Here is a 48507-nt window from a genome sequence, read left to right on the forward strand (position 1 = left end):
CTGTTTGGCGATGCCGTCGGCATAGGTGTCGGGCAGGCGGTCCAGGCTGATCAACTGGGCGCGAATGCGCTTGACCAGCGGCAGCGCATCGGCCTTTGGTGTGGGCCTGGATGGGCGCTTTGGTTTGGTCGAGGCCTTTGGCTTCCAGCCCTGCTTTTGAAGGTAGGTCAGCACGCGCTGCCGCCCTTCATGCGTCAGGTTTTTGGAGCTGTCCACACCGCCCTGTGCAACCAGGATGGCGCGGTATTCGTCATCAGGAAGATTCAGTTCCTTCCTGGCGATCTGGATCTTGATGACGTCGCTGTTGCGGTGGTCGCGGGCTAGCTTGCTCATGGCTCGACAATCTCAAAATTTGCGTGGAAGTTAGCGTTCCCGTAGACGCGCGGGCTGTGACGGCCACCTTCAAAAATGACCCAATCGCCAGGGCTGATTTTTTGAAAGCCATGCGAGGCGCTGTGCACGCCCCAGGTGGACATTCCAGTAACACCAGAGCTGACAACGATGTCGGGCAGATCACCGGGCTGGTGCCATTGCATGGCATGCAAGTCAACGGGCCGGGTGCGGACGGCGATGTAGCTCATGACTGAACCTGTGGCGTGAAGGGACCGAGCAGCTCGCAGCCGTCTTCGAGCAGCGTGATGTGAATGGGGCAGAGGTGCCGGTCTGGCCCCACCTGATGGGTGTGGTCCTGACACAGATGTCGGTCACATGTGCGGCCGTTCCCGATGTCCCAATCGCACTGAAAGCGGCTAGGTGCAAGGCACCGCTGCATGGCGGCACCGTCGCTGGTCTGAACACCGATGGCTGCGCCGCAGCCTTCGGGCAGCTTGGTGCCGCGCATGTGCACCAGGCTGGTCATTCCCTTGAAGCGGTACCAGGGCATTACTGGCTCCCGGTGCTGAGTCGCGCGGCCCGCGTTTCCACGCCGCGCAGCAGCCGCGCATAAGAATCGTCTGCCGCTGGCTTGCCCTCAGCCTTCGCAATGCCTTGGATCGCTGCGGTGCAGGCTTTCAGGTACTCCGAATCACTGAGGAAACCGAAGTCCTTGCGGCATGCCCGGTACCGGGTATTTATCACTCGCTGCAAATCGGCTGGCACCATAAACCAGTGTTTTCGGCACATAAACCGACCGCTGGCTGTGGCGCAGGTGCAGCCGATGGCGTCACAGGCGCGGCTCATGATTGCCACCCTGCAGAGCAGAGCCGCGCCTTGGCTATTGCCTGGTCTTCCACCACCAAGATCGATGTGGCGTTGTCCAGGTGAACTTCGGTCACCAAAATATCGGGTCGGCCGCCGGTCCTGTGAAACAAGTGCGACGTGAGATGCGTCACTCTGCGCGCCGCTATATCGACTGTTCCTCCAGCCTCGCTGAAAGCTGTGAAGGTGGCGAACGGCTGTGGCTGTGGCACCTTGACCAGGTACTGCCAGATCCCGATGGCGCTGGTGATGGAGAAACCGATCTGCTGCAGCAGAAAGAACCAATGCCCATAGCCGTTGGCGAAAACGATCCAGCCAGCATTGCTGAAGGCGAACAACACCCAGCCCCAGCCCGCGCGCCGGCCTTTCAAAGCCAGCAGCAGGCTGCCCAGGAGCGCGCAGACCGCGCTGAACAGCTCAAGCCAGGCATAGGGCGTCTGCATGTGCTCGGCGGCCTTGTTGAGCCACGGCCGCGCGGCCTGGTACAGCTCAAGCCAATAGAGGTCGAGCGACAGGCTCATGCTGTGAGCCTCCCGTAGATGACCAAGTACCAGGGCACCAGCACAAAGACGGCAACAAACGGCAGATCGTCCCGCCTGAACTTTTCGCGCCAGCCGGTCAACGCAAAGGCGATCGAGAAGATCACCGGCACGATCAGCCAACGTTCATAGCGGCCGTAAAGGATGGGCGCCCAGATGCAGGAAAGCAGCGCAACGGCGATCAGCAAGCCGAGCGTTCCTCCGATGTCCGAATCATTGAAGGAAACCCAGGCCACCACTGCGAGCATGACAATGCTCAAGATCAGCGGAAGAACGGTCCACAACTGCAGGGTGATGGTGAAGTTCATGCTGCACCGCCTTCGGTGCGCGCGGCGTGCAGGCGCCAGCGGGTGACGCCGTGATCGTTACCGCGCGGCAGGGCGTCCACGCTGACCAGGGATGCGCCGTAGAGCTTCTCGCCCAGGCGCTGAGCGGCCTGCTTTTCGCCAGCCGTGCAGCTGGCCTTCTGGCCGCGCACGGTGCTGGTGAGGTAGGTGCCGCCTGCTGAGCGCACCGTAATGTCTACAGTTTCACCCCAGCCGGCCTTCTGGCCGTGCACGGTGCTGTTGACGCCGTCGGCCAGGAACATCTCAGGGATCTGAGCCTCGACCAGCGCACGCAGCAGCGCCAGCGGTATCCCTACAAAGTTCGGCGTCACCGCGTCGTTGCACATCGGATTGGTGAACGTGTCGCGGAAAGGCTCGCCGCGCTTGGCCTCGGCGGCTTTGAAGTGATCGGCGATCGCCTGGGCAGCGGCGGTAAATTTGGTGTTCATAAGACAGCCTTTAAAGCGGTTTAAAAGGCCCCAGGGCCGAAGCCCTGGGGCGGGAAGATCAGCCGGTTGCGGTTTCCAGGCCGCTGGCGTGATCAAGGAAACATCAGTCGAAACGGGTCATGAGCCAGGACAGGAAGCCGATTAACACGATCAGCGCCAGGCCTTCGATCAATCCAGCGTCCATATCAGCGTCCTTTCAGATATCGGTCGGGCCGATCTGGAGCAGCTCGCGGCGCTGCTGAGCAGTCGGCTCGGCCTGCTGGTAACGCCAGGCAGCCAGGTGTGTGGGGCAGCGGCTGCAAACGCCAGTGCCGTCGCGGTGGTTGACACCGAGCCAGCTGCAGCCGCCAGGGCAGGCGCGCAGGTCTGTGCAGCCGCAGCTGGTGCAGGTGGTGGCGTTCATGCTCGACCCGCCTGAACTTCGCGCATGAAGGCCGCCACTTCCTTGTGAAGGCCGTCCAGCATCTGCACGCCTGCGGTCTCCGACATGGTCGGTGCGGCGATGGTGTGCAGCTGCATGTTGAGCACGGCACCGGCGCCTGCATAGAACATGCGCTTGCTCTTGCGCAGCTGCACCTGGGACGCGTTCGCCGGCATGGCCGCCTTGAGCAGCAGCTCGTACTGCTCGGCTATGGTGTTGAAGCTCATACGTCCCTCCGGTCAGCGTGTTTGAACTCGTGTGTGTCACAAACGCTGGTGCGTCCGACCGGCATGGTGTGACGCCTGCAGCGGCTGTTCGATGTCTCGAAATAGACGCCCTTCGCACCCTCGCGGTCTTCGTGGTCGCAGAGGTAGAAGCCGCAGTTTTTGCAGGCCGGCTGGGGCAGCGGCTTGGCGGGCTTCCGGTAGTTGACCGATGCGCGCAGGTTCGCCAGGTTGATGGCGGCCGTTGATTTGCCCGCGCTCATATAGCCGCCACGTCCAGGCTGATGGGGAAGTATTCGCCCGTGGTGGCATCGCGCTTGTAAAAGCGGATGTAGGGCTTGGTGCTGGCCACGCGCATGCTGTCGCCGATTGCCTGCATCGCCAGTAGCCACTTTTCGTCGGTGATCTCCAGGCGGCGCAGGCCCAGCACGCGGCCGGTGCTGATCTTGCCCTGCTGGTCCACCTGAAAGGCGTTGTTGACCAGCACCTTGATGTTCGCGTTGCTGCCCTTGCTCCAGCCGTGGATGCATTCGTCGATCAGCGCCTTGGCGGCCTGCAGGCGCTCATCAAAGGTGATGGTCTCCTGCATCTGGCGAATGATCTTGTACTCGCCATCGAAGTTGATCAGTGTGACGTTGCCCTTTTTGCCGCCGTGCTGCACGTCATAGTTCGCCAGGCTTTTGTCGATGAAGTCGGAGATGGCCTGCATCGCCGTGGTTTTGAAGGCCATCAAGCGGGCACTTTCCTGCTCGGCCTGCCGGCAGATCTCGCCCACCACCTGGTGGCGCAGCTTGTCGATTTCCTTGATCTTGCTGACCGGGATCAGGCTGCCGCTGGCGTCCTTCCAGTAGCCAGGGTGCGCGGTTTGTTGTTCATTCATTTGGAAACTCCTGCAGTGGTTGATTTTTTGGAAGGGCTGGGGACGCCCATTTCGATATAGAGGTCGGGGGCAAAGCGGCCCTTCATGGCGGCCACTTGGTCCACCGTGGTGCTGGCGCGCTCCAGGAGAAAGACGCAGGTGTCGTCAAACTCCTTTTGTGTGGCGGCCATGTAGTAGCCGCTGGCCGGGTAGCCGCAGACGCGGTGCTGGTCCATGCGCAGTTCAACAATGAAGTCGCGCACCGCCCGCTCCAGCGCCGGCTGGTTGGTGGCCTGGCCCGTGATGCGGGCGACCAGGTCGCGGCCGTGGATGCCGTTCTCGCGGCCGACATGGCGCTGCAGCTCGGCAAGCACCTGTTCCTTGTTGATTTGCAGTTGCATGGATGGCTCCTGTTACTGGCGGGTGGTCGGGGCTGGCGGATAGTCGGCCTGGCCGGGTGCCGGCACGGTGGTGCGCGCGGGCCGCTGGCTCTGCAGCAGCATCTGGCCGAACACGATGGCCCCGCCCAGCTCCAGCAGCGAGGTGCCGACCTTTTCAAGCTGACCGTGCGCCTGGCCCAGCTTCATGTAGGCGCTAAACAGCGCGTCAAGCTGCACCAGGGCCGGCAGATCCTTGAGCAGCTCTTCCACCCGCGCGGCGGCTTCGACAACCCGCGCCATCGACGCGGCCATGTCCTGGTCGTTGTGCTGGGTGTTCATGCCAGTGCTCCTGGTTGACCGGCAATCGCCAGGTCGGGCAGCAACATGCAGTCGGACGTGAAGGCATAAATGCGCTTGCTGGCTTTTTCGTCCTGTTCGTCCTGTTCGTCTTCGCCTCCCTGGTTGCGGCTGTCCAGGAAGCCGCCAGCCTCCAGGGCGTCCACGGCCTGCTGCACCTCATACGGCTGGAAGGTGGGCCGCCAGTGATGCGTGAGCATGGCGACCGTCCACCAGCCGCCATCGCGCTGCAGCATCAGCCAGAGCGCGCGGGTGTCTTGAGTGATTGCGTTACCCATGAATGACCTTTCCTGGAATGAAGGGCCGGGCGCGGCCGGCCTCGATGCTTGGGCAGTTGGCGAAGTCCATCGCGCCGTCGCGGCACGGCGTTGGTGGCGGCGGCTGGTAGGGGTCGCCCTGCATGACGTAGGTGCGGCGCGGCGGCGTGACGCATGCCTGCTCGGCCGCAGGCGGCGCCGGCTCCTGGTCGATGCTTTGGCTTGGCTGGCCCGCCTTGTAGTACACGGTGCCCTCGTCACACTCGCGCCAGACAATGCCCGCGTCCCGCATGTAGCCCAGCCGGGAACGCAGCCACTCCGGGTTGGGCGTGTGGCCGGCCGGGCCGTTGCTGCGGAAGCGCGCCGATTCCTTGAACACTTCGTGCAGCTGCTCGAAGGTGCGGCGGCCGTGCTCTTTCAGGTGCGCCAGGATGGCCTGGCTTTGCGGGCTGAGCCTGGCGCCCTTGGGTGCTGATTTTTTGAATTGCATGATCAGGCCCCCCTTGCGCACATCTGCTGGCCGGCCTTCATGCCCTGCATGAAAGCGCTGTCCAGCTGGGCGTCGATAGAGACCAGCATGGCGATGGCCGTCGCCGCGCCCAGCACCATCAAGGCCACAGCCATGAACAGCGCCAGCCAGCGCAAAAAGCGCAACAGCCGCTTGCGCCGGGACGGCACAGTCGGAATCACGACGCCTGGATAAAAAGCGTGCCGGTTCATGATTGGCCACCGTGGAAGGTCAGGAAGTCCAGGCGCGCATCGAAGACGGCGATCTTGCGAGTGACGCCATAAAAGCGCTGCAGGCGGCGAGCCCTGCGTTTGATCCAGCCGAGACGTTTGGCCTGGCTCATGTCATGTCCTTTCGGTTCGGGCAGGTTTTGCAGGCGCGGCCCAGGGCGGCGCGCATGGGGTTGGTGAAGGCCTGGGGAAGCGCCTGGTTGTCCTGGCAGCTGCGCTTGCTCAAGGTGCCCATCACGGGGCACCGCACTGTCTCGGCCATGAACTGGCCGCGTATGCGCTGCTCCATCGTCTCGACGTTGCCGGGGTATTTGTCCCGCAGCAGCGTGCTGATCACGGCCGAGCTGACGTGCAGTTCGGCGGCAACCTTGACTTGAGAGTTGAAGCGCTTCACTGCGGCCTGCAGCGCGGCCTTCACGTCGGCCGGTAAAACGCTTTGAAGGCGTGGGCTATTCAAGGCCATCGCAAACCTCCTGCGGTGTTTCCAGGTTGGCGAACTCGCCGGTGTTGCGGTCGAAGACCACCTTGCGGCGCGTGATGGCCGGCGCGTGCGGGCCGGTGTTCTTTGCCAGGCGGTGCTTGGCAGGTGTGCCGGGCTTGGCCGCGCGCACCGTGGAAAGGTAGCCAGCGCGCGCCATGTGGGCGACATAGCTCTTGGCGGTGGATGGCTTGACCACCAGGGTGCCCAGCGTGGCCGCCTTGGCAATGTCGGTGTAGTCGAAGGTGGACAGCACCTTCATGGCGCGCCACATCGCCTCGTTACCTTCGCCCTGGGTGACCTTTTCGCCCTTGGTGCTGACGCGCGGGGCATCGCCCTGGACCTTTGCCAGCACGAACTGGATGGGCTTGCCCATGACGCCCTTGCTGACGCCGGTACCGCCTACCCGCTTGAGGTAGCCGGCCTTCTCCAGATCGTCAAAGTAGTCATCGACCAGCGTCCAGCTGACCATCGGGTTGCAGTGGTCCTGGACGGACGTCTTGTCGAAGCGCACACCAGGCGCCCGGCTGAGCAGCAGCATGGCTTCCCACACCCGCTCACGCGGCGTTTTAAGCGCGCGTAACTCCACGTTGATGGACTTGCGGCTCATCGTGCCCCCTTGCCGCTGCGGGTGCCCAGCATCGCCAGCAGGGGCGTGTCGGTGCCGGCGCGCTTGCACTCTTCGCGCAAGGCCTTGAGTTCGTTGTAAACGCGCCGTGCCACCCCGCCCGTTTTGGTCACCAGGGCGTCGATCACGTCCTGGGTGAACTTCAGTTCGCCAGCATGGTGGGCGGCCAGTTTCTTGACGTCCAGGGCGTCGCAGGGCTGGGCTTCCTTCCAGACCAGCACCCGGTCATGGAAGCGCTCATGCCGCGAGAGCAGCTTGCGCTTCAAGTCCTGCTCACCGATCAGAAAGATCGGGATCGTGGTGTTGTCATGGATGGTGCGGATGAAGTCGATGGTTGACTTCTCGGCGATGTAGTCCACCTCATCAAGCACCAGGGGGCGGCCCAACTGCTGCAAGCGCTTGACGATCTGGTCGTACAGCATGGAGACCGGCCACTGGCTTTTTGTCTGGATGCCCAGCTCCAGGCACAGCAGCTGCGCCAGCGTCTTGGTGGTGTCGAACATGCGGATCGACACGAACACCGCGTTGCGGCCCTGCGGGTGCGCCAGGTACATGGCCGCCTGCGTCTTGCCGAAGCCGGGCGGGCCGTACAGCACCGCCATGTGCGGCGCGCCGAGGTCGTCCACATCGGTCACCTGGTTGATCGCCTCGATGGCGAAGGCCACGTTGGTGAGCTTGGCGACTTGCTGACCTGGTTGAAACAGGTCGGATTGATCATTGCTTTTGTTTGACATACACTTTCTCCGTCTTTACTGATTGCTGGTTGAGACACTTCCTCTGGAGCCCGCCCGCGTGACAGCGCTGGTGGGCTTTCTTTTTGTTATCCGGTGGCTTCCTCCCCGAGCGGGTCGGTGCCTTCGTGCAGCTCATGCCACGAGGCGAATTCCTTGCTGGTCTGGTAGCTGTCTGACCAGTCCAGGTCACGGGCGCTGATGGCCTCGCCACGATCCTTGCGGGCCTGCAGGCGCACCCAGGTGCTGTAGCGGCTGCTTGGGCTGGCCAGGGGCAGTACGGCGGCCGGTGCGGTGGCCTGGGCCTCCATTGCGGCCAGAGCAGCGGCGCGGTCGGCGTCCCTGCTGGTGGTGTCCAGGTGGGCCAATACCGAATCGATGGCCGGCGTGGTGTGTTGCAGCACGCGGGGAGCCAGGCGGTGGACGTTGCCTGCGGCGGCTTCGGCTTCGCGCTCGCGGTCGTTGTAGATCGCCTGCACGGCCGTGCGGGTGAGGCCCTTCTTCAGGCCCTTGCGCAGCCTGTCCACCATCGGCTTGATGTTGGTCGCCTCGATGGCGCGGGCCTTCGCGGCCAGCTCGGCGCGGTTGATACCGAGCATTGAGTGGTCCAGGGCGCGGCAAATAAAGGAGCCGTCCATCGCAAAGACATACAGCGCGCCCAGGTCAAGTTCATCCTGCCTGCAGCGCACCGTGCTGCCGACATGGGCGGCCAGCTCGGGGGCGGCAAACCAACCCTTGTCCAGGGGGATGCCGCGCTTGCCGACAACACGGGTGCCCTTGCCGGCCACCGCCATCAGGAAGATGTCCAGCGCCCGATCGTCCATGCGCACCACATGGGTGGTGTGGCGTTCGGCCATCTCGTTGGGGCTGCAGCCCAGCTCTGAATGGGTGCGGTTGTGGTATTCGTCCAGCCAGCCGTTGATCACGTCCTGCAGCTGCCTGGCACCCATGCGCAGATCCAGCCCGCCCAGGCCGAAGCGCTGGGCAAAGCTCTTGCCCGAATCGATGGCCTTGCGCTCTGCCACACTCTTGCCGACAAACCCTTCCAGCATGGGGAAGAGGTCATGCATCATCGTGCCGATGAAGCGCTCGATATAGGGCTTTTGCTCCGGGCTGAAAGGCGTGCAAAGGCGGTGTTCGATGCCCAGGCTGGTCAGGGCGAAGTCATAGTCCTGGGCGGTGTAGTCCTTGCCGTTGTCGGTTTTGATCTGCTCTGGCTTGCCCCAGGCCTGAATGCAAAGCCGGGTGACCGCCTTGACCGCGTTGGAGCTGCTGGTCGGTGCAACCACCACCTGGGCGCGGCGGGTGAACACGTCGATGCTGGCAATGATGGCGTGGCGGCGAATCTCGCCGGTGTTCTGGTCCACCAGGTTGAAGGCCAGGTCTGCGCGCTGCATGGCGTCGCCAATCGTGCTGTCCTGCTGCCACTGCTGGTTGGGGCGCGTGATGCCGTCCATCTGCGAGCCGAAGGCCGAGCGGTATTTGTTCTTGTAGCCGTCCGGATTTTTGAACATGAGCAGCGCGGGGGCGTTGCTGTCCTTGAATTCGCGCAACCAGCGCTTGAGGGTGCTGGTTGATGGTGTGCGTTCCTTGCCCACCTGGTTGCGGATCACGCGCTGCATCTGGCGGGCGGTCGGGTCATGCATCTCGGCCAGGGCCGCGATGAAGGTGTCATGCAAGTCTTCATCACGGGTTAAAGCGCTTTCGCCCTTGTCCTTGCGCGGCTTGCGTTCCAGCAGCGCCTCGATGCCCTGGGTGCGCCAGGCCCGGTACCACTTGTCCAGCGTCTTGGCCGGGATGGCCGGGTACGCGGCCAGTGTGTTGGCGTGCGCCTCAATGTGGCCGGCTCCCCACAGCTGCACAAACTCCTGGATAGCCGGCCAGACGGCCGTGCCGCGCAGCGCGTGGTATTTCTCAAACCGTTGAAACAGGTCCAGCTTCGGATTGCGGGCCGGGTCAAACCCGCCCTTGGCTTCCAGCACGATGCCGTACTTCGCCATCGACGTGGCGCAGGCCTGCTCCTGGGCGATCTGCCTGGCGCGCTTGCCGGCGGCAATGGCGTCGGCTGCCGGCTTGACGGCCCCGGCCGCCTGGGCCGCGATGGCCTGCTGGGTTTCGGGCGGCAAGTCGGTGCTCAGGTATTCGAAGCCGCTGCGGCCCCGGCCTTCTTCACGCGGGCGGCAAGCCCAGCCTGCGGACTGGGCGCGCATCAGCACGCCGCGCTGTGTTCCGGGCAGGCCTGGCAGGCCGGCAAGGGAGGATGCTGACAGCCACTTCATACGCGGGCCTCTGAGGCGGATGCCTTGCGCTGCTTGCGCGGCATGGTGATCTTGATCTTGCGGGTCAGCTGAAAAGCACGGGCGCGGTCGGCCGGGTCGAGGTAGCGTGAAGGCCAGATGTCCTCCGGCTTCATGCCAAGCGCTTTTGCCACCAGTTGCTCGGCGGCGAGCCAGCGGCCGTACAGCACACGCGAGATGTGGGCATAACCATTGGCTTGGGCAATTTGCCGCATGCTCAAGTTGCGCTTGTGAAGGGCCGCAATAACGTCAGCGGGATGCATATCCTCTTGTGCTGATGTCGTTCTATTTGTGTTCATGCACATGATAATAAGCACAAAACAAAGGAAGTCAACGAATTTATGCACAAGGGTTTGTGCTGATGCATAAATCAGTGTGAATAATTACCAAAAGGGCTCAACGGAATTGCCTTTTGCCGAATGCGCACAGAAAATAGTGACGATGAACACAAATCAAGCGCAGCCGGAGCAAGGCAGGACAGAGCCTTCTTCGATCGAGCCCGCCAAGGTATTGGTGGCCGAAGAGCCGGTCGCTTGGTATCTGCACCATGCCGCTGCCGCCTCGGAAAAAACCGAGTTGAAGACGGCCCGCACTGAGGCAAAGGGCTCCTACATGCGCCGCTTCGGTGAGCGCTGCAAAACGGCCAGGGGCGTGAAGGAAATCGGCGAGGTTGCCGAAGCGCTGGGCCTGCACCGCAACACCATCTACAACATCGAGCGCGGCGTGGCGCTGCCAGACGCCTTTGAGCTGGAGGTGATCGCCCAGCTGTACGGCACCAGCGCGGCCTACTTGCTGGAGGGCGACCACCAGGAGAAAGCCAAAGGACCGGACGCGGTGCGCAAGAACCTGGAGGCCGTCCAGGTCGATGGGTTTATTTATGTGCCGCTGTTCGACATCCATGTCTCCGCCGGTGGCGGCGCCTTCAATGATGTTGAGGCGGTCACCGCCATGCGGCCGTTTGATGCCAATTACATCCGCTACGAACTGGGCATCTCCCACAACCAGATTGCGATGACGGCAGTTGTCGGCAGGTCAATGGAGCCCTGGCTGCGGCCCAAGGACACCGTGCTGACGGATCTGAAAGACCGCGAGGCTTTGACCGAGGGCGTGCACATTGTTAGGCTTGACGGCGCGCTGCTGGTCAAGAACCTGCAGCGGCTGCCCGGCAAGGTGCTGCGCGTGAGCAGCTACAACCAGGCCTATGAGCCGTTTGACATACAGGGCACGGAAGACCGCGACCGTGACTTCGAGGTGATCGGCCGGGTGCGGTGGGCCGGCGTGACTTTCAGCTAACAGGGGGATCTATGAAATCGTCTTTAAAACTGGCTTTACTGTTCTGTGCCCTCGTGGGCTCGGCAAGCGCAGCAACGCCAGACGATGCGCGCAAGGCCCTCGATGCGGCATGCCCAGGGCTCAAAACCTACGCAGCGGATTTGAGGATCGATGCGCCGGCCAAAGGGGCGGCCAGCCTGGATGCCCAACGCGATCGGAAATGGAGCGAGGCTTACACCATCACGGTGCGCGTGAACGACAAGCCATCCGGCAAACTGATCGGCCAATACCGCGCCCAGGGGCAGAGCTGCTACTTCGAGGTGGAGGCGGTCAAGGCGGCTGAAGTGACGGTCGCCAAGTCGGCATGTTTGGCTATTTGCAGAGACAAGCCGTATAGTCCGGGAGGGTTCGGGTATTTCGGTGTTGACGGCGCCGAAGAAGTGAAGCGCTGAGCTATAAATTTAAACCAAGGGAAAAATAATGAGCGAAAACAAACCGCCACCACCGCCACCGCCACCGCCACCGCCACCGCCACCACCGCCACCACCGCCACCACCGCCACCACCGCCGCCACCACCGCCGCCACCACCACCGCCACCACCACCGCCCAGTACGTCGCGCGAGTTCAGCGAGCGGTCGATCAAGTCATCGGATTCGCATGTGATGTTTTCTAGGCCGCCTCCACCTCCTCCCAAAAAGTGACGCGTTATGAGTAAAGCCAAGCCTGCGCCCCCGGCGCCTAAACAGCCGTCGCGATCGTCCGACTCGGGGCGCTTCATAAATGAAAGTGCTCGCGGCCCGGCGCCTCCTAAGAATGTGACGTCGAGTAGGCCCACACCGCCTCCACCTAAGAAGTAACGATGGCTGACCTGCACCAGCGTTGCTGGGACATTCGCTGGCGCTTGATGATGTCCAGCATGTACCACCAGAAAAGGGAGAGATTCCTTGATGGGTTAGACCGCTTCGCCAAGTTTTTGAGCGCTATAGGCGGTGCGGCGGCCTTCGCTCAGATAAAGGCAGATCCAGAATTAAGCATGTGGTTTGCTGGTTCGATAGCCCTGATCTCAACACTCTCGCTGACATATGGCCCGGCTGCAAAGGCGCGACGCCATGCCGAACTTGCCCGCGACTACAAACGTCTTGAGGCCGAGCTAGTCGAATGCGGCAACGACTTCGATGACGCGAAACTAAGCGGATTCGATGCGAAGTTACTACGTTTGGAGGCAAGTGAACCAGCTACCCTCGGCGCGCTAGTCACTCAATGTCACAACGAGTTGTCAGTAGCCTTTGACCATGCCGCCAAGGTAACTCCGTTGCCGTGGTGGCAGCGGCCGCTCAAAAATGTCTTCGACTTCGATCAGTCCCTAGGCAACGTGACGCCGCCGACCAAGCCCGACCAAGCATAAGCTAAAGCGTTTTAATAGACGCCATCGCGCGCACGCGGGAACATCCCGCAGATGCTCGCAAACCAAACACCCATCGCCCGCCAAGTCGGGCAACCGCTGCCACGGTCGATTGACCTGGTTGTCATTCACTGCGCCGCCACTCCCAGCGGCAAGCCGTTGCAGCAGGGCAAGCCCGGCTCGGTGGGCTACATGAACGCGCCCCAGGTCATTGACGCCTGGCACGCTGCCCGCCAATTTCGGCGCCGCCCCGAGGCCGTTCGCGCCTTCAGCTCCAAGCTGCCGTCTATCGGCTACCACTTCATCATCGACCTGACCGGCGAGGTCTGGTCTGGCCGGGCCTTGACCGAGGTCGGCGCGCATGCGGCAGAGTTCAACGCCAACTCGGTGGGCATCTGCCTGGTGGGCGGCGCTGAGCGCGAGGCCAAATACACCGCCGGGCAATGGAAGAGCCTGCAGGCGGTGGTGTCCATGCTGCTGTCGGACTACGGCATCCCCTGCGCCGCGCCCAAGCGCGTGCCCGACAAGACGCGCAAGCTGGGCTACACCATGTTCGGCGGCGTCTGCGGCCACCGCGACCTGTCGCCCGATGGCGATGGCGACGGCCTTGTCGAGCCCTTCGAGTGGACCAAGACATGCCCCGGCTTTGACGTGCGCGCATGGCTGGCACGCGGCATGCAGCCTGAGGTCAGCCAGATCTACCAGGAGCAGCAAGCATGAGAGGACGCACAAACCTTAAACATAGGCAACGGGGCCACGGCGACTACCGGCTGATCATGTGGATCATCTACAGCCTGCCATACATTGCGGCCGCTTTGATCGCGCTGCTCGCCTGGGCATTGTGGAGGTGGCTGAAATGAGCCCCGGACAAAAAGCCTATGCCTCCTACAGCCTGGCGGTTGCCGGCAAGACTTACGACGGCATGCCACTGCTCGACTGGTGGCAGCTAAACGCGGCCACCAAAGCCGGCTGGGCCGCTGCCGAAAACACGCCGGCAGTCAAGCCCTGGTGGAAATCAAAAACGCTGTGGGTAAACGCGGTGGTGCTGGCACTGGCCGCCGCTGAGTCCCAGCTCAATGTTTTGCAGGGCGCATTGCCCGGCGGGTTATTCACCTGGCTGGCCTTCGGGCTGCCGGTCGCCAATGCCGCCCTGCGATTTATCACCAGCACGGCGGTAGGTAAGTCATGACCTGGATGCGCCTGGCCATCATTGCCGCCGTGCTGGCTGCGCTTGCGGCCGGGGCCGCTGCCGTGCGCTCGCACCTGATCGGTGTGGGTGAAGCCCGCACCCAGGCGCGGTGGGACAAGCAAAAAGCCATTGACCAGGCCGAAACCCTGCGCCTGGAGCGTGAGCGCAGCGCCGACCAACTGATCAAGTTTCGTAACGCAGAAAGGATTTCCGATGAACAGGCAAAACGCGTGACGTGTCCACCGCCGGCAGCGATCCCGGATCTATCGCCCTCGCTCAAGGTGCCGCCACCGCAAGAGAGCTTTTTGGAAGCTGCAACCAAGCTTTCCTCGGACTGGCTGCAGAAGCTGACCGCCTCCGGGACCAAGTAGCCGGCCTGCAGGACGACGCGATGTTTGTATGTCGCGCACCCAAACAAACAAACAAACAAAACGGAGAGAGCCCTTGAGCCCCTTTGATCTCATCTCGTGGAAGGTCTTCAATGACATCGCTCATTGGGTGGCGATCATCGCCCTGGGCGTGTGGGGCTACCTGCGCACCAAGGACAACGACAACGTTATCGCCGTGAAGGCCGTCTCCAGTGAGCTGGTGGCCTTCATCAAGGCAAGCACCGATGTCAACGAGCAGCAGAACACCCGCCTCACGGTGCTGGAGGAAGCCGTCAAGCACCTGCCGACCGAGCAGGACATGGCCCATCTGGCCAATGACGTGTCCTCGGTGAAAGCGCAGATCAACGGCCTGGCCGGCCTGCTCGCACGCATGGAGCACCAGATCAACCTGGTGCATGACCACCTACTCAACAACAACAAACACCGATGAGCTTCCAGAAAACCGTCACCGAAGACCGCCGCCTGTCGCTGCTGCTGGTGCTGGCGCAGTCGCAGGGCTACCAGGCCAACGGCTTCCTGCTGCGCGATGCCATTGGCGACATCTACGGCCACAACGCCAGCATCGACCAGGTGACCGGCGACATTGCCTGGCTGGCCGAGCAGGGCCTGGTGACTTCGCGCGTGATCGGCGAGGTGACCCTCGCCACCATGACGGCCCGTGGCGCCGATGTAGCCGCAGGCCGTGCCAGCGTGCCTGGCGTCAAGAAGCCGACGCCTTAAAGGCCTTTACATGGCACCGAAAACCATCGTTAAGCGCAAGCCTTCCCGGCCCAGCTCCATCACCCAGCTTGACCCCAAGATCAAGGAAGCGGTGGACACGGCCGTGCGCGAAGGCCGCACCAGCATCGACCAGCTGGTCGAGCTGATCAATTCCCTGGGCGGCGAGGCCTCACGTTCTGCGGTTGGCCGCTACGTCAAGACAGCCAATGAGCGCATGGAGGAATATCGCCAGGCGCAGCAGATGGCCGCCGTCTGGATGGACAAGATCGGCGCGGAGCCCAAGGGCGACGTGAGCCGCATGCTGCTGGAGATGCTGCGCATGGTGGCCTTCAAGAGCATCAGCGAGACCGAGAGCGCCAGCCCTGAAGACCTGATGTTCTTGAGCAATGCCATCAAGGGCTTTGCCCAGACCGACAAGCTGGTGATCGACAAAGAGTTTGCCATCCGCAAGCTGATCGCGGCCAAGGCCGAGAAGGCCGCCGAAGAAATCACCAAGGGTGCCCGCAAACTGGGTGCGTCTGAAGAGACCATCCAGACCTGGCGCAACAAGGTGCTGGGAGTCGCCGCCCAATGATCCTGCCGAAGCTGGCAGTCGCGGCCGCGATCGCCTTGTCCCCCACGCTGACGCCATTGGCCGAGGCGATCCAGTACCAGGCGGCGCAGCGCTCGCCCGGCATCTTCCTGGACTACCAGGGCAAGTGGGTCACCGACAAGGCCAAGGTCAAGGTGTACGAGAAGTCGCGCCGCATCGGCTTGAGCTGGGGCGAGGCCGAAGACGCGGTGGAATGCGCGGCAGCCGCCACCGGCATGGACGTCTGGTACATCGGCTACACCAAGGACATGGCGATCGAGTTCATTCTCGATTGCGCGCAGTGGGCGCAGCACATGCAGGGCTTCGCGGCCGACATCGAGTCGGGCGAGGAGATCTTCATCGACGGCGAAGAGCGCCAGTCGGTGCTGAAATTCAGCATCACCTTCGCCAGCGGGCACCGCATCACGGCACTGTCATCGACGCCGCGAAACCTGCGCGGCAAGCAGGGCCGTGTGATCATCGATGAAGCCGCCTTCCACACCGACCTGGCCGGCCTGATCAAGGCCGCAATGGCGCTGCTGATCTGGGGCGGCGAGGTGCGCATCATCAGCACCCACAACGGCGACGACAACCCGTTCAACACCCTGGTCAACGACATCCGCGCCGGCCGCGTGCCCTACAGCCTGCACCGCACCACCTTCGATGAAGCCATCCGCGACGGCCTGTACCACCGCGTCTGCCAGCGCCAGGAGATTGAATGGACGGCCGAGGGCGAAGCCAAGTGGGCGGCAACCATCCGCGCGCAGTACGGCGACGACGCCGAGGAAGAGCTGGACTGCGTGCCCAAGAACGGCTCTGGCGCCTTCCTCACCCGCGAGCTGGTCGAAGGCCAGATGCGCAAGGGCTGGCCGGTGCTGCGTGACCAGCGCGCGCCGGCTTTTACTTTCCAGTCTGAGCAGTCGCGCATTTCCACCGTTCTCGGCTGGTGCGAGGACAACCTTAAGCCGCTGCTGGTTGAGTTGCCCAGGAACGAGCTGGGTTTTGTCGGTGGCGACTTTGGCCGCACCGGCGACTTAAGCGCGTTCCTGCCGCTGCTGCAGCGCCAGGACTTGACGCGCTATGCGCCCTTTGCGATCGAGCTGCGCGGCATGCCATTCCGTCAGCAGCTGCAGGTGCTCTGGTATTTGATGGACGGCTTGCACCGCTTTGTCGGTGCCGCGCTGGATGGCCGTGGGCTCGGCTCGCAGATGGCTGAAGAGACGGCGCAGCGGTATGGCCCGGACCGAATTCTCTGCATCATGGCCACGCAGGCCTGGTACCTGGAAAACCTGCCTCCGTACAAAGCGGCGTTCGAGGACCGGATGTTCGAGCTGCCAATGGACGCGGACATTCTGGCCGACCACCGCGTGCCCAAGGTCGTCAAGGGCATTCCGCTGATTCCAGATCTGCGCACCGCCGATGCTCAGAAAAAGAAACGCCACGGCGACACCTTCATCGCTGGCGCCAACGCCTGGTACGCCAGTCGAGTGCTGGCCGGCACCAATGACTACGGCTATGAGGCCGCGCCAGCCCGCCACGGCCGCTGGGATGCACCGCTCAATGACCGCGACAACGATCACGACATGGGCGACTTTCAGCGCGGTGCCTGGTAGGCCAACACAACCGAGAAACAACTATGGCCATCCTTGACCAATTCGGCAAAGCCTTTGAAGACGTAGCCGTGGCTCAGCTCCAGGAGCCGCAGACCGCGCGCCTGGCGCAGCTGCGCTATGAGTTTGAGAACCACCCCAGCCGGGGCCTGACGCCGCCACGCCTGGCAAAGATCCTGCAGGACGCCGAGCAAGGCGACCTGACGGCCCAGCACGAGCTGTTTGCCGACATGGAAGAAAAGGACGGCCACCTTTTCAGCGAGCTGCAGAAGCGCCGCATGGCCGTGCAGCAGCTGGACTGGACTATCGTCCCGCCCAAGAATGCAACGGCCCAGGAGAAGGCCCAGGCCGAGTTCATCACCGAGGTGCTGGAGTCGATGGAGGACTTCGGCGACGTGCTGTTCGACATGACGGACGCGATCGGCCACGGCTTTGCCCCGCTGGAGATGACATGGGGCCGGGTGGACGGCATCCAGATGCCGGTGAAGATCGAGCACCGGCCACAGGGCTGGTTCAAGCTGGCGCTCGATCCAGAGATCGGCCGCAACGAGCTGCGGCTGCGCGACAACAGCGCGGACGGTGAGCGTCTGTGGCAGTTCGGCTGGATCATGCACCAGCACCGGGCGCGCAGTGGCTATGTCTCGCGCAGCGGTTTGTTCCGCGTGTTGACGTGGCCCTTCATTTTCAAGAACTACGCCGTGCGGGATCTGGCCGAGTTCCTGGAGATCTACGGCCTACCGATGCGGCTGGGCACCTACGGCGCCAGTGCCACCAAGGAAGACAAGGCCACGCTGCTGCGCGCAGTGGTCGGCATTGGCCACAACGCTGCCGGCATCATCCCTGCCGGCATGGCGATCGACTTCAAGAACGCGGCGACCGGCGACAACAAAGCCTTCGACTCCATGATCAGCCTGATGGAGCGGACCATGTCCAAGGCCATCCTGGGCGGCACGCTGACCAGCAGCGAAGGCGCCAACGGCACGCAGGCCCTGGGCAAGGTGCACAACGAGGTGCGCACCGAGCTGCGCAATGCCGATGCCAAGCAGATCGCGGCCACCCTCAAGCGCCAGCTGATCTACCCACTCCTGGCTTTGAACAAGGGGGCGACGGACATGCGCCGCTGCCCCAGCCTGGTGTTCGATACCCAGGAGCCGGAAGACCTGAAGCTGTACAGCGAGGCCGTGCCCAAGCTGGTGGACGTGGGCATGCGCATCCCGGCCAAGTGGGCGCACGACAAGCTGAAGATCCCGCAGCCGGCCGAGGGCGATGAAGTCCTGGTCAAGACAGCGCCTGCAGCGGCCGAGCCGACCGACCCCAAGGCAAAACCGAACAATGCGCCCAAGCCTGGCAGTGCCCAACTGAAGGCCCGTGTGCCGGCGGGCGGCCCCGAGGGCGATGAACTGGACGCGCTTGCGGCCGACATGGGCGACGACTGGGAAGAAGTCCTGGGCGAAACCCTGCAGCCAGTCCAGACCGCGCTGGCCGCTGCCAGCACCCTGGAGGAATTCCGCGATGCCCTGGAGGCAGCGCTGAGCCAGGCCAATCCGGCCAGGCTGGCCGAGCTGCTGGCGCGCGGCCAATTCGCGGCCCGCACCTGGGGCCAGCTCAACAAGGTCAAAAAGGCCGATTGATGCGCCAGCCAAACGGCCGTAAACCCGCGCCAGCATTGAAGTTTCCGCTTTGGTGGGCGGCCGTCCGGTGCCCCCAAACCGGGCCACTTCAAATTTCAGGGCCTTTGTGGCGCCTTTCGCCGATCTGGCTACCACCCCCCCAAAAAATCGCCAGCGCGGCTGCTAAAGCGGTCTTTAAAGGGTCTATGCGCCAATTTGGGGCGGGGATGGGCTTGCCTTTTTCGGCTGGTTTTGAGCGGGTGTTGCATTAAATGCCCAAAAAACTGGACTTGAAGCCGGTCCTGAAGGCCGTCAATCCGGAGGAAGCCATCGCCTATTTCCGGCAGAAGGGCTACCGGATCGGCTTCGACTACCGCGACGTCTGGCAGCAGGAACACCAGGCAGCCTTCACGGTCGCCAAGGCGATGCAGCTCGATCTGCTGGCCGAGATCCGCGAGTTCGTGGACGCAGCGATCGCAGACGGCACCACGCTGGCCGTCTTCCAGGAAGAGCTGATGCCGCGCCTGGTCAAGCGCGGCTGGTGGGGCCGCCAGGAGATGGTTGACCCGGACGACGGCGAGACCAAGCTGGTGCAGCTGGGCAGCCCGGGCCGGCTGGAAGTGATCTTCGACACCAACCTTGCCACCGCCTACAGCGAAGGGCAATGGGAGCGCATCGAGCGCAACCAGGAGCTGTTCCCCTTTCTTGAGTACGTGCGCAGCGCATCGGTCAACCCGCGCCACACCCACCTGGCCTATGCCGGCCTGGTGCTGCGCGCCGACGACTCGTTCTGGCAGTCGCATCTGCCGATCAAGGAATGGGGCTGCAAGTGCAGCGTCATCCAGTACACGCAGCGCATGCTCGACCGCGAGGGCCTCAAGGTCGGTAAGGCGCCGCCCGAGGTGATGCGCGAGGTGGTCAACAAGCGCACGGGCGAAGTGATGAGCGTGCCGACCGGCGTTGACCCGGCCTTCCACTACCCACCAGGCGGCCGGCGCGCGCACCTGGAAAAGATGCTGCAGGACAAGACCCAGGCCTTCAAGGCCGACAAAGGCGCCAAGCCATGAACGAGCTAAAGCGCTTTACTAGACGCGTGGTGCGGCATCGCGCGAGGATCAACGCCTCATGAAGAAAACCGCTGTTGCCCTATTGACGTTGGCGCTTGCGCTGCAGGCCACTGCAGACGTGCACCTGTTGCCGGTGGGCGAATTCGTTGGCCGCGACGGCCGTCCAGGAAAGGGCCTTACATGGAAGCTGTCTGACCAACAAGGGCGCACCCTCGCCGCCAAGTTGACCGCCCGCCATGCGCGTGTGCAGTTCAACCTGGACTACGAACACCAATCCATGCTGAGCGAGCAGAACGGCCAGCCGGCACCAGCGTCTGGCTGGGCCACTGCCTTCGAGTGGCGCGACGGCGTTGGGTTGTTTGCCCTGAATGTCCAGTGGACTGCCAAGGCCAAAGAAATGATTGAGGCTGGTGAATACAAATACATCAGCCCCGTCATCGTCTACGACAAGCAGACCGGCGAGGTGATCGACGTGCTCAACGCGTCGCTGGTCAACATCCCCTGTCTCGATCTGAGCCCTGTCGCGCAAGAGCGCGTCGCGCGGCTCAACGCAAGTTTTTCAACCCACCCGGAGCAATCCATGAATGAAGTTCTCAAAGCGCTGCTCAAGGCGCTTGGCCTCCCTGTTACCGACGCCACCACGGCAGAGCAAGCCGTCACGGCCGTTTCCAACCTCAAGGCTGCAGCCATGCCGGCCGACCTGGTGAAGACGCTGGGCCTGGCTGAAGCCGCAACTCCTGCCGAAGTGGTCACTGCTGCTGCAGCTCTGAAAGCCAACGCCGACAAGGCTGCAAGCCTAACCACGGAAGTGGCGACGCTGAAAGCCAGCGGCGCAGGCAGCAACCCCGACCCGACGAAGTTCGTTTCCCTGGAATCCTTCAACGCACTCAACGGCGAGGTTGCTGCCCTGCGCGCTGCAGGTGTGGCAACCGAGGTTGACAAGCTGATCGACCAGGCCCGGGCCGAGGGCAAGTGCTCCCCGGTGGTCGAGAAGGTATGGCGCGACATTGGCAAGGTGGACATTGCCCAGCTCAAGGCGCTGATCAAAGACACGCCGGCCAACCCCGCCCTGGCCGGCCAGACGCAAACCGGCGGCAAGCCTGCCGCAGCGCTTGACCCCAAGGCGCCAGGCACGGCCGAAGAGCTGACCATGTGCAAAAGCATGGGCCTGACGCTTGAGCAGTTCCGCGGCGGCGCAGAGGTTGCCGCCTGACGCGCCCCCACTCAACCCCCTAACTACCTGGAAACAACATGACAGCAATTGCAACAGAGCGCGACACCCAGCGCCGCGCGGGCGACAAGGCCGCTTACCCCGTGCTTGCCGCCACCAAGGTGCTGGCAGGCACCCTGGTGGTACTCACCGCCGCAGGCTACGCCCAGGGCGGCGCGGTGGCGACCACCCTCAAGGCCGTTGGCGTGGCCGACGAAACCGCTGACAACACGCTGGGTGCCAGCGGCGACATCAAGGTGCCGGTGCGCAACGACGGCTGGTTCCGCTTCGCCAACAGCGCAGCGGGCGACCTGATCACCATCGCCGAAATCGGCACCAACGCCTACATCGTGGACAACCAGACCGTCGCCAAGACGGACGGCGTCGCGACCCGCAGCATCGCCGGAAAAATCCGCGACGTGGACGCCACCGGCGTCTGGATCGAGTTCATCTAACCCCCCTCAACTCCTGGAGCAATCAATGAAACGCAGCATTTTTTCTGGTGGTCGCCTGCTGGCGATCGTGGTCTTCGCCGTGCTCGGCGCGGGCATGGCCTTTGCGGGCCATCACCCGGCGCACGCCGGCCTGGCAATGGCGGCAATTTCGATGCCGGCCAACAGCGAGGCCTGGGCGGCCCTGGCTTTCGGCGGGCTGACCATCACGCCGGCCAACCTGACACTGCTCAAGCAGGGTTTTAACGCGGCCTTCAAGGGTGCCTTTACCACGGCAAAGCCGATGTGGGACAAGGTCGCCATGAAGGTGCCGTCCTCGACCAGCGAGGAAATCTATGCCTGGCTTGGCGCGAACACGCAAATGCGCGAGTGGCTGGGTGAGCGGGTGTACCAGAACCTCAAGCTGCACGGCTACAGCATCAAGAACAAGAAGTTTGAAAACACCGTGGCGGTACCCAGGGACGCCATTGATGATGACCAGTACGGCACCTACACGCCGCTGATGGCAAACCTCGGCCAGGACGCGGCGCTGCATCCTGATCAGTTGATCTTTTCGCTGATCGCAGCCGGCACTTCGACGCTGTGCTATGACGGCCAGTACTTCTTCGATACCGATCACCCGGTGGGTCAGTCGGGCGCAGAGGTCAGCGTCAGCAACTACCAATCTGTTGGCGGCAACAACCCCTGGTATCTGCTCGACATCAGCAAGATGCTCAAGCCCTTCATTTTGCAGATGCGCCGGGACTACTCGTTTGTCTCCAAGACGGACCTGACAGACCAGCACGTCTTCGACAAAGACGAATATGTCTTTGGCGTCGATGGCCGGTTGAACGTGGGCTTCGGGCTGTGGCAGCAAGCCTATTGCAGCAAGGCCGCCCTGGACGCAGCCGGCTACGGCGCCGCACGCCAGGCCATGATGAGCGTCAAAAACGATGCCGGCAAGCCGATGGGCATCATGCCCGGCCTGCTGCTCGTTGGCCCCAGCAACGAAAAGGCCGCGCTGGACGTGGTCACCGCCGAGCGCCAGGCAAACGGCGCCAGCAACGTCTACCGCAACACCGCCGTGGTCGTGACCTGCCCCTGGTTGCCTTGAGCGGCCACTGACTGATTAACTCCAGGAGAAAACTTAGATGGCAACCAAGAACCAAAGCCGGGCCGCTGGCCCGGCCACCCGAGGCCTGAAGGTCACAGCCCGCCCGGCGAGCTTTCGCCGGGGTGGCCACACCTTCAGTGGCGAGGCAAAGACGATTCCGCTGAGCGAGCTGTCGGCCGAACAGGTCGAGCAGATCACCACAGACCCCAACCTGGTGGTGCAGGAAGTGGACATCGAGCCGCCCGCCGAGGCGTAGACCGACACAAATAAGCAACTGCAAAGCAGCCAAGCAAAAGCCCCGGTGGGTAACACCACCGGGCCTTTTTTGAGGTTTCAGGAATGTGCTACCCAAGTGTGCATTCCTTAAAGCTTAAACACCCCTTAAAACCAAGTGCCCTACGCCACCGCCACAGAACTGCTGACCCGCTTCGACGCCACTGAGATTTCTCAGCGCGTCGATCGCGGCGTGCCGCGCCTGGTCACCGCCGCGCTGATGATCGCCGTGGCCGCAGGAACCAGCCTGGTGGGCTACCCGGCCGATGCGGTCGCCCGCGCCCAGGCCGGCCTGGTGGTGGTGCAGCGCGCCCTGCAGGATGCCGACGACACCATCAACGGCTACATCAGCGCCAGGTACACCTTGCCGATCGCGCCGGTGCCAGCAGTGCTGCAGCGGGTGGCCTGCGAGCTGGCGCGCTTTTACCTCTATGACGATCAGGTCACGGATCTGATCAAGGACCGCCATGCGGCGAACATCAAGTGGCTTGAAAGCGTTTCAAAGGGCGTCGTCAGCCTGGGCGCGGACGCGGCCAGCGGCGTGCAGCCCGTCAGCAGCGCCGGCGCCGAGCTGGTGACCGGCGGCAAGGTGTGGGGCCGCGAAAGCAGTCGGGGGTTTATATGACCGGCATCGTCATCGAAGCCCGCACCGATGGCCTGGAGGGCCTGGGCGGTGCGTTTGCACGCATGGCCGCGCTCGGCCAGCAGCCCCGCCCGATCTGGGAGGCCATCGGCCAGTACGGCGAAAGCAGCACCCGGCTGCGCTTCAAAAACCAGGCCGGCCCGGACCGCAAGCGCTGGGTGCCCAGCATCCGCGCCCAGGCCAGCGGCCCTGGCCGGACACTTATTCAGAAGGCCAGGCTGCTGCGCAGCATCAGCCACAACGCGGACAACAGCGGCACCAGCTGGGGCACCAACGTGATTTATGCCGGCGTTCACCAGTTCGGCGCTGTCATCAAGGCCAAATCAGCCGGCGCGCTGCGCTTTCGCATGCCGGGTGGCGGATTCGTGACGGTCAAGCAAGTCACCATCCCGGCTAGGCCTTACCTGGGCGTCAATGCCGAGGACGGCCGCGAGATGCTGGCCCTGACCAATGACGCCATCGACCTGGCTGCGCGCAACCGGGGGGGTGCTTGATGCTTGCCGCCGCCGAAAACGCCCTCATTGCCCGCCTGCAAGCGCACCGCGACGTGAAGCGCCTGGTGCGCACCGTGGGCACCCTGCCCAAGGTGACCAGCGATGCGCTGCTCAAGCGCTACCACGCCGACGCGCCTGCCCTTTATATAGTGCCGGGCCGGTTCACGGTGGCGGACAGCCTGGCCACCATGCGTTTTACCGTGGCCGGCGTGGTGCGCAACGTGGCCGGCCAGGAGCAGGCCCGCAAGGGCGACGGCATTGACATTGGCTGCGACGGCCTGGTAACGCTGGCCATACGCGCCCTGCACGACCAGCGGGTGGGCGACTGCAGCTGGCGGGTGACCGGCGGCGAGATGGTCGATGAAGAAATTTTCGACCAGGCCGGCGTGGCCGCGGTGGAGATCACGCTGGAAAGCTGGCCGGTCGAGATCGGCTTTGACTACGGCGAGGCGCAGATCGCCGAGCTGCCGAGCTTCACGCGGGTGCATGCCGACATCGACATTCCCCCGCAGGCCGGCAGCGCCGAGCATGCCAAGTGGCTGGCCACGCCGCCCGACTATTCAACCAGCCGGCCAGACGCCGACCTGGACGTTCAACTCCCTGGAGCACCCTGATGGAACAGATTTTTGTGAAACCCGCACCGCAGCCCGAAGGCCAGCCGGCCCTGAAGGTGCGCAAGCTGATCAACGGCTACCTTGCCGAAGGCGGCGAGCTGGTCAACGCCGAGGGCTACTGGCTGCGCCGCATTGCCGATGGCGATGTGGTGGGCGCCGCGCCGCCTGATGAGCCGCCTGAAGCGCAAGCCGCCAAGAGCGTGCCGCGCATGGTGAAAACCAACGCCTCAAACCTGTAACCCGTTTTAACTGGAGCATTACATGCCGGACAACATCGCGTTCAATACCATCCCGATCGACGTGCGCACGCCAGGCCAGTACCTGGAGGTGGACAACAGCAAGGCGGTGCGCGGCCTGCCGGCCATGAACCGGCGCATGCTGTTCATTGGCAACAAGTTGGCGGCCGGCAGCGCTGCCGCGTTGACGCTGCAGCGCATCAACAGCCCCGCAGAAGCGGCCGCGCTGTTTGGCCGCGGCTCGGTGCTGCACGAGATGCTGGTGATTGCCCGCAACGCCAACAAGGAAAGCGACATCTGGGCAATGGGCCTGGCCGACGACGTGGCCGGCACCGCCGCCACCAAGACCCTCACGGTCACCGGCCCGGCCACGGAGGCCGGCACGCTGGCGCTGTACATCAACGGTGTCAAGATCACCGTTGGCGTGGCGCTCAACGATGCGGCCACCGTGGTGGCCACCGCCATCGCGGCGGCCGTCAATGCCCGCCTGGATGCCCCTGTGACCGCAGCGGCAGCCCTGGCCGTCGTGACCCTCACCGCGCGCCACAAGGGCGCATTCACCAACGACATTGATGCACGCATCAATTACTACCCCGACGAAAAAACGCCGGCCGGGGTGGCCATCGTCATCGCCGCTGGCGTGGCCGGCGCCGGCAACCCCGATGTTGCGCCTGCCCTGGCAGCCATCAGCCTGGAGGCCTACTACACAATCGCCACGCCGTACAACGACGCCAGCAACGTGGTCAAGCTGGAGACCGAACTGGCCGCCCGCTGGGGCGGCATGGACATGCGCACGGGCCATCTGTTCATCGGCATGACCGGCACGCACGCGGCGCTGACCACCTACGGCGCGGCGCGCAACAGCCCGCACAGCACGGTGATGGGTGTAAAAAGCGCGCCATCGCCAAGCTACCACTACGCGGCAGCGCTGGCGGCGGTGTGCGAGTTCAGCGGCGCGATCGACCCGGCGCGGCCTTTCCAGACGCTCAACCTGCCCGGCCTGTTGCCGCCCGCCCTGGGCGACCGCTTCACGCGCCAGGAGCGCGACCTGCTGCTGCGCGACGGCATCAGCACCTTCCTGGTAGACCAGGGCGGCAACGTGCTGATCGAGCGGGTGGTGACCACCTACCAGGTGAATGCCTACGGCATCGACGATGTGAGCTACCTCGACCTGGAGACCAAGTGGACGGTGGACTACATGCGCTTTGCCTTCCGGGCACGCATCGCGCTGCGCTTCCCGCGCCACAAGCTGGCTGACGACGGCACCAGCTTTTCGCCTGGCCAGGCGGTGGCCACGCCGAACATCATTCGCGGCGAGCTGCTCGACGTGGCGCGCCAGCTGGAGCTGGTGGGTGTGCTGGAGGGCTTCGAGCAGTTCAAGAACGACCTGGTGGTGGTGCGCAGCCTGGTGGACACCGGCCGGGTCAACTGCATCTTGCCGCCGAATGTGGTCAACCAGTTCCGCGTGTTCGCCGCGTCGGTTCAATTCATTCTTTAAGAGGGCTTCAACATGACGCAAATTGCAGGCAAGGTATTTGTGACCATCAACGGCCAGCGGCTGCGCAGCAAGGAGGGCGCAAGCCTGGAGACCGGCGGCATCGAGCGCGAGGCGGTCATCAGCGACAGCGGCGTTGATGGCTTCATGGAAAAGCACACCGCGCCCAAGGTGGAATGCAAGGTCAGCCTGACCAATGACGTGCGCCTGGCGGATCTGCAGGCCTTCAAGGACGGCACCCTGGTCTTCGAGACCGACACCGGCCGCACCTACACGCTGATCAACGCGTGGAACGCCAAGCCGCCCAAGCTGGAGAAGGGCGAGGTGTCTCTGGAGTTCGGCGCTGCCGAGTGCCTGGAAGGCTAAACGCCGCAGGCACATGACCGAAGCCACCTGCGGGTGGCTTTTTCCACTGAAACACCCTGCTTTTAAACAGCTTTAAACACCCGGAGTCCATGATGTCTGAGAACCTGATCAAGCCCCTGAAAAAGCCCTGGAAGGTCGGCGGCAAGGAAGCCAGCGAGATTGAAGTGCGGCCGTCCACCATGAAAGACGTGATCGCCGCCGAGCAGCAGGCATCGAGCTTTCAGCCGAACTCGTTCAACGTGCAGATGGCCTGCCTGCAGATCGTGCGCGCGGGCGAGTTCACCGGCCCGTTCGTGGCGAGCCACTTCATGGGCATGAGTCCGAACCGCTTCGGTGAAATTGCCTCGGCCCTGGCGGAGGCCGACCGCCTGGGGGAAGACGCGTAGCCAAGCATAAAGACAAGCTTGGCGGGGTTGCCCTGATAGCCCTGAAATTTCATTGGAGCCGCGCGGAGATCCTGAGCCTGCCGCTGGCAGAGTTTGAGCTGTACCTGAACATCCTCACGAAACCACCTGAATCATGAGCACCACCTACGTTGTCGGCGTCCGAATAGATGGCAGTGCAGCCAGCTATCTGCGCGCCACGCAACAGGCGCTGCAGGGTACCCGCGCTTTTGCCAACGCCGCGCGGGCTGAGTTCCAGCGGCTCAGGGGCTTCATGCAGTCCACCCAGGGGCAGCTTGCATCGCTGGGCCTGGGCGTGGGGCTGGTGCAGACCGCTCGCAACGCGGCGCTCCTGGAAAAAAAGCTCACCCAGGTTCGGCTGACGGCCGGCGCGTCCGTCGCGGAGCAGAGCGAAGCCTACCGCGAGATGTTCACGCTGATCAAAAAGAACGGCGGCGCGATCGAGGACACGCTGGCGGGCTACAACAACCTGATCCAGGCCGGTCTCAAGCACAAGGAAGCGCTGGAGGCCACCAAGGCTGTGAGCCTGGGCAAGGCGGTGACCGGCGCGAATGAAGACTCTCTGAGCGGCGCGCTGACGGTGGGCGCGGCCAACTATGGCTTTGATCTGGCGAAGGCCGGTGTTGCCACGAGCATGCTCGACCGCATGACTGTCGCCGGCCGGCTGGGCAATGCCGAGCTGGAGAACCTTTCGACCATCTTCCCGCGTGTCGCGTCGCGCGCGCAATCGGCGGGCATGAGCTTTGACAAGACGCTGGCCTTCATTGAGGGCCTGTCGCAGATCGAGCGCCAGCCCGAACGCCTGGCCACCCTGGCTGATTCGACTCTTCGCCTGTTCACCAATGCCGCTTATGCCAAGGACGCCGAGAAGGCCACTGGCGTCAAGTTCTTCGGCAAGGACGGTAGCCGGCGCGACTCGATCACGGTGCTGGAAGACATGCGCAAGGGCTTTGTGAAGCTGACCACCGACGCGCAGCGCTTCCAGTACATCAATAAGGCCTTTGGTAAAACCGACCTGGACACCCAGCGCGGCATTTTCGCGCTGCTCAACGGCAAGAGCCTGGGTGAGATCCGCAAATTCGAGGAAGAGATCAAGACTGCGGGCGGCACGCTGCAGCGCGACCTGCCGGCCGCCATTGCCAACGCAGCCGACCAGGCCTCGCGCCTCAAGAACACGCTGCGCGAATCGGCCGAAGGGTTTGCCCGGCCGATCAACGAAACCATTGCCGGCGCGATCAAGTACCTGCTCAACAGCAAGGCCCAGGGTGGCCTGGAGTTGAGCGGTGGTCAGATTGCTGGCGGTGCGGCCGTGGGCGCTGCGGGCGTGTATGCCCTATCGCGCATCCTGCCTGGTGCGGTCGGCAGGATTGTCGGCCGCACGGGCGGCGTGGCCGCTGGCGTGGCCCAGGGCAAGGCGCTGCAGGCCGCTGCCGGCGTGACGCCGGTCTACGTGACCAACTGGTCTGAAATGGGCGGTGGCAGCGGCGCGGCCAGTCTGCTGGGCGTCGGTGGAGCCGCTGCGGGCGGCGCTGCGGCCGTCAGCGTGCTGACCAAGCTCAAGACGCTCGCGGCCCTGGCACCGCTGGCCGGCGCATCCAAGCTGGGCGTGGCCGGCCTGGGCTACACGGCGGCCGGCGTGGGCCTGGCTGGCGCTGCCGGCTACGGCGTGGGCACGGGCATCTACAAATACGGCCTGGAGGGCAACAAGGGCGGCGAAGGCATTGGCGAGCTGGTGGCGCGCTTCATGAGCCTGTTTGGCAATGAGGAGGCCAAACGCTCGGTGGCCATCAATGACGCTTTAAAGAACAGCAAGGTCGGCGGCGAGATCACGATCCGCGCGCTGGGCAACCCGAACCTGGCCGTGCAGGTAGAAGCAAAGCCCTTTACCGGCACCCGGATGAACGCCCTGGGCCAGACCATGCGCGGGGCGGGTGAGTAATGGCCTGGCGCGATGAGATGGGCCGCATCACTCTGCCAGACGGCAGGCAGCTGGTGGCCGGCAGTTTTCGCGGTGTGCCCTTTCGCACGGTGGACGCCGAGATTCGCGTGGGCCGGCGCAACCAGGTCAACGAATACCCGCAGCGCGACCAGCCCTACGTGGACGATCTGGGCCGCAAGGCGCGGCGCTACGCCGTCGAGCTGTACGTCATCGGCGACAACTACTTCGCCGAGCGCAATGCGCTGATCGAGGCGCTGGAGGCCAAGGGCCCCGGCGAGCTGATCCACCCGCGCTACGGCGCGCTGACGGTTTCGGTCGATGGCGATGCCGGTGTCAAGGAGTCGCCTGACCGTGGCGGCATGGCGCGCATCACGGTCACCTTCGTCGAGGACGCGGCGAACAACTTCCCGAAGTCGGTGGACGACACGGTCTCGCAGGTCGAGATCAGCGCCAACGCGGCCGACGATGCGGCCGAGGCGGACTTCGCGGAAGAGTTTACGGTCGAGGGCATCAGCGTGCTGGCCACCGAGGCGATCAAGGGCCTGACATCGAGCGTGGCCGGACTGCTGGAGACGGCGCGGCTGGCGACCAGCGTTGGCGGCCTGGCCACCATCGTGCGGCTGGTGGGCGGCCTGACCGGCAACCTGGCGGCGCTGATCCGCACGCCCGTGGTGCTGGTGCAGGGCCTGCGCGGCATTTATGCCCAGCTGGTGCAAGAGGTGAGCCGGCCGCTTTCGGCCATCGCCGAGCTGCAGCATGTGTTTGGCGGCAACACCCGCTCGCCGGCCGTGGCCTTGAGCGGCTCCAGCCGCGCGCGCAGCCTGTCCAATGACACCGCCAGGGCCGATCTGCAGCGCCGGCTGAGCTTGAGCAACCAGGCCCGCCTGCTGGCCGTGGCGATTACCAACACCGACGTGGTGGCCACCAGCGACCAGGCCACGGCGCTGCGCGATGCCCTGGTGGCGCAGATCGATGCCGAGCTGGAAGTGAACGACCCGCCGGCAGCCGTGGCCAAGGCCTTGACGGCCATGCGCGCGGCCGTGGTGCGCGACGTGGCCGCGCGCAGCGAGTTCTTGCGGCGCCGGTCTACCTACACGCCGCAGGCCGTGTTGCCGGCCGTGGTGCTGGCGCACCGGATCTATCAGGACGCGGCCAGAGCCGATGAGCTGGTGGCGCGCAATGGCGTGGCGCACCCGGCCTTTGTGCCGGCGCGGCCGCTGGAGGTGCTGCGGTGATGACCGGCCAAAACGAATGCACGCTGCTGATTGACGGCAAGGCTTATGGCGGCTGGACGCGCCTGGAGGTGCAGCGCGGCATTGAGCAGATCGCGGGCGGCTTCGTGCTGCAGCTGACCAGCCGCTACCCCGGCGTGGATGTGCCGATGCAGCTGCGCGAGGGCTTGCCCTGCGAGGTGCGCCTGGGCGATGACCTGGTGATATCGGGCTACACCGACGATTACGAGACCGACGACACCGCGACCAGCTCCAGCGTGCGCCTGTCGGGCCGTGACAAGACGGCCGACCTGGTGGACTGCTCGGCCATCTACAAAAGCGGCCAGTGGCGCGGCGTGAAGCTGGAGCGGATCGTGGCCGACATTGCAAAGGACTTCAAAATCAAGGTGGTGGTTTCGCCGGGCCTTGATACCGGTGAGGTGTTCAAGCGCTTCGCCCTGGAAGAAGGCGAGAAGGCCTTTGACGCGATCGACCGGGCTTGCAGGCTGCGCGCGGTGCTGGTCACCAGCACGCCCGACGGGAACCTGCTGATCACCACTGCCAGCACGGTGAGCAGCGGCGTTCGCCTGGAAGAAGGCGTGAACATGACGAAGTTCAATTCAAAACACTCCTGGAAAGAACGCCACAGCGAGATCATTCTCAAAGGCCAGGTGCCGGGTGATGACCAGGAAAACGGCGCGGCCGCCGCGCACCTGAAGGCGTCCGCCAAGGACGCGGAAATCTCCCGGTACCGGCCGCTGGTCGTGATCGCCGAGCACGGCACCAGCAACAAGTCCCTGGCCGATCGCGCCGCCTGGGAGGTCAAGGTGCGCATGGGCCGGGGCAAGCGCGGCGGCTGCACCGTGGTGGGCTGGCGCACCGGCAAGGACGGCCAGGAGGGCGCGCTGTGGCAGCCCAACACGCTGGTGCATGTGACTAGCGAGCGGATGAACCTTGATGCGGATCTGCTGATTGTGAGCTGCAGCTACCAGTTCACCGAGCAGGGCAGAATCACCGACCTGACCTTTGCCCGGCCGGAGGCCTTCCAGCTGGTGGAAGGCATCGGCCGCAGCAAGCTCAATGCGAAGCTGAGCGACAAGACCCAGAAAGAGAAAAAGAAAAAGGGTGACGGCTTCACACCCAGCTGGGAGCTGGCGCCACCGAATCCGCGCGACACCAGGGGCGCACCATGAGCATCGGCGACCGCGTTCGGGGCATGATCAGCCGCGCTGTGATCAGCCTGGTCAACGATGCCGCCAAGCTGCAGGCGCTGCAGGTCACGCTGCTGGCCGGCCAGACGCCCGACGATGCAGAGCACTTCCAGCATTACGGCTTCACGAGCGTGCCCCATGCCGGCGCGGAGGGCATTGCGCTGGCGATTGGCGGCAGCACCGGCCACACCGTGATCATCAATGTGGATGACCGGCGCTATCGGGTCAAGGGTCTGCCAAATGGCGAAGTGGTGGTTTACGACGACCTGGGCCACAAGGTGCATTTGACGCGTGCCGGCATCGTGATCGATGGCGCCGGGCAGGACATCCGCTTCATCAATACGCCCACGGTCCGTGTAGAGGCTAACTTGCACGTCACCGGCGCCATCACTGCGGTGGGCAATGTGACCGGTGCCGGCATCTCCCTGCAGGGCCATGTCCACGGCGGCGTGCAGGCAGGCGCGGCACAGACCGGCACGCCGGTCTGACTAAACCGTTTTAAGAGACACAAGACTCCCCTTTGCCCACACTCGCACGATGGACCTGGCACTCATCTACAACCCGCAGCTGCAGGCCTTCGACATTGCGGTCGATGGCACAGACCTGGCGGCCGAGGACACGCTGGCCAGCGCGGTGCTGGTCTCGCTGCTGTGCGACCGCCTGGCTGCGGCCTACGAGGTCAACGCCGGCGAAGACCGGCGCGGCTGGTGGGCCGACGCCTTTGCGGACAACCAGCACCTGACCGGCTCGCGCCTGTGGCTGCTGGAGCGCGAGAAGCAACTGCCTGGCGTGGTACTGCGTTGCAAGCAGTACTGCGAAGAGGCGCTGCAATGGATGGTCGATGGCGGCCTGGCCTCGGCCATCACGGTGGCAGCTTTTGTGCCGCGCACTGGCTGGCTGGCGGCGCTGATCAAGTTCCACGTCAACGGCCAGACCCGCAGCTTCCGTTTTGAGTTTGACCAGGCCCGCCAGGTCTGGCGTCTTGCCGGGGAGGGCTTTTAAATGCCGATTGAACGCGACACGCTCCCGCAGCTGATCGACAAGGGCGCAACCGAATTCGAGAGCCGCCTGCCTGGCGTGCTGGCCCGCGTGCGCAACAGCATGGTCGGCGTGCTCAACCGCGTTGTCGCTGGTGCGCTGAGTACTTTGTACAAATATGCGGAATACCTCAACGACCAGGTGTGGCCTGACAGGGCGGCGCCTGAGTTTCTGCCGCTGCACGGCGCGCGCTGGGGCACGCCACAGCTGCCAGCCAATGCCGCCACCGGCACCGCAGGCTTCGCCGGCATCAACGGCTCTGTGATCGCCCTGGGCACCGTGGTGCAGCGCTCTGACGCGGTGCAGTACGCGACCACGGCTGAGGGCGCGATCGCGGCCGGCGTGGCAAGCATCCCTGTGGAGGCGGTTGAGCCGGGCCAGCTTGGCAATGCGGTCATCGGCACCGCGCTCACGCTGATATCGCCCATCGCCGGTGTGAACGCTGTCGCCAGCGCTCAGACTGCCCTTGCAGGCGGCGCAGACCTTGAGGCCATCGAGCCTTGGCGTGCGCGCATCCTGTCACGCATCCGCAAACCTCCCCAGGGCGGCGCTGACTACGATTACGAAGGCTGGGCGCTTGAGGTGCCCGGCGTCACGCGCGCCTGGGTCTACCCTGGCGAGCAGGGCGCGGGCACGGTGGTGGTGCGCTTCGTGCGCGACGACGACGCATCCATCATTCCCGATGCCGGCGAAGTGGCGGCTGTGCAAACGGCCATTGACGCGGTCCGGCCAGTGACGGCCACGACCTATGTGGTCGCGCCCATCGCCACGCCGCAGAACTACACGATCCAGCTGCTGCCAGACACTGCGGCTATCCGCGCTGCGGTGGAGGCAGAGCTGCTCGCCTTGTATCGCCGCGCGGGCAAGCCAGGCGGCACCATGCTGATCAGCCAGGAGCGCGAGGCAATCTCTGTCGCCGCCGGCGAGACCGACCATGTGCTGACCGTGCCCGCCGCCAACCAGGCGCACACCACGGGCCAGTTGCCCATGCTGGGAGTCATCACATGGGTGTGACCTTGCAGGCCTGGCTCGCCGCGCTGCAGGCCATGCTGCCGCCAGGCCGCGCCTTCACGCGCGAGCCGGACGGCAACCTCACCAAGTTGCTGAGCGCCATCGCCGCGATGTTCCTTGCCGCTCAGCTAAAACTCGAAGCCCTGCTCGACGAAGCAGACCCGCGCCGCGCGACCAGCATGCTGCCCGATTGGGAGCGCATGCTGGGCCTGCCGGACCACTGCACGCCGGCCGATCAATCTACTTTTGAACGTCAGAGCGCTGCCTATCAGCGCCTGGTCGAGCAAGGCGGCCAGTCAGCCGCCTACTTCACCGGCCTGGCTGCGCTGCTGGGCCAGCCGGGCTGCACGGTGACAGAGCTGCGACCGATGAACTGCAATGACGATTGCAATGACGCGCTGAACAGCCCTGAGGACCGTTTTAACTGGCGGCTCAACATCCCCGCGCCATCCATCGGCGCACGGCCGATGAACTGCAATGACGACTGCAGCGACCCTCTTGACTTTTACACGCCATCTTTGATCGAGTGCCCGATCAAAGAGCGCAAGCCCGCCCACACCAACGTATTTTTTGTCTACACGGCATAAGGAGCCTGACCAATGGATCGCATCAACACAGCATCTAAGGCCGTTGACCTTTTCGGGGCCGGCAAGCATGGCTGGAAAAACAGAAATGTCGCCACGGGCGTTGAGCCGACTGATTTCAACGCTGAGTGGTGCAATGGTGTGCAAGAGGAAGCGCTGGCCATCATCGAGGGGGCCGGGATTGTGCCTGATGCTGCTGTTCGGACGCAGGTCCGCCAGGCCATCAAGCGCCTGACAGGCGGCAACGTCACCACGGTCAACTTCGCGGCCAGTCCGTTCGCGCTGACCGCCGATCATGCCGGTCTGGTGCTGGTGGATGCGGCGGCGGGTAACGTGGTGATCAACCTGCCAGCGGCCAACGTCATTGCGGCCAAACTGGAATTCAGTTTCGTTCGTTCTGATGCCACGGCCAACACAGTGACAGTTAATCGTGCTGGCGCGGATAGCTTTCTTGGCGGCGCGACCAGCTTCACGCTGACAGGTCAAGGTGGCCATCGGACTATTGCGGGCGATGCGACCAGCAAATGGATAGGAACTTCATTACAAGACGTTAATCCAGGAGTAATTTTTGCCTATGCGGGTACCACTGCGCCCGCTGGCTCAATGATTTGCCCGATCGCTGCCACCAACGTTTCGCGAGCTACTTACTCAGCGCTGTTTGCTGCTATTGGGACCACATGGGGTGTTGGTGATGGGGCGACAACCTTTGGCATCCCGTGGTTCCCTGCAGACTACTCGCTGCTTCAAGCCAACTCCAACGTTGGTACGCAGTCTGTTGGTGCTGTGATCGCCCACGTTCACACAACCGGCGTGAATAGCATGGCGGGCAACAACGGCGGCACCGGTCCGGGCACCTCTTGCTGATTTGTGTTCAGTTTTAAGGGGTGGTAGATCATGACTTCAAAAACAGTTTTCCTGTACGACAAAGATGGCGAATTTAAAGGCCGCTATGAGGCTCAAGAGAGCCCGCTAGAACCAGGCGTGTATATCCAGCCGACCAGTTCGACCCGCATCGCGCCGCCAGTTACGGGCCCAAACGAGGTGGCGATTTTCAGCGCTGGTGCATGGACGGTGCAGCCTGACTACCGTCGCGCTGAGCTGTACGCCACAGTCGATGGGTCTTTAAAAACTGTCGATTCAATTGGGCCGTTGCCCGTGGGAGTGACGGACAAGCCGCGTCCGTCGAAAAACCACGTCTGGCAGGGCGGTGACTGGGCTGTTGACCTTGCGCAACTCAAGGCTTCCAAAAACACCGAGATCAACGCATGGCGGCTCAAAGCCAACCGCAGCACGTTCGCTCACGGCGGCAAGGTGTTCGCTTGCGATGAATTGAGCCGAAGTGACATCGACGGCGCGAACGGTCAGATCAGCAATCTAGGCGCGCTGCCTGCGGGCTGGCCAGGCGGCTGGAAGGCGGTGGACAACACCTACCTGCCCATCACGACGGTGGCCGAGTGGAAGGCGTTTTACGGCAGCATGTTTACCGCTGGCGCCACCAACTTCGCACGCGCGCAGGAGCTGAAAGCAAGACTTGCCGACGCCACCACGCCGGAGCAAGTCGCGGCCATCGTCTGGTGACCCGTGATGAAGCTTGTCTTCATTTACGGCAATCGATTCAATTCCCGGCTGACCAAGCTGTTCACCGACTCGACGTGCTACCACGTCGGGTTTACGGACGGCGTCAAGTTTTGGGACATGAACTTGATCAGACGTCGCCGCTTGTGGCCGCTGTACCCGGCTGAGCGCACCATCGTCGTCGAGTGCCCGGTGCCCATGACGGCTGAGTACTTGGACCGCCAGCTGGACACCGATGAGTCGCATTACGGCGTGCTGGACTACCTGCTGTTTGGCTTGCGCGGGCTTTACCACCTGGTCGGCAAAAGCACGCGCAATGCGGGTGGGGTGATCTGCAGCGAGATGGTGGCCAATGACCTGGCGGCCAACGGCTGGGACCGGCGCTTTGTCGAGGTGCCGTCGCCCGCCGATCTGGAGCTGGTGATTTTGGGGAGCAGGGACGCCTTGAGGGCCAAGCAGCTGGAGGCCGCGTCGGTCGCGGGCTGATCAAAAAAAGACAGGGCGAAGGCCTGCGGTGCGTCAACACCTCAAGCCCCCGCCTCCTACCGTGAATGCACACGGATTCGACCGAAGACCCTGCCACCTGTACAGGCGGGGCCATCATAAGGGCGATCCATGCAACCGAAGTTTGAGGTAATTAGGTGCGGTCATTGCCACCGCAAGCTGGGAGAAGGCACCTTCTCCCGTTTGGAGATCAAGTGCCCGCGCTGCAAGGGGCACAACAGTTTGAGAGCCAGCGCAGCTGATCACAGCAGCCCGAGTACCACACCAGCACGCCACCGAGCGTCATCTGAAGACGGAACCAAAGATGACGACAAATCGGGAGCGGCTAAAGCTCTTTAACAATTCAGGCGACCAGGACATGGTCCAGGCGGCACCGATGGTGCAGTGGGTGGGCGGCAAGCGCCGCCTGGCCCCGCATATCCTCCCGGTGTTTCCGGATCATTCCTGCTACGTTGAGCCCTTCTGCGGAGCCGCCGCGCTCTTCTTTTTGAAGGCGCCGGTCAAGGTGGAGGTGCTCAACGATATCAACGGTGATCTGGTCACCCTTTACCGGGTGGTCCAGCATCACCTGGAGGAGTTTGTAAGGCACTTTAAATGGGCCTTGACCAGCCGCGAGATTTACAAGTGGCTGCAGATCACCCCGCCCGATACGCTGACCGACATCCAGCGCGCTGCACGGTTTTTTTACCTTCAGAAAAACGGCTTCGGCGGCAAGGTGCAAGGCCAGACCTTCGGCACGGCGACCACCAGCCCCGGCAGGCTGAATCTGCTGCGGCTGGAAGAGCAGCTCAGCGCCGTCCACCTCCGGCTGCACCAGGTGTTTATCGAGCGCCTGGAGTGGTCGGCCTGCGTGGCCCGCTACGACCGCCCCCACAGCCTTTTTTATTTGGATCCACCCTACTGGGGCACCGAGGGCTACGGCGTGGCGTTTGGGCTTGAACAGTACGACCTGATGGCCGAGCTGATGGGCACCATGAAGGGCAAGGCGGTGGTCAGCGTGAACGACATCCCCGAGATGCGCAAGGCGTTCAAGGGGCACAGCATGAAGCGGGTCAGCATCAGCTACTCGGTCGGCGCTTCAGGGCGCGGCCGGGAACCCAAAGGCGAGCTGATCATCAGCAATTTCAAGCAAGGTGCGCACTAGTGCCGAACTGCCGGCAAAACCGCTTGCTGGCCGGCCCGAAGAGAGCGTTACTGGGTCCATGAACAAACCAGCCAAAACCCTCCCATCACCAGCGCCGGCAGCGGTCCTGGAAGCCATCGCAAAGCGGCACCTTTTTGTGGATACCCTGGTGGTCCGCAACCGGGACCGCCTCGACTTCTACGACATCGGCGTGTCGTCCATCGAGCGGGCGCTGCAGGCCGCTTATCAGGCCGGCGCGGAAGCCGCCAAGGCAGGTCAGGCATGAAGACGCTGGCCACCGCCTATGCCGCGCAACAGGCGCGCAACCAGCAGCTCCTGAAGCGCTTGGAAACCGCCCTGGCCACCCACGCAGATGCAGCGGCTGCAAAGCCAAAGAACTGGGGCTACCTCGGCGACCTGACTGCAACGACCGGGCGGCTGATCGAGGCCCTAAGCAGCCTGGACGCCCTGACCGCCGAAGAGCGCGCAAAACATCGGGTTTAATGGGCGTTTTAAGCCCCGCCGGGAGCCGGATACCCAGGAGGGGGTAATTTGTGGACAACTGCCCTGCCAGCCACAGCTTTTCCCTACTCCAAGATCGTGGCCCGCTTGCTCCACGATTGCGGCCCGATACACAAGCAGCCATTGGCGCCGCGTGGTGGCGGCCCGGTGGGGGAGGGGATGCATGAAGCTGACGAAGTGAAAGAAAATTTGGTGGAGAGGAGGAGGATCGAACTCCCGACCTCTGCATTGCGAACGCAGCGCTCTCCCAGCTGAGCTACCCCCCCACACCTGCGAATTCTAGCGAACTGCGCAACGCACCGCCAGCCCCGCAGGGGTCCGCTTCCCGCTTCCGGTTCAGGCGTGACGCGGGCGGGCGGCCGCCAGCAGCTTTTGCACCAGCGGGTGCAGCAGCTTCTTGTGCGCGGCAAGAGCGTAGAAGTGTTCTTCCACACCCTCGCAAGGCCCCACCCGCCTGACCTGGTAACGCGCGGTCATTTCCTCCTGCATCAGCTCGGCCGCCGGGAAAACGCCCATCCCGGCAGCGCCAAAGGTCTTGAGCAGCGCGCTGTCTTCAAACTCGCCGGCGATGTGGGGGGTGATGTCCAGCCGCTCGAACCACTGGTCGAGGGGGGCGCGCACCGCGCTGTGGCTGGTGGGCAGCAACACCGGGACCCGGGCCAGCGACTGCGGGAAACCCTTGCGCGCCGCGGCATACAGGGAAGGCGGCGCATACCAGGCCAGCGGCGATGACGCGAGCGGGTGGCTGTAGAGCTTGACGTTGGGGTTGGGCGGCGCGGGCCGGTCCGCCAGGATCACATCGAGCCGGTGCAGCGCCAGGTCACCGAGCAGGTCCTCGAACTCGTCCTCGTGGCAAAGCAGCCTGAGTCTGGGCTCATGCATGACCGGCTGCAGGAGGCGCCGCACGGCCAGCTTGGGCAAGCCGTCGGAGATGCCCACCGCCAGCCGCACGGTCGGCGTGCTGGCAGCCTCGCGCACCGCGCTTGGCAGTTGTTCGCCGAGCTGGAAAATCTGCTCGGCCTGGCGCATGGCCGCGGTGCCGGCGGGGGTGAGCGCCACGCCGCGGCCCTCGGGCTTGAGCAGGGCGTAACCGAGCGAACGTTCCAGTTCGCGTACCTGAGTGCTCACTGTTTGCACCGCCATGCCCAGACGGTCGGCGGCACGTGTCATGCCGCCTTCCTTGGCCACGACCCAGAAATAGTAGAGGTGGCGGTAGTTGAAGTCTTTGCTCATGATTCTGTTTTTCAGAAGTGTTTTTTCGCCATTATCTGCTTTTAAAGAAGTACACATCGCGGTATCGTCAAGGCTTCCACAGTGAAGGAGCCTCCCATGGAGATTATTTTTGAATCGCGCGAACCCTGGCTGGAGCGCCTGCGCGGGTTTGCCGTGCGCCGGGTGCGCCAGGCCACGCGCCCGCTCGACTGGCTCGCGCCGCGCGCCAGGGTGCAGATGTCGGACGTGCCAGGTGCCACGGACGGTATCGACAAACGTTGCCAGGTCGAGTTGACTGCCGAAGGCGCCGGCACGGTGGTGGTCACGTCGATCACCCGCGACTGGGGATCGGCGCTGCAAAGCGCCTTGTCGCGCGCAATTCGGGCGTTGCTGCGCAAGTTGCAGCCAGCCCCCACCCACATCCGTACCCGCACGCGCGCCATCACTCACCAGCGCTGAGCGCTGCCGTATGAAAACCCCCGAAAGGAACACCCCATGAAATGCCCCGTCTGCCCCGATGCAACCCTGCTGATGTCCGAACGCCAGGGCGTCGAAATTGACTACTGCCCCCAGTGCCGGGGTGTCTGGCTGGACCGCGGAGAGCTCGACAAGCTGCTGGACCTTTCTGCCGCAGCGCCCGCCGCGCGGCCTGCTGCTGTGCAGCCGGTCCAGCAGGTGCAGCAGGTCCACCCCGACTTTGTGGACTCGGACTACCGGCACGGCAAGCGCGGCTATCCGCGCCGGCACAAGTCCTGGCTCAGCGAAATTTTCGACTGAACGTCCCTGCAAAAGCAGAAAGTACATCCCATGAGAAGTTATCCCCGAAACAGCCCTCAGGCCGCGGCTCGCATTGTTGCGCTTGCCATGCTTGCTGACGGAAGTCTGTGCAAAAAGGAACTCGACATCTTTGACCGGCTGGACGTGCCCGCGCAGATCGGAATGGGCCAGGCCGAGTTCCACTCGGTGGTCCAGACTCTTTGCGAGGATCTCCTCTCGGCAGCGCATTCCAGCTGGGGCGCCATGTGTCGTATTGACCCGAGGACGCTGGCCGAACTGATGGCGGAGATCGACCGGCCTGAGCTGCGCCGCAAGCTCATCCGTCTGTGCGTTGCGATGGTGGAAGCGGACGGGAACGTTGCAGACAGCGAATCGATCGTGCTGGAGGCCGGGGCCGAGCATTGGGGACTGCAGCGCGAGATGCTGGAGATGCGGGGCCAGCATGGGTGACTACGCCGTTCCTTTCGCAGCGCTGCCTGCCTTGATCCTGTGGTGCGCCTGGCGCGAACAGCTCGCCGAAAACAGGCGAGATGCAAAGCGCGTGGGCGCTTGCGATGCGAGCGGAGTTCTGGTGGCTGCTGCAGTGTGGCTCGCCTGAACCCACAGGCCCTTGAATACCGCCACGTCAAACCAATCAACTGAAGGAGTAAAGCCATGTCAAGAGTTCTTGTCCCGTTCGATGGATCACCCAATTCTCTGCACGGCGTGCGTCACGTCGAGAGGGAATTCATGAAGAACCGGGCGCTCGAAATTCATGTGCTCAACATACAACGGCCGTTTTCGAGTGAGGTCGCCCGTTTCACCGGCAGGCGGGACCGGATGGCGTTCCATCAAGAGCAGGCCGAAAAGGCGCTCGTGCCGGCGCGGCAGGCGCTGGACCGCTCCGGCATTCCCTACACCGTCCATACCGAAGTCGGAGACAGGGCCGTTTGCATTGCGGATGCGGCACGCCGGCTCCGATGCGATCGCATCGTGATGGGCACCGCGCGCAAGAGTTCGCTGGTTCGCTGGGTCGAGGACTCCGTCACCAACCAGGTGATCGAACGCACGACGGTGCCCGTGGAGGTGATTGCCGGGGACGCGGCCTCGGGCCTGGAGCGTATGGGCATTCCGGCAGGCGTGGGTGCGGGACTCCTGGTTCTTGGCATGGCGGCCGACTGATGAGGCTCAGTTGGACCGAATGGCGCGAATCACCCTGCCAGGATTTCCGCGCGCGGCAGGGTCCAGCCACTTGCGACGCGGTCGCCCGGCGTTATGCCGCCCCAAACCTTCCCGGCTTCTTGCCGGCTGACCTGTAACACCACCTGACACCCCATGAAAACAAGCGCCTCAACCACGCCCTTACGAAGAAGACCCGCCACGCATGCCACGTCCGGAGGGGCCCATGAGCAATATTGAATCTTTCGCCACCGGTCCGATGTGGGCCGGCTTCATCGCTTTCGTCGTTGCCATGCTTGCCCTGGACTTGTTTGTCCTGGGCGGTAACAAGGCCCACCGTGTTTCGGTCAAGGAGGCCGGAAGCTGGGTCGTGGCCTGGATGCTGCTGGCCACGACGTTCGGCGCCTTGTTGTGGTGGTACCTGGACGGCACGGCCGGCCGCGAGATCGCCAACCGCAAGGCCCTGGAGTTCTTCACCGGCTACCTGATTGAGCAGACCCTGTCGGTGGACAACATGTTTGTGTTCGTGATGATCTTCACCTACTTCGCCGTTCCGCCAGAGTTGCAGCGCCGCGTGCTGTTGTACGGCGTGATCGGCGCGATTGTCATGCGCGCCGGGATGATCATGGCCGGCGTCTGGCTGGTGTCGGAGTTTGCCTGGGTGCTCTACGTGTTCGGCTTTTTTCTGGTGGTGACCGGGATCAAGATGCTGGTCATGGCCGATCAGAAGCCCGATCTGGAGAAGAACCCCTTGCTGCGCTGGCTGCGCTGCCACATGCGCATCACCCCGGGCTTTCATGGCGAGGCTTTCTTTGTGCGCATCAACGGCCTGCGTTATGCGACGCCCATGTTCCTGGTGCTGATGATGATCGAGGCCAGCGACCTGGTGTTTGCCGTGGACAGCATCCCGGCCATTTTTGCGGTGACCACCGATCCGTTCATCGTCTTCACCTCCAACATCTTCGCCATCATGGGACTGAGGGCGCTGTACTTTCTGTTGGCTGACATGGCCGAACGCTTTCATTTGCTCAAGTACGGCCTGGCGCTGGTGCTGGTCTTTATCGGAGGCAAGATGCTGGCGATGCCCTGGTTCCATATGCCGGTTCAGTGGTCGCTGTTGATCGTGGGCTCCATCATTCTCGTTTCCATAGTCCTCAGCCTGAAGATGACTGCCCGCCAACCTTCCAGGAGTGATTCATGACCGATGCTGCGATACAAGACGCCGTTCCCGCACCAGCCCTTGAGCGGCGCGATGACGTGGGCCGGCTCGTTGCCACGACCTGGCACGGCGCTGGCGCCACGGGCGACAACGGTAGCGCGCGCTGGCTGGTGGCGGTTGATGGCTCGGCGTGCTCGTTGCGCGCCGTCGCGATGGTCGCGGAGCTGGCGACGCGGGAGAAAGGTGCCGGGGTTGATCTGGTGCATGTCCAGCCCTGGCTGAACAAAGAGGCCGCGGAGACCGAACTGCCGCGGCGCGGATGGGCAGCCACGGCGCAGGCGCGCCAGTTGCTGGACGCGGCGTCGGTTCCGTGGCGCGTGCATGTGGTCATGGGCGTGGGTGCGCCGGAGATCACAAGCCTGGCCGATGCCTTGGGCAGTCGCGGCATCGCCATCGGCTCCCGCGGGCTGACCGCCACCGAATCCCTGTTGCTGGGCTCGGTGGCCTACCAAGTCGTGCACCTGGCCAGGCTGCCCGTGCTGATTGTGCGGTAACAGCCGCTGGCGATGCCCTCCGTGGAACCCGTCATCCTGTTCTTCGTGCTCGGCGCGATCGCTGGTTTCGTGCGTTCGGACCTCAAGATCCCCGGCGTCCTCTATGAGGCCTTGAGCATCTTTCTCCTGCTCGCGATCGGCCTGAAGGGTGGTGTCGAGCTCGCGCGTTATCCGCTGCTCGATGTCGTGCTGCCGGCCCTCGCTGTGGTGGTGGTGGGCGCCCTGATTCCGCTGGTCGCATTTCCGGTCCTGCGCGGCGTCGGCAAGCTTTCAAGCGCCGATGCGGGATCGATCGCTGCGCACTACGGATCGGTCAGCGTGGTCACCTTCGCTGTCGGCGCCAGCTACCTGGCCCGGCTGGGCGAAGCCGCCGAGGGCTACATGACCGTGTTCCTGGTGTTGCTCGAATTTCCTGCCTTGATGATCGGTGTGCTGCTGGCGCGGCGCGGCGAGCAAGGCACCCCCTGGCGTCAGGTAGTACACGAGGTCTTCGCCGGCAAAAGCATCGTGTTGCTGATCGGTGGGCTGGTGATAGGCTGGGTGGCAGGGCCGGGCGGCATCGCGCCGCTCGACCGCCTGTTCTTCGACCTGTTCAAGGGACTGCTTGCTTTCTTCCTGCTGGAGATGGGGCTGGTGGTTGCCAGGCGTTTTGGCGACCTGCGCCAGGCGGGCTTTTTCCTGGTCGCATTTGCCGTCCTCATGCCGCTGGCGGCCGCAGGCCTGGGCCTGGTCACCGGCATGCTGCTCGGGCTGTCTGTGGGCGGCGTCACGCTGCTGGCCACGCTGTACGCGAGCGCCTCCTACATCGCTGCGCCGGCGGCCATGCGTATCGCCGTGCCTCAGGCCAATCCGGCGCTGTCGATCGGCGCGGCGCTCGGCATCACTTTCCCGTTCAACCTCGTGGTGGGCATTCCGCTTTACCACCGGCTTGCCCAGCACCTTCATCACGCCGGAGCCTGACGCCATGGAATTGACTACCCGCAAACTGCTCACCATCGTGACAGAGTCCGCCCTTGAGGACACGCTCGTGCACGACATCGAAAACCTCGGTGCGCGTGGCTACACCATCACCGATGCACGCGGCAAGGGCGGTCGCGGCATGCGCGACGCCACCTGGGCGCCGCACGCCAACATCCGCCTCGAAGTGCTCTGCGACGCCGACACGGCCCAGGCCATCTGCACCGTACTGCGCGAGCGCTACTACGACAACTACTCCATGGTGATGTACGTTGGCGAGGTCGTCGTCTTGCGCCCCGAGAAGTTCTGATTCTGGAAACAACAACTGAAAGTGCATGATGCAAATCGCCACCCAAGGCCGTCTGGCCGTGATCGCCATGCTGGATTTGGCCCTTCGCACCGATCAGAAACCGATTGCGCTGGCCACTATCGGCGTACGGCAGAAGATCTCACTGACGTATCTCGAGTCGCTATTCGCACGGCTGCGTCGGCGCGGTCTGGTGCGCAGCACGCGGGGGCCAGGCGGCGGTTATGGCCTGGCCTGCAGCGCCGCTGACATTACCGTGGCCGATATCGTGTACGCCGTTGACGAATCGGAGCCTCCGTGCACCCGCGCCGCAGCCCAGCCGTCTAGCCCCGACTCTCCTGCGGGTCAGCGGATTGCCAGCGACTGGTGTGCCGATCTTGAACGCGAGATGGCGCAATTCCTGGCATCGGTTTCTCTGCACGACCTGGTGTTGCAGCAGGGCCGCCGCGGCCCTGCCCCGTAGCCTGCCTGCGTGCGGGTTGCGAACACCGGCGGCGCGATACACCAGCCCGAGGCGGCAGCGCGCAACTCCGTCGTTTAGACTGATGCCAAGGAGTACCGGCTTTGAACCTGTTTTGCATGCGTTTCCCACCTGCGGGCCGGCTTGGCCTGTGGGCACTCGCCGGCCTGCTGGCAGGCTGCGCAGCCCCGATCAAGCAGTTTCCCTTGCAGGAGCAGTTCGCATCCACCGCCACCTACTCGCGCATGTTCGACGCCACGCCCGCGCAGACCTGCGAGGCATCCCGGCGCGCGCTACTGAGCCAGGGCTACCTCATCAACACCGCCAGGAAAGACCTGGTGGATGCCCAGAAAAGTTTCCAGCCCGAACCCGAGGCGCATCTTCAAATCGCGATTCGTGTCGTGTGCGCGCCGGAAAGTATCGATGGCAAGGTCAGCCTGGGTTTTGTCACGGCCCTGCAGGACACCTACGCCCTGAAGAAGAGCAACAACTCGGCCAGCCTTGGGGTGGGGGCGATCGGATCGGTCTCGTTGCCCTTCAGTGCCAGCAACGACTCGCTGGTCAAGGTCAGCAGCCAAACCATCAGCTCCGACGCGTTTTACGACAGCTTCTTTGACCTGGTCAGGCGTTACCTGGTGATGGGCGACACCGAGTAAACACTTCAGGCCGTGTTCAGGCGGGCAGGGCCTCGCCCCAGTAGTGGAAAGTGAAGGGCCGCGGCCCCGGCAGGTAACGTGTGTGCAGGTCCGGCAGCACAAAGCCGGCTTCCTGCAGCAGGGCCGGGATGTCGCGCCCCAGGTGGCAGCCGCCCGCCACCTTGCCCCACAGCGGCTGCAGCCGCTCCTGCCAGCGCCGCACCGAGGCATCGGGCGCGCGGCCGTGTTCGCAATACAGCAGCCGGCCTCCGGGGGCCAGCACACGGCGCATTTCCTTCAGCGCGGCCAGCGGGTCGGGGATGGTGCACAGGGTGTAGGTCATCAGCACCGTGTCCACACTCGCGTCGGGCAAGGGGATTTTTTCGGCCGACAGCGCCAGCAGCTCCACGTCCAGCCCGGCCTGCGCGATGCGCTCAAGCGCCAGCGGGTGCAGCTCCAGCGCCGGGTCCAGCGCGATGATGCGGCTGACGCGGGCCTTGTCGTAATAGGGCATGTTCAGTCCCGTGCCCACGCCCACCTCGAGCACACGGCCGCGCGCCAGCGGCACCACCAGCTGGCGCTGGCGGCCCAGCATCGGCAGGCCGCAGGCAAAGTCCAGCGCGCGCGGCAGGATGTGGCGGTCGTACCAGGACGTGCTCATGCTGGCAACGCCTCACCGACAGCTTGTGTAGCCACGATCAGGTCGGCTACCAGTCGCTCATCCACATCCAGCAGGCCTTCGTATTCACCCCGGTTGCGCATGTTGTGGCATTTGTCCAGCACGCGCCACACCTCGGGCCCGAGCCCCAGCGTATGCGGCAGTACCTGGAACACGATGTAGCGGTTGCTCGCGCGGTAGCCCAGCCGGCGCAGGGCGGCCAGACTCAATGAGTGTGCAGCGTTGTAAGCCAGGTCAAAGCGGCTTTCCAGCGCGAGGGAGGTGTTGCGTGCGTCGTTCAGTCGTGCCATGCCACTACGTACCAGGCCCGCGAACTCCTGGGCATCGGTCGCCTCGGCTTGCAGTTGCTTGCCGGGGCCGCACAAGTTGTCAAGCGCTTCGGACATGGAGTGTTTCCTCGTTTCCCATCAGCCATATTTTGGGCTGCTTCATGACCCGCGTGAGAAATGCATTGTCCCCGGTCATGCGTCTGGCGATATCCGCCGGGGTGTAGAGCGTGGGGTTGACCTTGCGGCTCAGTCGGTGGGTGGCGCTTTCCAGCGCGCTGAACACATCGGCATAAGCCAGGCTGGCGCTCACGATCATCACGTCGATATCACTCTGGACGGTATCCAGGTGTTTGGCCACCGATCCATAGATGAAGGCGCCTTCAATCTGCGCGGCCAGCGGCGCCAGGGCCACACGCAGCACGTCGGCCATTCCCATGGTCTTGAGCACCAGGCCACGCAACTCATCGAAGACCGGGGCAGCCGCATTGGCCTGGTAGTGCTTCTGGTTGCCCTGCTTGTTGAAGACGAGCAAGCCAGCCTCCGTCAGTGCCGCCAGCTCGCGCTGAACGGCCCCGGTGCCGGACTGCGCCAGCGCAATCACCTCATTGGCGTAAAAACTGCGAGCCGGATTGCCGAACAGGACGGCCAGCACGCGTTGGCGCACCTTGGGGAAAAGGGCGTCGGCCAGACTTCTTGCGGGAAAGGGTGGTGCTTGTTTCATACCCATATTGGGTTCGATGATACCCAATATAGGTATTTTTGACCAGCATTCAGTCAAGGACTGTCGGCTTCCTGATGTTCCAGTTCACGCAAGCTTCCCGGGGCCAGGCCGTCGAGGTAGTAAGGGCCGATGGCGGCGCGGATCAGGCGCAGTGTCGGATAACCCGCGGCCGCCGTCATCCGCCGCACCTGGCGGTTGCGGCCTTCGCGAATCACCAGCTCGATCCAGGCGGTGGGAATGGCCTGCCGTGTGCGTATCGGCGGCTCGCGTTCCCACACTTCGGGCGGCGGCGCCAAGAGGCGGGCTTTGGCCGGCAGTGTGAGGCCGTCCTTGAGCTGCACGCCTGCACGCAGCGCCTGCAGCGCGGCCTCGTCGGGCACCCCTTCGACCTGCACCCAGTAGGTTTTTTCCATCTTGAAGCGCGGGTCGCTGATGCGGGCCTGCAGCCGGCCGTTGTCGGTCAGCAGCAGCAGGCCTTCGCTGTCGGCATCGAGCCGGCCGGCCACGTACACGTCCGGAATCGCAATGAAGTCCTTGAGCCCGCGCCAGCGCCCCTCCGGCGTGAACTGGCTCAGCACGCCATAAGGCTTGTTGAAAAGGATCAGGCGGGCAGGGCTGTTATTCACTTGGCCCGCAGTCCCTGCACCAGCGCGCCCAGCGTTATGCCGGCCAGCGCCCAGAGCAGGTCCCAGTTGCCCGCGCCCAGGCCCGCAATGGCCGGGCCGGGGCACACGCCGCACAGGCCCCAGCCCACGCCGAACAGCGCCGCGCCCACCGCGGTGTCGCGGTTCCAGGCGCTGGGGTGGGTGTGGAAATGGTCGTCCAGCAGCGGCCGGGCCAGCAGCCGGGGCGCCAGCTTGTAAACCAGCGCCACCACCACGACGGCGCCGCCCATCACCAGCATGAGCCCGAAGTCTTCAAAGCGCAGAAAGCTCAGCACCACCTCGGGCCGGATCATGGTCGAGTACGACAGCCCGAAGCCAAACAGGGCGCCCGCTGCCAGCGTGGCCAGGCCGCGTGCGGCGCCGCTCATGCCAGCCACCTCGCTGCCAGGTTGGCCGTCAGGAAAGCGGTCGCCATGAAGGTCAGCACCGCCATCAGGGAAGGCAGCTGCAGCGAACCCAGCCCGCAGATGCCGTGGCCCGAGGTGCAGCCGTTGCCCAGCCGCGCGCCGTAACCCACGAAGAAGCCACCCACCAGTAACTGCCACACCGGCACCGCAGTCGCTTCCGGCTTGCCGTCGGCAAAGCCCAGCCACCAGACCAGCGCGCCGAGCACCAGCCCGGCCGCATACACCAGCCGCCAGCCGCGCGACCCGACAAAACGCGCCTGCTGGAAAAACGGCCAGCGCACCACGAAGGACCAGGTGCTGGAAAACACCGTGCTCATGCCGCCGATGCGGCCCGTCAGCACGAACAGCAACGCCGTGCCCAGGCCAACGATGAGACCGCCCAGCAGATAGTGCTGCCAGCCGAGGGGGAAGAGGGAGAGGGAAAGGTTCATGGGAAAGAATTATCCGTGAGCGCGGGTTTTCTCGCCGCTGAATGCTGCCATGCGAGGTGCGCCATCGGTGCCTCCGGCCTCAGCACCCCAGCTGCTCCGCCAGGGCCAGCAGGTCTTTCGCGTGCCAGGTGTTGGCGGGGTCGGGCGACACGTCCTTGGGCTGCGCCGCGCCGAACTCGGCCGGCCGCTCGATGTAGGCGGTCTGCAGGCCGCAGGCGCGGGCGGCGGCCAGGTCGTCCTGGTGGGCGGCGACCAGCATCACGTCGGCAGGGGCCAGGTCAAACACTTTGGCCACACCCAGGTAGGTGGCCGGGTCGGGCTTGTAGGCGCGAAAGACTTCGGCCGACAGGATGCAGTCCCACGGCAGGGCCGCGCGTTTGGCCATGTTGGTGAGCAGGCCGATGTT

At 64.0% G+C, this 48507-nt stretch carries 79 protein-coding genes and 1 tRNA gene (2 of these 80 only partly in view); 48 read left to right on the forward strand and 32 right to left on the reverse strand.

The genetic code is table 11. The features are described 5' to 3' along the window. The 22 genes from B7X65_RS21645 to B7X65_RS21750 form a co-directional block, all read right to left on the reverse strand. Nucleotides 1-333: the 5' portion of a regulatory protein GemA gene (locus B7X65_RS21645; RefSeq protein ID WP_293596319.1), read on the reverse strand. The gene continues 114 nt to the left of window position 1, outside the view; 333 of the gene's 447 nt are visible here — the first part of the coding sequence; it begins with the start codon at nucleotides 331-333; its stop codon lies off the left edge, out of view. Then, nucleotides 330-581: a hypothetical protein gene (locus tag B7X65_RS21650; protein ID WP_293596320.1), complete on the reverse strand. Its 252-nt coding sequence runs from the start codon at nucleotides 579-581 to the stop codon at nucleotides 330-332. The genes B7X65_RS21645 and B7X65_RS21650 overlap by 4 nt, the downstream gene beginning before the upstream one ends. Then, a complete protein-coding gene (locus tag B7X65_RS21655; protein ID WP_293596321.1) occupies nucleotides 578-883 on the reverse strand; it encodes a hypothetical protein in 306 nt (101 codons plus the stop codon). Before B7X65_RS21655 ends, B7X65_RS21650 begins: the two co-directional genes overlap by 4 nt. Next, entirely contained in the window at nucleotides 883-1179 is a 297-nt protein-coding gene (locus tag B7X65_RS21660) for a hypothetical protein (RefSeq protein WP_293596322.1), read from the reverse strand. The genes B7X65_RS21655 and B7X65_RS21660 overlap by 1 nt, the downstream gene beginning before the upstream one ends. Then, nucleotides 1176-1718 (reverse strand): hypothetical protein, encoded by a 543-nt coding sequence (locus B7X65_RS21665; protein ID WP_293596323.1) that lies wholly within the window; start codon nucleotides 1716-1718, stop codon nucleotides 1176-1178. The genes B7X65_RS21660 and B7X65_RS21665 overlap by 4 nt, the downstream gene beginning before the upstream one ends. Next, entirely contained in the window at nucleotides 1715-2044 is a 330-nt protein-coding gene (locus tag B7X65_RS21670) for a hypothetical protein (protein ID WP_293596324.1), read from the reverse strand. The genes B7X65_RS21665 and B7X65_RS21670 overlap by 4 nt, the downstream gene beginning before the upstream one ends. Then, a complete protein-coding gene (locus tag B7X65_RS21675; protein WP_293596325.1) occupies nucleotides 2041-2511 on the reverse strand; it encodes a hypothetical protein in 471 nt (156 codons plus the stop codon). The genes B7X65_RS21670 and B7X65_RS21675 overlap by 4 nt, the downstream gene beginning before the upstream one ends. Nucleotides 2512-2707: 196 nt before the next feature. Then, on the reverse strand, nucleotides 2708-2914 hold the full coding sequence (locus B7X65_RS21680) for a hypothetical protein (protein WP_293596326.1): 207 nt from the start codon (nucleotides 2912-2914) through the stop codon (nucleotides 2708-2710). Continuing rightward, complete coding sequence (locus B7X65_RS21685; protein ID WP_293596327.1) at nucleotides 2911-3159, reverse strand: hypothetical protein; 249 nt, start codon at nucleotides 3157-3159, stop codon at nucleotides 2911-2913. The genes B7X65_RS21680 and B7X65_RS21685 overlap by 4 nt, the downstream gene beginning before the upstream one ends. After that, entirely contained in the window at nucleotides 3156-3419 is a 264-nt protein-coding gene (locus B7X65_RS21690) for a hypothetical protein (RefSeq protein WP_293596328.1), read from the reverse strand. The genes B7X65_RS21685 and B7X65_RS21690 overlap by 4 nt, the downstream gene beginning before the upstream one ends. After that, a complete protein-coding gene (locus tag B7X65_RS21695; protein ID WP_293596329.1) occupies nucleotides 3416-4036 on the reverse strand; it encodes a DUF3164 family protein in 621 nt (206 codons plus the stop codon). The genes B7X65_RS21690 and B7X65_RS21695 overlap by 4 nt, the downstream gene beginning before the upstream one ends. Further along, nucleotides 4033-4416 carry a hypothetical protein gene (locus tag B7X65_RS21700; protein ID WP_293596330.1) on the reverse strand — a complete coding sequence of 128 codons (384 nt, stop codon included), beginning with the start codon at nucleotides 4414-4416 and terminating at the stop codon, nucleotides 4033-4035. Before B7X65_RS21700 ends, B7X65_RS21695 begins: the two co-directional genes overlap by 4 nt. A 12-nt stretch (nucleotides 4417-4428) precedes the next feature. Next, nucleotides 4429-4734: a hypothetical protein gene (locus B7X65_RS21705; protein ID WP_293596331.1), complete on the reverse strand. Its 306-nt coding sequence runs from the start codon at nucleotides 4732-4734 to the stop codon at nucleotides 4429-4431. Next, nucleotides 4731-5030, reverse strand: coding sequence for a hypothetical protein (locus tag B7X65_RS21710; RefSeq protein WP_293596332.1), 300 nt, complete (start codon nucleotides 5028-5030; stop codon nucleotides 4731-4733). The genes B7X65_RS21705 and B7X65_RS21710 overlap by 4 nt, the downstream gene beginning before the upstream one ends. Beyond that, the gene (locus B7X65_RS21715) at nucleotides 5023-5499 is read right to left on the reverse strand and encodes a hypothetical protein (protein WP_293596333.1); all 477 of its coding nucleotides are present in this window, start codon (nucleotides 5497-5499) and stop codon (nucleotides 5023-5025) included. Before B7X65_RS21715 ends, B7X65_RS21710 begins: the two co-directional genes overlap by 8 nt. Before the next feature lie 2 nt (nucleotides 5500-5501). Beyond that, nucleotides 5502-5729, reverse strand: coding sequence for a hypothetical protein (locus tag B7X65_RS21720; protein WP_293596334.1), 228 nt, complete (start codon nucleotides 5727-5729; stop codon nucleotides 5502-5504). After that, entirely contained in the window at nucleotides 5726-5860 is a 135-nt protein-coding gene (locus B7X65_RS21725; protein WP_293596335.1) for a hypothetical protein, read from the reverse strand. Before B7X65_RS21725 ends, B7X65_RS21720 begins: the two co-directional genes overlap by 4 nt. Next, a complete protein-coding gene (locus B7X65_RS21730; protein WP_293596336.1) occupies nucleotides 5857-6210 on the reverse strand; it encodes a hypothetical protein in 354 nt (117 codons plus the stop codon). Before B7X65_RS21730 ends, B7X65_RS21725 begins: the two co-directional genes overlap by 4 nt. Next, nucleotides 6197-6835, reverse strand: coding sequence for a hypothetical protein (locus B7X65_RS21735; protein WP_293596337.1), 639 nt, complete (start codon nucleotides 6833-6835; stop codon nucleotides 6197-6199). The genes B7X65_RS21730 and B7X65_RS21735 overlap by 14 nt, the downstream gene beginning before the upstream one ends. Next, nucleotides 6832-7587, reverse strand: a complete 756-nt coding sequence (locus B7X65_RS21740; RefSeq protein WP_293596338.1) for an AAA family ATPase — start codon at nucleotides 7585-7587, stop codon at nucleotides 6832-6834. Before B7X65_RS21740 ends, B7X65_RS21735 begins: the two co-directional genes overlap by 4 nt. Before the next feature lie 86 nt (nucleotides 7588-7673). After that, complete coding sequence (locus B7X65_RS21745; RefSeq protein WP_293596339.1) at nucleotides 7674-9863, reverse strand: DDE-type integrase/transposase/recombinase; 2190 nt, start codon at nucleotides 9861-9863, stop codon at nucleotides 7674-7676. After that, nucleotides 9860-10228, reverse strand: a complete 369-nt coding sequence (locus B7X65_RS21750) for a helix-turn-helix domain-containing protein (RefSeq protein WP_293596340.1) — start codon at nucleotides 10226-10228, stop codon at nucleotides 9860-9862. The genes B7X65_RS21745 and B7X65_RS21750 overlap by 4 nt, the downstream gene beginning before the upstream one ends. Before the next feature lie 94 nt (nucleotides 10229-10322). On the opposite strand from B7X65_RS21750, the gene B7X65_RS21755 reads away from it, so the two are divergent. Then, complete coding sequence (locus tag B7X65_RS21755) at nucleotides 10323-11174, forward strand: LexA family transcriptional regulator (RefSeq protein WP_293596341.1); 852 nt, start codon at nucleotides 10323-10325, stop codon at nucleotides 11172-11174. A gap of 11 nt (nucleotides 11175-11185) precedes the next feature. After that, a complete protein-coding gene (locus tag B7X65_RS21760; protein ID WP_293596342.1) occupies nucleotides 11186-11605 on the forward strand; it encodes a hypothetical protein in 420 nt (139 codons plus the stop codon). 9 nt (nucleotides 11606-11614) lie between these two features. Here the strand turns inward: B7X65_RS21760 and B7X65_RS21765 are convergent, their stop codons facing one another. Then, nucleotides 11615-11797 (reverse strand): hypothetical protein, encoded by a 183-nt coding sequence (locus B7X65_RS21765; RefSeq protein ID WP_293596343.1) that lies wholly within the window; start codon nucleotides 11795-11797, stop codon nucleotides 11615-11617. 216 nt (nucleotides 11798-12013) lie between these two features. On the opposite strand from B7X65_RS21765, the gene B7X65_RS21770 reads away from it, so the two are divergent. The 35 genes from B7X65_RS21770 (at nucleotide 12014) to B7X65_RS21940 (ending at nucleotide 37692) form a co-directional block, all read left to right on the forward strand. Continuing rightward, nucleotides 12014-12559, forward strand: coding sequence for a hypothetical protein (locus B7X65_RS21770; protein WP_293596344.1), 546 nt, complete (start codon nucleotides 12014-12016; stop codon nucleotides 12557-12559). Nucleotides 12560-12610: 51 nt separating this feature from the next. Continuing rightward, nucleotides 12611-13276, forward strand: coding sequence for an N-acetylmuramoyl-L-alanine amidase (locus B7X65_RS21775; protein WP_293596345.1), 666 nt, complete (start codon nucleotides 12611-12613; stop codon nucleotides 13274-13276). 136 nt (nucleotides 13277-13412) lie between these two features. Beyond that, entirely contained in the window at nucleotides 13413-13745 is a 333-nt protein-coding gene (locus B7X65_RS21780; RefSeq protein ID WP_293596346.1) for a hypothetical protein, read from the forward strand. After that, the gene (locus B7X65_RS21785; protein ID WP_293596347.1) at nucleotides 13742-14116 is read left to right on the forward strand and encodes a hypothetical protein; all 375 of its coding nucleotides are present in this window, start codon (nucleotides 13742-13744) and stop codon (nucleotides 14114-14116) included. Before B7X65_RS21780 ends, B7X65_RS21785 begins: the two co-directional genes overlap by 4 nt. A gap of 73 nt (nucleotides 14117-14189) precedes the next feature. Beyond that, nucleotides 14190-14564: a DUF2730 family protein gene (locus B7X65_RS21790; protein ID WP_293596348.1), complete on the forward strand. Its 375-nt coding sequence runs from the start codon at nucleotides 14190-14192 to the stop codon at nucleotides 14562-14564. Next, nucleotides 14561-14854 carry an ArsR family transcriptional regulator gene (locus B7X65_RS21795; protein WP_293596349.1) on the forward strand — a complete coding sequence of 98 codons (294 nt, stop codon included), beginning with the start codon at nucleotides 14561-14563 and terminating at the stop codon, nucleotides 14852-14854. Before B7X65_RS21790 ends, B7X65_RS21795 begins: the two co-directional genes overlap by 4 nt. 10 nt (nucleotides 14855-14864) lie before the next feature. Continuing rightward, the gene (locus tag B7X65_RS21800) at nucleotides 14865-15428 is read left to right on the forward strand and encodes a phage protein Gp27 family protein (protein ID WP_293596350.1); all 564 of its coding nucleotides are present in this window, start codon (nucleotides 14865-14867) and stop codon (nucleotides 15426-15428) included. Beyond that, a complete protein-coding gene (locus B7X65_RS21805) occupies nucleotides 15425-17038 on the forward strand; it encodes a hypothetical protein (protein ID WP_293596351.1) in 1614 nt (537 codons plus the stop codon). Before B7X65_RS21800 ends, B7X65_RS21805 begins: the two co-directional genes overlap by 4 nt. A gap of 23 nt (nucleotides 17039-17061) precedes the next feature. Next, on the forward strand, nucleotides 17062-18666 hold the full coding sequence (locus B7X65_RS21810) for a DUF935 domain-containing protein (protein WP_293596352.1): 1605 nt from the start codon (nucleotides 17062-17064) through the stop codon (nucleotides 18664-18666). Between the two features lie 251 nt (nucleotides 18667-18917). Then, the gene (locus B7X65_RS21815; RefSeq protein ID WP_293596353.1) at nucleotides 18918-19712 is read left to right on the forward strand and encodes a phage minor head protein; all 795 of its coding nucleotides are present in this window, start codon (nucleotides 18918-18920) and stop codon (nucleotides 19710-19712) included. A gap of 58 nt (nucleotides 19713-19770) precedes the next feature. After that, nucleotides 19771-20925, forward strand: a complete 1155-nt coding sequence (locus B7X65_RS21820; protein ID WP_293596354.1) for a phage protease — start codon at nucleotides 19771-19773, stop codon at nucleotides 20923-20925. Between the two features lie 38 nt (nucleotides 20926-20963). Continuing rightward, a complete protein-coding gene (locus B7X65_RS21825) occupies nucleotides 20964-21377 on the forward strand; it encodes a hypothetical protein (RefSeq protein ID WP_293596355.1) in 414 nt (137 codons plus the stop codon). A gap of 25 nt (nucleotides 21378-21402) precedes the next feature. After that, a complete protein-coding gene (locus B7X65_RS21830; RefSeq protein ID WP_293596356.1) occupies nucleotides 21403-22467 on the forward strand; it encodes a Mu-like prophage major head subunit gpT family protein in 1065 nt (354 codons plus the stop codon). A gap of 37 nt (nucleotides 22468-22504) precedes the next feature. Further along, nucleotides 22505-22723 carry a hypothetical protein gene (locus tag B7X65_RS21835; protein ID WP_293596357.1) on the forward strand — a complete coding sequence of 73 codons (219 nt, stop codon included), beginning with the start codon at nucleotides 22505-22507 and terminating at the stop codon, nucleotides 22721-22723. A 135-nt stretch (nucleotides 22724-22858) separates the two neighbouring features. Continuing rightward, a complete protein-coding gene (locus B7X65_RS21840) occupies nucleotides 22859-23365 on the forward strand; it encodes a phage protein Gp36 family protein (protein ID WP_293596358.1) in 507 nt (168 codons plus the stop codon). Beyond that, nucleotides 23362-23877: a phage virion morphogenesis protein gene (locus tag B7X65_RS21845; RefSeq protein ID WP_293596359.1), complete on the forward strand. Its 516-nt coding sequence runs from the start codon at nucleotides 23362-23364 to the stop codon at nucleotides 23875-23877. The genes B7X65_RS21840 and B7X65_RS21845 overlap by 4 nt, the downstream gene beginning before the upstream one ends. Further along, nucleotides 23877-24491 (forward strand): phage protein Gp37, encoded by a 615-nt coding sequence (locus B7X65_RS21850; protein ID WP_293596360.1) that lies wholly within the window; start codon nucleotides 23877-23879, stop codon nucleotides 24489-24491. Before B7X65_RS21845 ends, B7X65_RS21850 begins: the two co-directional genes overlap by 1 nt. Continuing rightward, nucleotides 24491-24730 carry a DUF2635 domain-containing protein gene (locus B7X65_RS21855; RefSeq protein WP_293596361.1) on the forward strand — a complete coding sequence of 80 codons (240 nt, stop codon included), beginning with the start codon at nucleotides 24491-24493 and terminating at the stop codon, nucleotides 24728-24730. Before B7X65_RS21850 ends, B7X65_RS21855 begins: the two co-directional genes overlap by 1 nt. A 22-nt stretch (nucleotides 24731-24752) precedes the next feature. Continuing rightward, nucleotides 24753-26225 carry a phage tail sheath subtilisin-like domain-containing protein gene (locus tag B7X65_RS21860; RefSeq protein ID WP_293596362.1) on the forward strand — a complete coding sequence of 491 codons (1473 nt, stop codon included), beginning with the start codon at nucleotides 24753-24755 and terminating at the stop codon, nucleotides 26223-26225. 12 nt (nucleotides 26226-26237) lie between these two features. Next, complete coding sequence (locus tag B7X65_RS21865; protein WP_293596363.1) at nucleotides 26238-26588, forward strand: phage tail tube protein; 351 nt, start codon at nucleotides 26238-26240, stop codon at nucleotides 26586-26588. A 92-nt stretch (nucleotides 26589-26680) separates the two neighbouring features. Then, the gene (locus B7X65_RS21870) at nucleotides 26681-26974 is read left to right on the forward strand and encodes a phage tail assembly protein (protein ID WP_293596364.1); all 294 of its coding nucleotides are present in this window, start codon (nucleotides 26681-26683) and stop codon (nucleotides 26972-26974) included. Nucleotides 26975-27107: 133 nt separating this feature from the next. Further along, nucleotides 27108-28931: a phage tail tape measure protein gene (locus B7X65_RS21875; RefSeq protein WP_293596365.1), complete on the forward strand. Its 1824-nt coding sequence runs from the start codon at nucleotides 27108-27110 to the stop codon at nucleotides 28929-28931. Further along, nucleotides 28931-30166 (forward strand): DNA circularization N-terminal domain-containing protein, encoded by a 1236-nt coding sequence (locus B7X65_RS21880; RefSeq protein ID WP_293596366.1) that lies wholly within the window; start codon nucleotides 28931-28933, stop codon nucleotides 30164-30166. Before B7X65_RS21875 ends, B7X65_RS21880 begins: the two co-directional genes overlap by 1 nt. Next, on the forward strand, nucleotides 30166-31335 hold the full coding sequence (locus tag B7X65_RS21885) for a phage baseplate assembly protein (protein WP_293602774.1): 1170 nt from the start codon (nucleotides 30166-30168) through the stop codon (nucleotides 31333-31335). Before B7X65_RS21880 ends, B7X65_RS21885 begins: the two co-directional genes overlap by 1 nt. Further along, nucleotides 31332-31841, forward strand: a complete 510-nt coding sequence (locus B7X65_RS21890) for a phage baseplate assembly protein (protein ID WP_293596368.1) — start codon at nucleotides 31332-31334, stop codon at nucleotides 31839-31841. The genes B7X65_RS21885 and B7X65_RS21890 overlap by 4 nt, the downstream gene beginning before the upstream one ends. A 49-nt stretch (nucleotides 31842-31890) precedes the next feature. Then, on the forward strand, nucleotides 31891-32355 hold the full coding sequence (locus B7X65_RS21895; RefSeq protein ID WP_293596369.1) for a phage GP46 family protein: 465 nt from the start codon (nucleotides 31891-31893) through the stop codon (nucleotides 32353-32355). After that, nucleotides 32356-33405 carry a baseplate J/gp47 family protein gene (locus B7X65_RS21900; RefSeq protein ID WP_293596370.1) on the forward strand — a complete coding sequence of 350 codons (1050 nt, stop codon included), beginning with the start codon at nucleotides 32356-32358 and terminating at the stop codon, nucleotides 33403-33405. Continuing rightward, entirely contained in the window at nucleotides 33396-33989 is a 594-nt protein-coding gene (locus tag B7X65_RS21905; protein ID WP_293596371.1) for a putative phage tail protein, read from the forward strand. Before B7X65_RS21900 ends, B7X65_RS21905 begins: the two co-directional genes overlap by 10 nt. Nucleotides 33990-34001: 12 nt before the next feature. Next, nucleotides 34002-34850, forward strand: coding sequence for a phage tail protein (locus B7X65_RS21910; RefSeq protein WP_293596372.1), 849 nt, complete (start codon nucleotides 34002-34004; stop codon nucleotides 34848-34850). 30 nt (nucleotides 34851-34880) lie between these two features. Continuing rightward, nucleotides 34881-35564 carry a DUF4376 domain-containing protein gene (locus B7X65_RS21915; RefSeq protein WP_293596373.1) on the forward strand — a complete coding sequence of 228 codons (684 nt, stop codon included), beginning with the start codon at nucleotides 34881-34883 and terminating at the stop codon, nucleotides 35562-35564. 6 nt (nucleotides 35565-35570) lie between these two features. Next, the gene (locus tag B7X65_RS21920; RefSeq protein WP_293596374.1) at nucleotides 35571-36047 is read left to right on the forward strand and encodes a hypothetical protein; all 477 of its coding nucleotides are present in this window, start codon (nucleotides 35571-35573) and stop codon (nucleotides 36045-36047) included. A gap of 129 nt (nucleotides 36048-36176) precedes the next feature. Beyond that, nucleotides 36177-36404, forward strand: a complete 228-nt coding sequence (locus B7X65_RS21925) for a Com family DNA-binding transcriptional regulator (RefSeq protein ID WP_293596375.1) — start codon at nucleotides 36177-36179, stop codon at nucleotides 36402-36404. A gap of 19 nt (nucleotides 36405-36423) precedes the next feature. After that, on the forward strand, nucleotides 36424-37209 hold the full coding sequence (locus B7X65_RS21930) for a DNA adenine methylase (protein WP_293596407.1): 786 nt from the start codon (nucleotides 36424-36426) through the stop codon (nucleotides 37207-37209). A 58-nt stretch (nucleotides 37210-37267) separates the two neighbouring features. Beyond that, nucleotides 37268-37474, forward strand: coding sequence for a hypothetical protein (locus tag B7X65_RS21935; RefSeq protein ID WP_293596376.1), 207 nt, complete (start codon nucleotides 37268-37270; stop codon nucleotides 37472-37474). After that, complete coding sequence (locus B7X65_RS21940) at nucleotides 37471-37692, forward strand: hypothetical protein (RefSeq protein ID WP_293596377.1); 222 nt, start codon at nucleotides 37471-37473, stop codon at nucleotides 37690-37692. Before B7X65_RS21935 ends, B7X65_RS21940 begins: the two co-directional genes overlap by 4 nt. Before the next feature lie 208 nt (nucleotides 37693-37900). Here B7X65_RS21940 and B7X65_RS21945 read toward each other — a convergent pair. Together B7X65_RS21945 and B7X65_RS21950 are read right to left on the reverse strand one after the other, a co-directional pair. Then, nucleotides 37901-37976 (reverse strand) — tRNA-Ala (locus tag B7X65_RS21945). A gap of 70 nt (nucleotides 37977-38046) precedes the next feature. Next, on the reverse strand, nucleotides 38047-38943 hold the full coding sequence (locus B7X65_RS21950) for a LysR family transcriptional regulator (protein WP_293596378.1): 897 nt from the start codon (nucleotides 38941-38943) through the stop codon (nucleotides 38047-38049). Nucleotides 38944-39039: 96 nt separating this feature from the next. Here B7X65_RS21950 and B7X65_RS21955 point away from each other — a divergent pair, with 96 nt between their 5' ends. The 11 genes from B7X65_RS21955 to B7X65_RS22005 all read left to right on the forward strand — a co-directional run bounded on the left by B7X65_RS21955 (nucleotide 39040) and on the right by B7X65_RS22005 (nucleotide 44950). After that, the gene (locus B7X65_RS21955) at nucleotides 39040-39381 is read left to right on the forward strand and encodes an HPF/RaiA family ribosome-associated protein (RefSeq protein ID WP_293596379.1); all 342 of its coding nucleotides are present in this window, start codon (nucleotides 39040-39042) and stop codon (nucleotides 39379-39381) included. Between the two features lie 36 nt (nucleotides 39382-39417). Next, nucleotides 39418-39699, forward strand: coding sequence for a zf-TFIIB domain-containing protein (locus B7X65_RS21960; protein ID WP_293596380.1), 282 nt, complete (start codon nucleotides 39418-39420; stop codon nucleotides 39697-39699). An 87-nt stretch (nucleotides 39700-39786) separates the two neighbouring features. Further along, nucleotides 39787-40149 (forward strand): TerB family tellurite resistance protein, encoded by a 363-nt coding sequence (locus tag B7X65_RS21965; RefSeq protein WP_293596381.1) that lies wholly within the window; start codon nucleotides 39787-39789, stop codon nucleotides 40147-40149. Beyond that, the gene (locus B7X65_RS21970) at nucleotides 40142-40297 is read left to right on the forward strand and encodes a hypothetical protein (RefSeq protein WP_293596382.1); all 156 of its coding nucleotides are present in this window, start codon (nucleotides 40142-40144) and stop codon (nucleotides 40295-40297) included. Before B7X65_RS21965 ends, B7X65_RS21970 begins: the two co-directional genes overlap by 8 nt. A 56-nt stretch (nucleotides 40298-40353) precedes the next feature. Next, complete coding sequence (locus tag B7X65_RS21975) at nucleotides 40354-40860, forward strand: universal stress protein (RefSeq protein ID WP_293596383.1); 507 nt, start codon at nucleotides 40354-40356, stop codon at nucleotides 40858-40860. 223 nt (nucleotides 40861-41083) lie between these two features. After that, complete coding sequence (locus B7X65_RS21980) at nucleotides 41084-42058, forward strand: TerC family protein (protein WP_293596384.1); 975 nt, start codon at nucleotides 41084-41086, stop codon at nucleotides 42056-42058. After that, entirely contained in the window at nucleotides 42055-42570 is a 516-nt protein-coding gene (locus tag B7X65_RS21985; protein WP_293596385.1) for a universal stress protein, read from the forward strand. Before B7X65_RS21980 ends, B7X65_RS21985 begins: the two co-directional genes overlap by 4 nt. Before the next feature lie 21 nt (nucleotides 42571-42591). Then, nucleotides 42592-43530: a sodium-dependent bicarbonate transport family permease gene (locus B7X65_RS21990; RefSeq protein WP_293596386.1), complete on the forward strand. Its 939-nt coding sequence runs from the start codon at nucleotides 42592-42594 to the stop codon at nucleotides 43528-43530. Between the two features lie 4 nt (nucleotides 43531-43534). Then, a complete protein-coding gene (locus B7X65_RS21995; protein ID WP_293596387.1) occupies nucleotides 43535-43837 on the forward strand; it encodes a transcriptional regulator in 303 nt (100 codons plus the stop codon). Between the two features lie 25 nt (nucleotides 43838-43862). Continuing rightward, entirely contained in the window at nucleotides 43863-44297 is a 435-nt protein-coding gene (locus B7X65_RS22000) for an Rrf2 family transcriptional regulator (protein ID WP_293596388.1), read from the forward strand. Between the two features lie 116 nt (nucleotides 44298-44413). Next, nucleotides 44414-44950 (forward strand): DUF2242 domain-containing protein, encoded by a 537-nt coding sequence (locus tag B7X65_RS22005; RefSeq protein ID WP_293596389.1) that lies wholly within the window; start codon nucleotides 44414-44416, stop codon nucleotides 44948-44950. Nucleotides 44951-44966: 16 nt separating this feature from the next. Here B7X65_RS22005 and B7X65_RS22010 read toward each other — a convergent pair whose 3' ends face one another. From B7X65_RS22010 to B7X65_RS22040, 7 genes are all read right to left on the reverse strand, one after another. Further along, a complete protein-coding gene (locus B7X65_RS22010) occupies nucleotides 44967-45590 on the reverse strand; it encodes a methyltransferase domain-containing protein (RefSeq protein WP_293596390.1) in 624 nt (207 codons plus the stop codon). Beyond that, complete coding sequence (locus tag B7X65_RS22015) at nucleotides 45587-45994, reverse strand: hypothetical protein (protein ID WP_293596391.1); 408 nt, start codon at nucleotides 45992-45994, stop codon at nucleotides 45587-45589. Before B7X65_RS22015 ends, B7X65_RS22010 begins: the two co-directional genes overlap by 4 nt. Continuing rightward, a complete protein-coding gene (locus tag B7X65_RS22020) occupies nucleotides 45978-46598 on the reverse strand; it encodes a transcriptional regulator (RefSeq protein ID WP_293596392.1) in 621 nt (206 codons plus the stop codon). The genes B7X65_RS22015 and B7X65_RS22020 overlap by 17 nt, the downstream gene beginning before the upstream one ends. Nucleotides 46599-46651: 53 nt before the next feature. After that, the gene (locus B7X65_RS22025) at nucleotides 46652-47224 is read right to left on the reverse strand and encodes a pseudouridine synthase (RefSeq protein ID WP_293596393.1); all 573 of its coding nucleotides are present in this window, start codon (nucleotides 47222-47224) and stop codon (nucleotides 46652-46654) included. Continuing rightward, on the reverse strand, nucleotides 47221-47631 hold the full coding sequence (locus B7X65_RS22030; RefSeq protein WP_293596394.1) for a DUF6691 family protein: 411 nt from the start codon (nucleotides 47629-47631) through the stop codon (nucleotides 47221-47223). The genes B7X65_RS22025 and B7X65_RS22030 overlap by 4 nt, the downstream gene beginning before the upstream one ends. Beyond that, a complete protein-coding gene (locus tag B7X65_RS22035; RefSeq protein ID WP_293596395.1) occupies nucleotides 47628-48101 on the reverse strand; it encodes a YeeE/YedE thiosulfate transporter family protein in 474 nt (157 codons plus the stop codon). Before B7X65_RS22035 ends, B7X65_RS22030 begins: the two co-directional genes overlap by 4 nt. A 79-nt stretch (nucleotides 48102-48180) precedes the next feature. Then, on the reverse strand, nucleotides 48181-48507 hold the 3' end of the coding sequence (locus B7X65_RS22040; protein ID WP_293596396.1) for a haloacid dehalogenase type II. 399 nt of this gene lie beyond the right edge of the window; the window shows 327 of its 726 coding nt (coding positions 400-726); its start codon lies beyond the right edge, outside the window; its stop codon occupies nucleotides 48181-48183.

Origin of the sequence: Polaromonas sp. 39-63-25 (assembly GCF_002278925.1) — a bacterium.
Lineage (GTDB): Bacteria > Pseudomonadota > Gammaproteobacteria > Burkholderiales > Burkholderiaceae_C > Polaromonas.

What these genes read in the sequence shown, in the direction of transcription:
- B7X65_RS21650 (WP_293596320.1), bottom strand. Translation starts at nt 581, where the DNA reads ATGAGCTACATCGCCGTCCGCACCCGGCCCGTTGACTTGCATGCCATG.
- B7X65_RS21655 (WP_293596321.1), bottom strand. Translation starts at nt 883, where the DNA reads ATGCCCTGGTACCGCTTCAAGGGAATGACCAGCCTGGTGCACATGCGC.
- B7X65_RS21660 (WP_293596322.1), bottom strand. Translation starts at nt 1,179, where the DNA reads ATGAGCCGCGCCTGTGACGCCATCGGCTGCACCTGCGCCACAGCCAGC.
- B7X65_RS21665 (WP_293596323.1), bottom strand. Translation starts at nt 1,718, where the DNA reads ATGAGCCTGTCGCTCGACCTCTATTGGCTTGAGCTGTACCAGGCCGCG.
- B7X65_RS21670 (WP_293596324.1), bottom strand. Translation starts at nt 2,044, where the DNA reads ATGAACTTCACCATCACCCTGCAGTTGTGGACCGTTCTTCCGCTGATC.
- B7X65_RS21675 (WP_293596325.1), bottom strand. Translation starts at nt 2,511, where the DNA reads ATGAACACCAAATTTACCGCCGCTGCCCAGGCGATCGCCGATCACTTC.
- B7X65_RS21680 (WP_293596326.1), bottom strand. Translation starts at nt 2,914, where the DNA reads ATGAACGCCACCACCTGCACCAGCTGCGGCTGCACAGACCTGCGCGCC.
- B7X65_RS21685 (WP_293596327.1), bottom strand. Translation starts at nt 3,159, where the DNA reads ATGAGCTTCAACACCATAGCCGAGCAGTACGAGCTGCTGCTCAAGGCG.
- B7X65_RS21690 (WP_293596328.1), bottom strand. Translation starts at nt 3,419, where the DNA reads ATGAGCGCGGGCAAATCAACGGCCGCCATCAACCTGGCGAACCTGCGC.
- B7X65_RS21695 (WP_293596329.1), bottom strand. Translation starts at nt 4,036, where the DNA reads ATGAATGAACAACAAACCGCGCACCCTGGCTACTGGAAGGACGCCAGC.
- B7X65_RS21700 (WP_293596330.1), bottom strand. Translation starts at nt 4,416, where the DNA reads ATGCAACTGCAAATCAACAAGGAACAGGTGCTTGCCGAGCTGCAGCGC.
- B7X65_RS21705 (WP_293596331.1), bottom strand. Translation starts at nt 4,734, where the DNA reads ATGAACACCCAGCACAACGACCAGGACATGGCCGCGTCGATGGCGCGG.
- B7X65_RS21710 (WP_293596332.1), bottom strand. Translation starts at nt 5,030, where the DNA reads ATGGGTAACGCAATCACTCAAGACACCCGCGCGCTCTGGCTGATGCTG.
- B7X65_RS21715 (WP_293596333.1), bottom strand. Translation starts at nt 5,499, where the DNA reads ATGCAATTCAAAAAATCAGCACCCAAGGGCGCCAGGCTCAGCCCGCAA.
- B7X65_RS21720 (WP_293596334.1), bottom strand. Translation starts at nt 5,729, where the DNA reads ATGAACCGGCACGCTTTTTATCCAGGCGTCGTGATTCCGACTGTGCCG.
- B7X65_RS21725 (WP_293596335.1), bottom strand. Translation starts at nt 5,860, where the DNA reads ATGAGCCAGGCCAAACGTCTCGGCTGGATCAAACGCAGGGCTCGCCGC.
- B7X65_RS21730 (WP_293596336.1), bottom strand. Translation starts at nt 6,210, where the DNA reads ATGGCCTTGAATAGCCCACGCCTTCAAAGCGTTTTACCGGCCGACGTG.
- B7X65_RS21735 (WP_293596337.1), bottom strand. Translation starts at nt 6,835, where the DNA reads ATGAGCCGCAAGTCCATCAACGTGGAGTTACGCGCGCTTAAAACGCCG.
- B7X65_RS21740 (WP_293596338.1), bottom strand. Translation starts at nt 7,587, where the DNA reads ATGTCAAACAAAAGCAATGATCAATCCGACCTGTTTCAACCAGGTCAG.
- B7X65_RS21745 (WP_293596339.1), bottom strand. Translation starts at nt 9,863, where the DNA reads ATGAAGTGGCTGTCAGCATCCTCCCTTGCCGGCCTGCCAGGCCTGCCC.
- B7X65_RS21755 (WP_293596341.1), top strand. Translation starts at nt 10,323, where the DNA reads ATGAACACAAATCAAGCGCAGCCGGAGCAAGGCAGGACAGAGCCTTCT.
- B7X65_RS21760 (WP_293596342.1), top strand. Translation starts at nt 11,186, where the DNA reads ATGAAATCGTCTTTAAAACTGGCTTTACTGTTCTGTGCCCTCGTGGGC.
- B7X65_RS21770 (WP_293596344.1), top strand. Translation starts at nt 12,014, where the DNA reads ATGGCTGACCTGCACCAGCGTTGCTGGGACATTCGCTGGCGCTTGATG.
- B7X65_RS21775 (WP_293596345.1), top strand. Translation starts at nt 12,611, where the DNA reads ATGCTCGCAAACCAAACACCCATCGCCCGCCAAGTCGGGCAACCGCTG.
- B7X65_RS21780 (WP_293596346.1), top strand. Translation starts at nt 13,413, where the DNA reads ATGAGCCCCGGACAAAAAGCCTATGCCTCCTACAGCCTGGCGGTTGCC.
- B7X65_RS21785 (WP_293596347.1), top strand. Translation starts at nt 13,742, where the DNA reads ATGACCTGGATGCGCCTGGCCATCATTGCCGCCGTGCTGGCTGCGCTT.
- B7X65_RS21795 (WP_293596349.1), top strand. Translation starts at nt 14,561, where the DNA reads ATGAGCTTCCAGAAAACCGTCACCGAAGACCGCCGCCTGTCGCTGCTG.
- B7X65_RS21800 (WP_293596350.1), top strand. Translation starts at nt 14,865, where the DNA reads ATGGCACCGAAAACCATCGTTAAGCGCAAGCCTTCCCGGCCCAGCTCC.
- B7X65_RS21805 (WP_293596351.1), top strand. Translation starts at nt 15,425, where the DNA reads ATGATCCTGCCGAAGCTGGCAGTCGCGGCCGCGATCGCCTTGTCCCCC.
- B7X65_RS21810 (WP_293596352.1), top strand. Translation starts at nt 17,062, where the DNA reads ATGGCCATCCTTGACCAATTCGGCAAAGCCTTTGAAGACGTAGCCGTG.
- B7X65_RS21815 (WP_293596353.1), top strand. Translation starts at nt 18,918, where the DNA reads ATGCCCAAAAAACTGGACTTGAAGCCGGTCCTGAAGGCCGTCAATCCG.
- B7X65_RS21820 (WP_293596354.1), top strand. Translation starts at nt 19,771, where the DNA reads ATGAAGAAAACCGCTGTTGCCCTATTGACGTTGGCGCTTGCGCTGCAG.
- B7X65_RS21825 (WP_293596355.1), top strand. Translation starts at nt 20,964, where the DNA reads ATGACAGCAATTGCAACAGAGCGCGACACCCAGCGCCGCGCGGGCGAC.
- B7X65_RS21830 (WP_293596356.1), top strand. Translation starts at nt 21,403, where the DNA reads ATGAAACGCAGCATTTTTTCTGGTGGTCGCCTGCTGGCGATCGTGGTC.
- B7X65_RS21835 (WP_293596357.1), top strand. Translation starts at nt 22,505, where the DNA reads ATGGCAACCAAGAACCAAAGCCGGGCCGCTGGCCCGGCCACCCGAGGC.
- B7X65_RS21845 (WP_293596359.1), top strand. Translation starts at nt 23,362, where the DNA reads ATGACCGGCATCGTCATCGAAGCCCGCACCGATGGCCTGGAGGGCCTG.
- B7X65_RS21850 (WP_293596360.1), top strand. Translation starts at nt 23,877, where the DNA reads ATGCTTGCCGCCGCCGAAAACGCCCTCATTGCCCGCCTGCAAGCGCAC.
- B7X65_RS21855 (WP_293596361.1), top strand. Translation starts at nt 24,491, where the DNA reads ATGGAACAGATTTTTGTGAAACCCGCACCGCAGCCCGAAGGCCAGCCG.
- B7X65_RS21860 (WP_293596362.1), top strand. Translation starts at nt 24,753, where the DNA reads ATGCCGGACAACATCGCGTTCAATACCATCCCGATCGACGTGCGCACG.
- B7X65_RS21865 (WP_293596363.1), top strand. Translation starts at nt 26,238, where the DNA reads ATGACGCAAATTGCAGGCAAGGTATTTGTGACCATCAACGGCCAGCGG.
- B7X65_RS21870 (WP_293596364.1), top strand. Translation starts at nt 26,681, where the DNA reads ATGTCTGAGAACCTGATCAAGCCCCTGAAAAAGCCCTGGAAGGTCGGC.
- B7X65_RS21875 (WP_293596365.1), top strand. Translation starts at nt 27,108, where the DNA reads ATGAGCACCACCTACGTTGTCGGCGTCCGAATAGATGGCAGTGCAGCC.
- B7X65_RS21880 (WP_293596366.1), top strand. Translation starts at nt 28,931, where the DNA reads ATGGCCTGGCGCGATGAGATGGGCCGCATCACTCTGCCAGACGGCAGG.
- B7X65_RS21885 (WP_293602774.1), top strand. Translation starts at nt 30,166, where the DNA reads ATGACCGGCCAAAACGAATGCACGCTGCTGATTGACGGCAAGGCTTAT.
- B7X65_RS21890 (WP_293596368.1), top strand. Translation starts at nt 31,332, where the DNA reads ATGAGCATCGGCGACCGCGTTCGGGGCATGATCAGCCGCGCTGTGATC.
- B7X65_RS21895 (WP_293596369.1), top strand. Translation starts at nt 31,891, where the DNA reads ATGGACCTGGCACTCATCTACAACCCGCAGCTGCAGGCCTTCGACATT.
- B7X65_RS21900 (WP_293596370.1), top strand. Translation starts at nt 32,356, where the DNA reads ATGCCGATTGAACGCGACACGCTCCCGCAGCTGATCGACAAGGGCGCA.
- B7X65_RS21905 (WP_293596371.1), top strand. Translation starts at nt 33,396, where the DNA reads ATGGGTGTGACCTTGCAGGCCTGGCTCGCCGCGCTGCAGGCCATGCTG.
- B7X65_RS21910 (WP_293596372.1), top strand. Translation starts at nt 34,002, where the DNA reads ATGGATCGCATCAACACAGCATCTAAGGCCGTTGACCTTTTCGGGGCC.
- B7X65_RS21915 (WP_293596373.1), top strand. Translation starts at nt 34,881, where the DNA reads ATGACTTCAAAAACAGTTTTCCTGTACGACAAAGATGGCGAATTTAAA.
- B7X65_RS21920 (WP_293596374.1), top strand. Translation starts at nt 35,571, where the DNA reads ATGAAGCTTGTCTTCATTTACGGCAATCGATTCAATTCCCGGCTGACC.
- B7X65_RS21925 (WP_293596375.1), top strand. Translation starts at nt 36,177, where the DNA reads ATGCAACCGAAGTTTGAGGTAATTAGGTGCGGTCATTGCCACCGCAAG.
- B7X65_RS21930 (WP_293596407.1), top strand. Translation starts at nt 36,424, where the DNA reads ATGGTCCAGGCGGCACCGATGGTGCAGTGGGTGGGCGGCAAGCGCCGC.
- B7X65_RS21935 (WP_293596376.1), top strand. Translation starts at nt 37,268, where the DNA reads ATGAACAAACCAGCCAAAACCCTCCCATCACCAGCGCCGGCAGCGGTC.
- B7X65_RS21940 (WP_293596377.1), top strand. Translation starts at nt 37,471, where the DNA reads ATGAAGACGCTGGCCACCGCCTATGCCGCGCAACAGGCGCGCAACCAG.
- B7X65_RS21950 (WP_293596378.1), bottom strand. Translation starts at nt 38,943, where the DNA reads ATGAGCAAAGACTTCAACTACCGCCACCTCTACTATTTCTGGGTCGTG.
- B7X65_RS21955 (WP_293596379.1), top strand. Translation starts at nt 39,040, where the DNA reads ATGGAGATTATTTTTGAATCGCGCGAACCCTGGCTGGAGCGCCTGCGC.
- B7X65_RS21960 (WP_293596380.1), top strand. Translation starts at nt 39,418, where the DNA reads ATGAAATGCCCCGTCTGCCCCGATGCAACCCTGCTGATGTCCGAACGC.
- B7X65_RS21965 (WP_293596381.1), top strand. Translation starts at nt 39,787, where the DNA reads ATGCTTGCTGACGGAAGTCTGTGCAAAAAGGAACTCGACATCTTTGAC.
- B7X65_RS21970 (WP_293596382.1), top strand. Translation starts at nt 40,142, where the DNA reads ATGGGTGACTACGCCGTTCCTTTCGCAGCGCTGCCTGCCTTGATCCTG.
- B7X65_RS21975 (WP_293596383.1), top strand. Translation starts at nt 40,354, where the DNA reads ATGTCAAGAGTTCTTGTCCCGTTCGATGGATCACCCAATTCTCTGCAC.
- B7X65_RS21980 (WP_293596384.1), top strand. Translation starts at nt 41,084, where the DNA reads ATGAGCAATATTGAATCTTTCGCCACCGGTCCGATGTGGGCCGGCTTC.
- B7X65_RS21985 (WP_293596385.1), top strand. Translation starts at nt 42,055, where the DNA reads ATGACCGATGCTGCGATACAAGACGCCGTTCCCGCACCAGCCCTTGAG.
- B7X65_RS21995 (WP_293596387.1), top strand. Translation starts at nt 43,535, where the DNA reads ATGGAATTGACTACCCGCAAACTGCTCACCATCGTGACAGAGTCCGCC.
- B7X65_RS22000 (WP_293596388.1), top strand. Translation starts at nt 43,863, where the DNA reads ATGATGCAAATCGCCACCCAAGGCCGTCTGGCCGTGATCGCCATGCTG.
- B7X65_RS22005 (WP_293596389.1), top strand. Translation starts at nt 44,414, where the DNA reads ATGCGTTTCCCACCTGCGGGCCGGCTTGGCCTGTGGGCACTCGCCGGC.
- B7X65_RS22010 (WP_293596390.1), bottom strand. Translation starts at nt 45,590, where the DNA reads ATGAGCACGTCCTGGTACGACCGCCACATCCTGCCGCGCGCGCTGGAC.
- B7X65_RS22015 (WP_293596391.1), bottom strand. Translation starts at nt 45,994, where the DNA reads ATGTCCGAAGCGCTTGACAACTTGTGCGGCCCCGGCAAGCAACTGCAA.
- B7X65_RS22020 (WP_293596392.1), bottom strand. Translation starts at nt 46,598, where the DNA reads ATGAAACAAGCACCACCCTTTCCCGCAAGAAGTCTGGCCGACGCCCTT.
- B7X65_RS22030 (WP_293596394.1), bottom strand. Translation starts at nt 47,631, where the DNA reads ATGAGCGGCGCCGCACGCGGCCTGGCCACGCTGGCAGCGGGCGCCCTG.
- B7X65_RS22035 (WP_293596395.1), bottom strand. Translation starts at nt 48,101, where the DNA reads ATGAACCTTTCCCTCTCCCTCTTCCCCCTCGGCTGGCAGCACTATCTG.